Annotated in this window: 50 protein-coding genes, 1 tRNA gene and 2 pseudogenes (2 of these 53 cut by a window edge); 27 read left to right on the forward strand and 26 right to left on the reverse strand. The window is 65.4% G+C overall.

The window, feature by feature from the left end:
• On the reverse strand, positions 1–720 hold the 5' portion of the coding sequence (gene ubiA, locus CLM74_RS20130) for a 4-hydroxybenzoate octaprenyltransferase (RefSeq protein ID WP_025877458.1). 174 nt of this gene lie to the left of the window's left edge; only the first 720 of its 894 coding nucleotides appear in the window; it begins with the start codon at positions 718–720; its stop codon lies beyond the left edge, outside the window.
• A 149-nt stretch (positions 721–869) separates the two neighbouring features.
• On the opposite strand from ubiA, the gene CLM74_RS20135 reads away from it, so the two are divergent.
• A tRNA-Arg gene (locus CLM74_RS20135) sits at positions 870–946 on the forward strand.
• A gap of 148 nt (positions 947–1,094) precedes the next feature.
• The gene (locus CLM74_RS21580) at positions 1,095–1,250 is read left to right on the forward strand and encodes a hypothetical protein (protein ID WP_158684171.1); all 156 of its coding nucleotides are present in this window, start codon (positions 1,095–1,097) and stop codon (positions 1,248–1,250) included.
• A 55-nt stretch (positions 1,251–1,305) separates the two neighbouring features.
• On the opposite strand, the gene CLM74_RS20140 is transcribed toward CLM74_RS21580, so the two are convergent.
• From CLM74_RS20140 to CLM74_RS20200, 14 genes and pseudogenes are all read right to left on the reverse strand, one after another.
• Entirely contained in the window at positions 1,306–1,935 is a 630-nt protein-coding gene (locus CLM74_RS20140) for a hypothetical protein (RefSeq protein WP_234003401.1), read from the reverse strand.
• Between the two features lie 32 nt (positions 1,936–1,967).
• Entirely contained in the window at positions 1,968–2,336 is a 369-nt protein-coding gene (locus CLM74_RS20145) for a hypothetical protein (protein WP_105164818.1), read from the reverse strand.
• A gap of 73 nt (positions 2,337–2,409) precedes the next feature.
• Complete coding sequence (locus CLM74_RS20150; RefSeq protein ID WP_105164819.1) at positions 2,410–3,174, reverse strand: hypothetical protein; 765 nt, start codon at positions 3,172–3,174, stop codon at positions 2,410–2,412.
• A gap of 179 nt (positions 3,175–3,353) precedes the next feature.
• Complete coding sequence (locus CLM74_RS20155) at positions 3,354–3,761, reverse strand: DUF6869 domain-containing protein (RefSeq protein ID WP_158684172.1); 408 nt, start codon at positions 3,759–3,761, stop codon at positions 3,354–3,356.
• Positions 3,762–3,798: 37 nt separating this feature from the next.
• Positions 3,799–3,957 carry a hypothetical protein gene (locus tag CLM74_RS21585; protein WP_158684173.1) on the reverse strand — a complete coding sequence of 53 codons (159 nt, stop codon included), beginning with the start codon at positions 3,955–3,957 and terminating at the stop codon, positions 3,799–3,801.
• Positions 3,958–4,806: 849 nt separating this feature from the next.
• Positions 4,807–5,145 carry a hypothetical protein gene (locus tag CLM74_RS20160; RefSeq protein WP_158684175.1) on the reverse strand — a complete coding sequence of 113 codons (339 nt, stop codon included), beginning with the start codon at positions 5,143–5,145 and terminating at the stop codon, positions 4,807–4,809.
• Positions 5,146–5,618: 473 nt separating this feature from the next.
• A pseudogene (locus tag CLM74_RS20165) lies at positions 5,619–6,702 on the reverse strand (RHS repeat-associated core domain-containing protein); the annotation flags it as partial.
• 91 nt (positions 6,703–6,793) lie between these two features.
• The gene (locus CLM74_RS21595) at positions 6,794–7,048 is read right to left on the reverse strand and encodes a hypothetical protein (RefSeq protein WP_158684176.1); all 255 of its coding nucleotides are present in this window, start codon (positions 7,046–7,048) and stop codon (positions 6,794–6,796) included.
• A 349-nt stretch (positions 7,049–7,397) separates the two neighbouring features.
• Positions 7,398–7,895 (reverse strand): hypothetical protein, encoded by a 498-nt coding sequence (locus CLM74_RS21600; protein WP_158684177.1) that lies wholly within the window; start codon positions 7,893–7,895, stop codon positions 7,398–7,400.
• Positions 7,896–8,340: 445 nt separating this feature from the next.
• Positions 8,341–9,020, reverse strand: a pseudogene (locus tag CLM74_RS20175) (RHS repeat-associated core domain-containing protein); the annotation flags it as partial.
• A gap of 307 nt (positions 9,021–9,327) precedes the next feature.
• Positions 9,328–14,109, reverse strand: a complete 4,782-nt coding sequence (locus tag CLM74_RS20185; protein ID WP_105164822.1) for an RHS repeat-associated core domain-containing protein — start codon at positions 14,107–14,109, stop codon at positions 9,328–9,330.
• Positions 14,110–14,391: 282 nt separating this feature from the next.
• Complete coding sequence (locus CLM74_RS20190; RefSeq protein WP_049465753.1) at positions 14,392–15,747, reverse strand: Gfo/Idh/MocA family oxidoreductase; 1,356 nt, start codon at positions 15,745–15,747, stop codon at positions 14,392–14,394.
• A 64-nt stretch (positions 15,748–15,811) separates the two neighbouring features.
• On the reverse strand, positions 15,812–18,787 hold the full coding sequence (locus CLM74_RS20195) for a TonB-dependent receptor (protein ID WP_032976876.1): 2,976 nt from the start codon (positions 18,785–18,787) through the stop codon (positions 15,812–15,814).
• A 132-nt stretch (positions 18,788–18,919) separates the two neighbouring features.
• Positions 18,920–22,279, reverse strand: coding sequence for a TIM-barrel domain-containing protein (locus tag CLM74_RS20200; protein WP_105164823.1), 3,360 nt, complete (start codon positions 22,277–22,279; stop codon positions 18,920–18,922).
• A 109-nt stretch (positions 22,280–22,388) separates the two neighbouring features.
• Here CLM74_RS20200 and CLM74_RS21605 point away from each other — a divergent pair, with 109 nt between their 5' ends.
• The 7 genes from CLM74_RS21605 to CLM74_RS20230 all read left to right on the forward strand — a co-directional run bounded on the left by CLM74_RS21605 (position 22,389) and on the right by CLM74_RS20230 (position 29,860).
• Positions 22,389–22,550: a hypothetical protein gene (locus CLM74_RS21605; RefSeq protein WP_158684178.1), complete on the forward strand. Its 162-nt coding sequence runs from the start codon at positions 22,389–22,391 to the stop codon at positions 22,548–22,550.
• A 50-nt stretch (positions 22,551–22,600) separates the two neighbouring features.
• The gene (locus CLM74_RS20205) at positions 22,601–23,755 is read left to right on the forward strand and encodes an SIS domain-containing protein (protein WP_105164824.1); all 1,155 of its coding nucleotides are present in this window, start codon (positions 22,601–22,603) and stop codon (positions 23,753–23,755) included.
• Entirely contained in the window at positions 23,748–24,686 is a 939-nt protein-coding gene (locus CLM74_RS20210; RefSeq protein WP_105164825.1) for an ROK family protein, read from the forward strand. Before CLM74_RS20205 ends, CLM74_RS20210 begins: the two co-directional genes overlap by 8 nt.
• A 16-nt stretch (positions 24,687–24,702) precedes the next feature.
• Entirely contained in the window at positions 24,703–26,037 is a 1,335-nt protein-coding gene (locus CLM74_RS20215; protein WP_059065495.1) for a D-tagatose-bisphosphate aldolase, class II, non-catalytic subunit, read from the forward strand.
• A gap of 33 nt (positions 26,038–26,070) precedes the next feature.
• Complete coding sequence (locus tag CLM74_RS20220; RefSeq protein WP_032976943.1) at positions 26,071–26,847, forward strand: DeoR family transcriptional regulator; 777 nt, start codon at positions 26,071–26,073, stop codon at positions 26,845–26,847.
• A complete protein-coding gene (locus CLM74_RS20225) occupies positions 26,844–27,959 on the forward strand; it encodes an amidohydrolase family protein (protein WP_099785773.1) in 1,116 nt (371 codons plus the stop codon). The genes CLM74_RS20220 and CLM74_RS20225 overlap by 4 nt, the downstream gene beginning before the upstream one ends.
• An 89-nt stretch (positions 27,960–28,048) precedes the next feature.
• Complete coding sequence (locus CLM74_RS20230; protein WP_105164826.1) at positions 28,049–29,860, forward strand: MFS transporter; 1,812 nt, start codon at positions 28,049–28,051, stop codon at positions 29,858–29,860.
• A gap of 1 nt (position 29,861) precedes the next feature.
• Here the strand turns inward: CLM74_RS20230 and CLM74_RS20235 are convergent, their stop codons facing one another.
• Genes CLM74_RS20235 through CLM74_RS20245 form a run of 3 tightly spaced genes read right to left on the reverse strand, consistent with a single transcriptional unit; the run spans position 29,862 to position 31,661 of the window.
• On the reverse strand, positions 29,862–30,356 hold the full coding sequence (locus CLM74_RS20235) for a hypothetical protein (protein ID WP_025877482.1): 495 nt from the start codon (positions 30,354–30,356) through the stop codon (positions 29,862–29,864).
• On the reverse strand, positions 30,356–30,907 hold the full coding sequence (locus tag CLM74_RS20240) for an HdeD family acid-resistance protein (protein ID WP_025877483.1): 552 nt from the start codon (positions 30,905–30,907) through the stop codon (positions 30,356–30,358). The genes CLM74_RS20235 and CLM74_RS20240 overlap by 1 nt, the downstream gene beginning before the upstream one ends.
• 58 nt (positions 30,908–30,965) lie before the next feature.
• On the reverse strand, positions 30,966–31,661 hold the full coding sequence (locus CLM74_RS20245; RefSeq protein WP_105164827.1) for a ComF family protein: 696 nt from the start codon (positions 31,659–31,661) through the stop codon (positions 30,966–30,968).
• 234 nt (positions 31,662–31,895) lie between these two features.
• Between CLM74_RS20245 and CLM74_RS20250 the strand changes: the two genes are divergently transcribed.
• Complete coding sequence (locus CLM74_RS20250; RefSeq protein WP_158684179.1) at positions 31,896–32,387, forward strand: GNAT family N-acetyltransferase; 492 nt, start codon at positions 31,896–31,898, stop codon at positions 32,385–32,387.
• Between the two features lie 186 nt (positions 32,388–32,573).
• Here CLM74_RS20250 and CLM74_RS20255 read toward each other — a convergent pair whose 3' ends face one another.
• Together CLM74_RS20255 and CLM74_RS20260 are read right to left on the reverse strand one after the other, a co-directional pair.
• On the reverse strand, positions 32,574–33,221 hold the full coding sequence (locus tag CLM74_RS20255; RefSeq protein ID WP_234003402.1) for a DUF4304 domain-containing protein: 648 nt from the start codon (positions 33,219–33,221) through the stop codon (positions 32,574–32,576).
• Positions 33,222–33,480: 259 nt separating this feature from the next.
• Positions 33,481–34,002 (reverse strand): HAD family hydrolase, encoded by a 522-nt coding sequence (locus CLM74_RS20260; protein ID WP_157804433.1) that lies wholly within the window; start codon positions 34,000–34,002, stop codon positions 33,481–33,483.
• 274 nt (positions 34,003–34,276) lie between these two features.
• Between CLM74_RS20260 and CLM74_RS20265 the strand changes: the two genes are divergently transcribed.
• On the forward strand, positions 34,277–34,699 hold the full coding sequence (locus CLM74_RS20265) for an H-NS histone family protein (RefSeq protein WP_025877491.1): 423 nt from the start codon (positions 34,277–34,279) through the stop codon (positions 34,697–34,699).
• On the opposite strand, the gene CLM74_RS20270 is transcribed toward CLM74_RS20265, so the two are convergent.
• Positions 34,686–35,258, reverse strand: coding sequence for a DUF3658 domain-containing protein (locus tag CLM74_RS20270; RefSeq protein WP_032952018.1), 573 nt, complete (start codon positions 35,256–35,258; stop codon positions 34,686–34,688). The two genes, CLM74_RS20265 and CLM74_RS20270, sit on opposite strands and share 14 nt — an antisense overlap.
• A 157-nt stretch (positions 35,259–35,415) precedes the next feature.
• On the opposite strand from CLM74_RS20270, the gene bioB reads away from it, so the two are divergent.
• The 5 genes from bioB to bioC all read left to right on the forward strand — a co-directional run bounded on the left by bioB (position 35,416) and on the right by bioC (position 40,254).
• Positions 35,416–36,459: a biotin synthase BioB gene (bioB, locus tag CLM74_RS20275; protein WP_105164830.1), complete on the forward strand. Its 1,044-nt coding sequence runs from the start codon at positions 35,416–35,418 to the stop codon at positions 36,457–36,459.
• A gap of 67 nt (positions 36,460–36,526) precedes the next feature.
• Positions 36,527–37,750, forward strand: coding sequence for an 8-amino-7-oxononanoate synthase (bioF, locus tag CLM74_RS20280; RefSeq protein WP_105164831.1), 1,224 nt, complete (start codon positions 36,527–36,529; stop codon positions 37,748–37,750).
• An 18-nt stretch (positions 37,751–37,768) separates the two neighbouring features.
• Positions 37,769–38,548 carry a pimeloyl-ACP methyl ester esterase BioH gene (gene bioH / locus CLM74_RS20285; RefSeq protein WP_059065511.1) on the forward strand — a complete coding sequence of 260 codons (780 nt, stop codon included), beginning with the start codon at positions 37,769–37,771 and terminating at the stop codon, positions 38,546–38,548.
• A 29-nt stretch (positions 38,549–38,577) separates the two neighbouring features.
• Positions 38,578–39,357, forward strand: coding sequence for an SDR family oxidoreductase (locus tag CLM74_RS20290; protein WP_105164832.1), 780 nt, complete (start codon positions 38,578–38,580; stop codon positions 39,355–39,357).
• 12 nt (positions 39,358–39,369) lie between these two features.
• Positions 39,370–40,254, forward strand: coding sequence for a malonyl-ACP O-methyltransferase BioC (bioC, locus tag CLM74_RS20295; protein WP_025877501.1), 885 nt, complete (start codon positions 39,370–39,372; stop codon positions 40,252–40,254).
• A 161-nt stretch (positions 40,255–40,415) separates the two neighbouring features.
• On the opposite strand, the gene CLM74_RS20300 is transcribed toward bioC, so the two are convergent.
• Positions 40,416–41,048 carry a YdcF family protein gene (locus CLM74_RS20300; protein ID WP_025877503.1) on the reverse strand — a complete coding sequence of 211 codons (633 nt, stop codon included), beginning with the start codon at positions 41,046–41,048 and terminating at the stop codon, positions 40,416–40,418.
• Positions 41,045–42,007, reverse strand: a complete 963-nt coding sequence (locus CLM74_RS20305; RefSeq protein WP_105164833.1) for a pyridoxal-phosphate dependent enzyme — start codon at positions 42,005–42,007, stop codon at positions 41,045–41,047. Before CLM74_RS20305 ends, CLM74_RS20300 begins: the two co-directional genes overlap by 4 nt.
• A 159-nt stretch (positions 42,008–42,166) precedes the next feature.
• On the opposite strand from CLM74_RS20305, the gene CLM74_RS20310 reads away from it, so the two are divergent.
• The 10 genes from CLM74_RS20310 to CLM74_RS20360 all read left to right on the forward strand — a co-directional run bounded on the left by CLM74_RS20310 (position 42,167) and on the right by CLM74_RS20360 (position 53,581).
• Complete coding sequence (locus CLM74_RS20310) at positions 42,167–42,634, forward strand: hypothetical protein (protein WP_032952020.1); 468 nt, start codon at positions 42,167–42,169, stop codon at positions 42,632–42,634.
• A gap of 558 nt (positions 42,635–43,192) precedes the next feature.
• Complete coding sequence (mnmG, locus tag CLM74_RS20320) at positions 43,193–45,082, forward strand: tRNA uridine-5-carboxymethylaminomethyl(34) synthesis enzyme MnmG (RefSeq protein ID WP_025877509.1); 1,890 nt, start codon at positions 43,193–43,195, stop codon at positions 45,080–45,082.
• A gap of 103 nt (positions 45,083–45,185) precedes the next feature.
• Positions 45,186–46,004 (forward strand): nucleotidyltransferase domain-containing protein, encoded by an 819-nt coding sequence (locus tag CLM74_RS20325; protein WP_105164834.1) that lies wholly within the window; start codon positions 45,186–45,188, stop codon positions 46,002–46,004.
• A gap of 145 nt (positions 46,005–46,149) precedes the next feature.
• Positions 46,150–46,680: a gamma carbonic anhydrase family protein gene (locus CLM74_RS20330; protein WP_059065523.1), complete on the forward strand. Its 531-nt coding sequence runs from the start codon at positions 46,150–46,152 to the stop codon at positions 46,678–46,680.
• 124 nt (positions 46,681–46,804) lie between these two features.
• Entirely contained in the window at positions 46,805–47,494 is a 690-nt protein-coding gene (locus tag CLM74_RS20335; RefSeq protein WP_032976856.1) for an RDD family protein, read from the forward strand.
• A complete protein-coding gene (locus CLM74_RS20340) occupies positions 47,491–48,483 on the forward strand; it encodes a stage II sporulation protein M (protein WP_032976855.1) in 993 nt (330 codons plus the stop codon). Before CLM74_RS20335 ends, CLM74_RS20340 begins: the two co-directional genes overlap by 4 nt.
• Positions 48,473–50,116, forward strand: coding sequence for a DUF4129 domain-containing protein (locus tag CLM74_RS20345; RefSeq protein ID WP_105165062.1), 1,644 nt, complete (start codon positions 48,473–48,475; stop codon positions 50,114–50,116). Before CLM74_RS20340 ends, CLM74_RS20345 begins: the two co-directional genes overlap by 11 nt.
• The gene (locus CLM74_RS20350) at positions 50,113–51,303 is read left to right on the forward strand and encodes a DUF4350 domain-containing protein (RefSeq protein WP_025877518.1); all 1,191 of its coding nucleotides are present in this window, start codon (positions 50,113–50,115) and stop codon (positions 51,301–51,303) included. Before CLM74_RS20345 ends, CLM74_RS20350 begins: the two co-directional genes overlap by 4 nt.
• The gene (locus tag CLM74_RS20355; RefSeq protein ID WP_025877520.1) at positions 51,300–52,286 is read left to right on the forward strand and encodes a MoxR family ATPase; all 987 of its coding nucleotides are present in this window, start codon (positions 51,300–51,302) and stop codon (positions 52,284–52,286) included. Before CLM74_RS20350 ends, CLM74_RS20355 begins: the two co-directional genes overlap by 4 nt.
• Complete coding sequence (locus tag CLM74_RS20360; protein WP_025877522.1) at positions 52,283–53,581, forward strand: DUF58 domain-containing protein; 1,299 nt, start codon at positions 52,283–52,285, stop codon at positions 53,579–53,581. Before CLM74_RS20355 ends, CLM74_RS20360 begins: the two co-directional genes overlap by 4 nt.
• A gap of 144 nt (positions 53,582–53,725) precedes the next feature.
• Here the strand turns inward: CLM74_RS20360 and CLM74_RS20365 are convergent, their stop codons facing one another.
• Genes CLM74_RS20365 through CLM74_RS20375 form a run of 3 tightly spaced genes read right to left on the reverse strand, consistent with a single transcriptional unit; the run spans position 53,726 to position 56,128 of the window.
• Positions 53,726–54,373 carry a hypothetical protein gene (locus CLM74_RS20365; protein ID WP_105164835.1) on the reverse strand — a complete coding sequence of 216 codons (648 nt, stop codon included), beginning with the start codon at positions 54,371–54,373 and terminating at the stop codon, positions 53,726–53,728.
• Positions 54,373–55,551: a glutathionylspermidine synthase family protein gene (locus CLM74_RS20370; RefSeq protein ID WP_088101840.1), complete on the reverse strand. Its 1,179-nt coding sequence runs from the start codon at positions 55,549–55,551 to the stop codon at positions 54,373–54,375. Before CLM74_RS20370 ends, CLM74_RS20365 begins: the two co-directional genes overlap by 1 nt.
• A gap of 7 nt (positions 55,552–55,558) precedes the next feature.
• The gene (locus CLM74_RS20375) at positions 55,559–56,128 is read right to left on the reverse strand and encodes a DUF1190 domain-containing protein (protein WP_032976852.1); all 570 of its coding nucleotides are present in this window, start codon (positions 56,126–56,128) and stop codon (positions 55,559–55,561) included.
• 503 nt (positions 56,129–56,631) lie between these two features.
• On the opposite strand from CLM74_RS20375, the gene ilvD reads away from it, so the two are divergent.
• Positions 56,632–57,408, forward strand: the beginning of a protein-coding gene (gene ilvD, locus CLM74_RS20385; RefSeq protein ID WP_025877530.1) for a dihydroxy-acid dehydratase. It continues 1,062 nt past the right edge of the window; only the first 777 of its 1,839 coding nucleotides appear in the window; its start codon is at positions 56,632–56,634; its stop codon lies beyond the right edge, outside the window.

Raw genomic sequence — 57,408 nt, forward strand, 5'->3', positions numbered from 1 at the left:
GCCGCGCACGCCCACCAGCGCCATCGTGGCCAGGAACAGCGCGTACAGCACGCCCTGGATGACCAGGTCCAGATCGCCGAACAGGATCGCAGTGGAGTGCGAACCCATCTTCAGGTCGTCTTCGCGGTCGACCATGGCGTACCACGTGTCGTAGGCGGTGGACCACAGGATGTTGCCGGCATACAGCAGCCAGCCCAGCATCGGCACCTCGCCCTGCACGGCGGCGAAGGCCATCGGGATGCCCCAGCCAAAGGACATGCCCAGGTAGACCTGCGGCAGATGGGTGTAGCGCTTCAGGTAGGGATAGCTGGCCGCCAGGAACACGCCGATGAAGCTCAGGGCGATGGTCAGGCCGTTCAGGGTCAGCACCAGGCCGAAGGCCACCAGCATCAGCACCGCGAACAGCACCAGCGCCGCCCGGCCGCTGATTGCGCCGGTCGCCAGCGGTCGCGCCTTGGTGCGCTCTACGTGCGGGTCGAGCCAGCGGTCGGCGTAGTCGTTGATGACGCAACCGGCCGAGCGGGTCAGCCAGACGCCTGCGGTGAACACGAACAGGGTCCACAGCGGCGGCAGGCCGCCAGCGGCCAGCCACAACGCCCACCAGGTGGGCCACAGCAGCAGCAGCGTGCCGATCGGGCGATCGGCGCGCATCAGGGACCAGTAATGCCGCCAACGCGGCGTCGGCGCCGGATGCGGCGCGGAAAGGGGGGTATCAGCCATGACACTAGGATACTCCTGTGCCTTCGGACCGACTTTGCCGGCGGGGGGAGATTTGTGCGGCGAAACTGGATAGAATGCCCATCCCGCACCGCCTCATTGCGTTGCGATGCCCGCCCCGGCCCTGGCCGACGGCGCGGCGGTTCCACCACGCGCTCGTAGCTCAGCCGGATAGAGTAGTGGCTTCCGAAGCCATTGGTCGGGGGTTCGAATCCCTCCGGGCGCGCCATCTTCCCTCAGTCTTCCGTCCCCGCCTGCCACCACGGCATGGCGCGCTGGTCGTGGGTTCATTCGGCTTCCCGATCCCCCGCTGCGGCTCCGTTGCGCTGAGCTGGAAGGGAACCGAGCGATAGGCGCAGCCCTGCGCGTCGCGGACGATGATCGAGAATTCCTCCCCAGCGCTGGTCGCGCCGGGCAGAAACGCGCCGTTGCCGTCGAACAGCACCGTCACCGGTTCGCCGGGCACGATGCACGTCCTGCTTGGTCATGCTGCAGATCCTCCATTGATGTTCCGCGTGCCGATTACTGGATGACCCGGCAGCGGCGGCGAGGCACCTGCACACTGCCGCTGCTCAACTCTTCAGCGCACTACAGCGCCGCCGAGCATCGACCGAACACGTTGGCGGGCTTCTCCCGCAGGCTCACGGCAACCACCCGGTGTTTCTGCTCGCCGCAGCCCCCCATGACCCCATACATGATGAGAAGTCCCTTGTCGTTGACGTAGCCGATGAACCTGCCATTACCTTCATCCGAAGCGGTCCTGACGAGATAGACGCTCTCCCCGGGGGCTGGCTCCAGGCCACTCAACGGCATTGAACCAATCTTCCCTTCAACCTCTGATGCCGATACTGCGACCAGTGAGTTCTTCAACATCCACTCCGCAATGGCAGCTTCACTATCCGGATCAAGCGTGGAAATGCGGTCAAGCGGCAGATTCGTTGAATTGCCAGGCAAGATCGCATCGGATGAAACATCCACCCAGTCCGATCTCCACTCCGCATGTTGAAACTGGTTGATGCTGCAGCCTCCAACCATTGGCAAGAGCAGCAACGTTGCGCGCAATATGCCAGCCATCGGCATTGTGATGCCGTTCCTTGCTGGGGTACCCCGGATCTTCCTGCGCTTGCCGCGCCACAGACCGATCAGATACCCGCTGGTGGGTAGGCCCACCCCATCGGGATTACTGGCTGATGCCCGGGCACCGGATGCCTCACTCATACTGTTCCACTCCCAACCTTCTACATCGGCCGTCACTGCGGATCGACTCGCCAGCCCATGGCAAGGATGTCGAGTGAACTGCCAGTGGTGCAGGTTTCGATACGGAAGCACTGAAGTTCTGGCAGCAACACGCCCGAGGCCGCCCAGCGCCACCTGCAGTCGGCCAGTACCTCGCTTCCATCATCGACATACGCACGCTCGATCGTGTCCTCACCCAGGAATCCAAAGTTGAGTGCCAGTCGTGCCCCGCGGCATTCAACGAAGGTCACCTGCTCGTTACGTCCGTCGAGCCAGCGCACGTGGACCACTACTTCATCGTGGTTGCCCGGATTGCTGCGATCAACGGACACTGCAACCAGGGTGGCGTCCGACCAGGGCAGTGCGTTGAACTCAAGGATCATGCGTGGTGCCTCCATCCAGGCTCTGGCAGTCCGTTGGCATGGATCCATCTCCCGTCCAGAGCCAGCGCTCGCCTCATGCTCGAACGTTTCGACTTGTTTGATGGAGCACCAGTTGCCAATGCTGTGACATGAGGCATGCAATTTCGGCACCGATCGTCGCTTCGATGAGGACAATGCACCCCGTCCCATCGAGTTCATGCGGGTCCGCAGGGTCCACTCCAAGCAGGGCACACGCACGATCAAACTCGAATGATGCTTCGCGCTCAATGAAGACACTCAGGTCGAGAATGATGTTCTGCATCGAGAAGCCATCGATACTGAGGCGGACAATGTCATCGAAGATGACCTCATGCACATATCTTCCGCATTCCGTGGACAGAGAGAGTGCAAGACGGCGGCGATCTTCAATGCGGAGTCCATCAATGTGCAGATCATGCAGACAGCTCATGCTCCGTCCATCTGGATTTTCGATGTTCAACAGACAGACCTCCTCAACTGAAAAGGAAGAACATGCTGTGACGCTGCTTTGAGCGCGCGCGCCAAACACACTGCGGTACCAATAGGCGTCACTGCGCCTGAACCAGGTCGAGAAGGCTTCAGAATCGAAAACATTGAGCTGTTCCATGGCAATACGGTAGCGCTGGAAGAAAGCCAATATGTCACGTAGCACCTCGGCATCCACCCGTCGCTTGTCGATCTGGATGTAGATGATCCGGCCCCGGCCAACCACTTCCATGACGCACTCCATCTGATCCAGCCAGCCGAAGAATTGCGCTTCGTCCCGTGGGGAGTAGAACACCACACTATCGGCCTGCAGTTCCACCTTTTCCATTTTCATTGCGCGACCCTCTCCAATCGAACGACTGCACTTATCATGCCTCTTGTCGGCTCGGCAACATGTGGGTGCCAGCTCGCCGAGGGGCCATACTCATTGCGATGCTTCCAGCACGTGTGCGCTCATCGATGGGTGTCGTCAGCGTCGTCCACACTCGGGAACTTCCCCCGGCGTGCTGGGAATCAGCCTGACCGGGCGGCACGCTGTACTCGCCGCCAGACCTCGTCCGACATGAAGTTCTTCCACGTTCGGCCAAGCAGCTCACGAACAGAAGGGTGCTGCTTTGCCAGGCTCTCCAGCTTCTCGATCTCTGCCTCGCCATGGGCCACCAAGTAGTCCTCCAATGGTCCGGCAGCGAGACTGGATAGCAGAGGTGCATCCACATCCATTTGCCTGACGGCCTCAATGAATTCCCATCCTCCGTCGGCATCCCGCTGAATGATGTCATCGACAACATCCAGCACCTGCATGTGCGATTGCCGCTCACTGGCGCCCATGGGAAGTCGATTGAACTGAACCCATGCTTCGGCGATCGTCTGCGGTCCACCATGCGGCCTTCCGGCTGATTCAATACCTTTATTTCGATGCATCCCAGATTTTCCCGGTTGAGAGGCCAAGCGAACAGCTTCACCCCACTACAGGAGGATAGATTTCAACTGAGACACCAAGGCTCAGTTCAAAAATTCTTTTGAGCAAGCTGTGATCAAGCTCAAAACCTCCCAACGCTTCCGTAAAGAGACTTACATAGAACTCCGCCTTCCCACCGCCACCGACAATCTCATCCAAGAACCGAGCCTTGGCGGACAGCACATCGCACCACTACGCAGCTCCTCGTCCAACTCAACACTCGCCTTGCGCACAAGCTGCATTGAAACGTACGTTTCCTCGCACAGGCCCCCATCCGAAGATGGCGGGCGTGGATCGCCCACTGTCCTTGAGAATCTGGGCGTCAGACCGAACTCCAACGCGATATCAGACGCCCGCATGGAGGGGTTCCAGATCCGCAGCGAAATATTCGTTACCTGAATAGACATGAGAGGCGTGGAAGGGTCGCGCTAAATGCTGAGTACCATCTGCAACCCGTTCTGCAAAACGATCTTTGCGCGATTGAGGTCACATTGATCATCGCCACCGGGTAGCCGCCAGTCAGATTGATGAAACCGTTGTAGACGTAGGTGAGGGGCAGACGCTTAAGATCGGCCACCTTCAGGACCTGATCCTACGCTCAACTGGATAGCGCGAAACAGAGTGTGGAGCACGCTACTTCTTTGAGGCCTCAATCGGCGTGCCCGTCGCACCGTCTTGGGTCTGGGTCAGTCGGCCGAGCGCGTCATAGGCGTACTTGGCTAGCACTTCCGAGCCCGCACCGCTCTTCAATTCGGTGATCGAACCGACGGAATCATGGCCATCCCATCAGAAATGACGAAAATTCTTTTGGATCAATTATTTCTTCCCGACTTTGTTATCCATACCAGGGGCCCGCCCAAAACGTAAAGGACAGCTTTCAGCACCTCGAAGATCTTCTGGCGCCCGCTCAAGGCAACGCTCGCTGAATACTTCTCCCGAATCGCGCGCCTCCTGCGTGCGACGCCAACTTTAGCGTCGCTTCGCGAAGTCGAAATCGTTCGTTTTGATTTACTTACCATCAGCCTCATCCATTCCCCGAGCAACGGCCAAGCTCAGAATTTTTCCGGGAACGATCAGCAGCAGCATATATCCACTCAGAAGGAATGGTATGGATTGCCTCTCAATGCTGCCCTGGAATCCAGCCGCAAGAATAGCCAGTGTTCCAGCCATCCCGACAGCAGACACCCATCTCCTTGATAATGTGACATTTATCTCGTGCTCGCCCCCATTCATCAGTGGAGCCACACTTTTCAAGACTAGGAACACCACAACCAAGTTCAGCATCAGCCCAGCGATAACAAGAATGAACATTTTCCAACCTGTCAATGGTGGAAACAGCAGGCTCATGAAATCAAGCGACGCCAGAACGAAGCATGTCATCAATCTGCTCTTTGTACTTTTCATCATTTGACCTTGCACCAGCACTCCTCAGCCGCTTCGGCGAATTTCATCGCTTCGACGCCCAAGCTTAGCAAGCCCAAATTGCGTCCAATGACTCGAAAAAGCTGATTTTAGGCTCTTGTTAGCTTGGATGCCCGTTCTAATTTGAGATTGTTCTCTACGATTCCTTCCCCATCGATCAAGTTCCTGAAGCCTTGCGTTGGCAGCGGCATCTGCCCTCCGCGTGTGCACCTCAGTCGCCGCTGCAGCCGTGCTCATCACCGCGGAGGCTGAATCCAGAGAATTGGCACCCTCAGTGAACGCTTTGATTATTCCAACTCCGGGCGTCAGATTTAGAGCAGAATCGAGGATTGCCGCCTCCACGCACGCGTCAGAGGCCCGAGGCTCACCCCCGATGTACGCCCCATGGGTCCAACGCTCTGCAAACCCTCTGGATCAGCGTAGCTCACCGGATTGCCATGTACATAGACATAGGTGCTTACGCCCCCTTCCAACCCAATCGGATCACTCTGCGAGTACCGACCCACCGCCGGGTCATACTCCCGTTGGTAGTTGTAGAACAGCTGACTCGCATCGGTCGCCTGCTGACCCGGAAAGCGCAGTGCCAGATCAAACACCGCGCCATCCCCATCGGGGTCATTGGCCGGTGCCTGATCGCCAAACACCTCGCTCTTGTTACTCCACTCCCAGATCGCGACATCGCGTATGGGGTCGATCACCACACGCGGTGTACCCAGGTGATCGGGCTGAATGTACGCCAGCTCCGGCACGCCCGCGGATGGTGTCTGGATCAACGCCACCGGGTAGTTGTCCAGCCAGATCGCCTGCTGCTGTGCTTGCCTGGTCGCCGAGTAGTTGCCGATCCACTGGCCCCCTTCGTCATAGACCGTGATCTGTGCATCGTCACTGGCTGGCGCACGCAACACGCGCTCACCGCGGTGGTTGTAACCGTAACTCTCCACCACAGCATCGCCCTGCTTCACCGCACTCATGCGGTTGGCATCGTTGTAGGCGAACGTCTTGATGCCGATGCTGGTGGTATTGCCTGCAGCATCCTGGTTGCGCGCCTGACCATCCACGGCAATCAGTCGATGGCTGTCAGCCGGATAGGTGTAGCTTGCCGTCCCGGCCGAGGTGGTCAGCGAGGTGCGGTTGCCGGTGGCGTCGTAGCCATAGGTCTCAATCGGCGTGCCCGTCGCACCGTCCTGAGTCTGGGTCAGTCGGCCGAGCGTGTCGTAGGCATACTTGGCCAGCACTTCCGAGCCTGCGCCGCTCTTCAGCTCGGTGATCGAACCAACGGGATCGTAGCCGTAGCCCAGTGACAGACCGCCTGTCGCGGGGTCATGCACCGCCTGCGGTCGGTAGTCCAGATCCAGCGGCCGCTGCAGCTGGCGTCCATTGCCATAGGTCCAGCCGGTCGGCGGCGTAGGTCACGTTGTTGACCCAGACCTCCGGGCCTCTACGCCAGGTCAGGCCGGCCTTGCCCACACAACGCCAACGCAGCGACGAGAATCAGCAAAACGGAAAGACGAGACAGTCCGACTTATTCAAACTCACGTGGATCTTCTCTCGTTTGAACGCTCCACCTCCGCAGTTATTTTCGCAATACACGCGAATAACCATCGCGATCCAATGCCCTAAGCTGCGCCAGTGGAATACGATACCTCCTAAAGACTGCAGCAATTTCCCACACCTCATCCTCCAGAACCTCATTTGGCTCCAGATCAAGATAAATTGTATCCCCTCTACCAACTACATTTTTTATGCAGCCTATTCGACCAATCCACTCAAAGAAAAAACCCTCATCCTGCTGGGAAAATAAATATACCTTCTTGGCTTCAAGTTCCATATGCGCTCATGTCACCTAACCAGTCCACCTGGATACACATTCCTGTATCGCCCTGGATACCGCTTGCTCTGAACATCCCAATGCGGTCCGCCGTGTGGTTTCCCGGCTGAGTCAGTCGTTGGGCCGGTGGGTGGTATTGCCCGCGGCATCCTGGTTGCGCGGCTGACCATCTACGGCAATCAGGCGATGGCTGTCAGCCGGATAGGTGTAGATTGCCGTCCCCTCCGAAGTGGTCAGCGAGGTGTGGTTGCCGGTGGCACAGCCCGCACCGCCCTTCAATCAAGAGGCCGTTGCGGCCGATCCAGCCTATCTCAAGGCCAACTCCGCGCAGTTTGGCCTCAAACTGGCACTACCCATTCCGTACAGGTCGGCAGAGGACAGCCTCTAGCTCCTCATCATTGCGACGATTCCACAGGTATTGCCGCTGACCATCCGACCCCATCATTATTATTTCATGAGAATTTTTACGAACATCCTGCAGAGGAGCTGAAGGGGCATTGCATTTGTAGTAAAGAGCGATGTTGGGCGGCAGATTAGCTGCAAAGCCAAGCGAATCACGAATCAGAGGCGCGAGGCCTTTGCCAATCTTTAACATCCCATTTTCATTGATGTAGCGCATCGAATAGTTTGTATCATATGAAATATAGTAGAGGCCTGCCTCAGCATTCGACCGAATATGAATAGAGGAGGCATCCTCTGGAATAGCTACAACCTTTGCAACAGATAGGTCGCCTTCGTTAACTATTTTTGAGAGCGAATCATAGCTGCGCCCCGCGTCGCTGCAGCCAGAAATAGCGATTGCAAAAATCGATAAAGAAAATAATAACCTCTTTGATTTAGTCTTCACCATCCCACTCCGGAATGTAATTCTTCAGAAAAACACGAGACGACACCGGAACATAGCTGGCACAACGCTCTGCGCAATTTTCACCCAACTTACATGCGGCTCCGTGACGATTTGCGGCCATATCTCCAGAGTTATCTCTTTGCATCTCTGAGTGACTCCTTCTGCGGCCGTCTCCGTCGAGACCGACTCGGCCCGCATAGTAGTCCTTCACTTCTTTCAGTGCCATTAGCTCCAACACCACTCGGGGATTGCTTGTTACTTGAGTTGCTCGACAAGCCGCTAAACAATGATAGAACTGATCTGAACCGGTTATGCTCCTCGACTTCATCTCGGAGTTATAGTTTGAAAGTATCCTGCCCGCGACGAGCGCATCACCGATGTCTGTTGCTGGTAGTGCCTCAGGCTGTTTCATTCGATATTTTCCAAACTGAAACTGCCCAGACTCCAAACCCAACATGTCTAGATTTGAATTTGGATTCGACTCGACATATGAGTATGTCGATATGCCTGCGTCCAATCCAATCGGATCACTCTGCGAGTACCGCCCCACCGCCGGGTCATATTCCCGCTGGTAGTTGTAGAACAACCCACTCGCGTTCGTCGCCTGCTGTCCCGGGAAGCGCAGTGCCAGCTCAAACAGCACGCCATCCCCGTCGGGGTCATTGGCCGGTGCCTGGTCGCCAAACACTTCACTCTTGTTGCTCCATTCCCAGATCACGACATCGCGTATGGGGTCGATCACCACACGCGGCGTACCCAGGTGATCGGGCTGGATGTAGGCCAGCTCCGGCACGCCTGCAGTTGGTGTCTGGATCAACGCCACCGGGTAGTTGTCCAGCCAGATCGCCTGTTGCTGCGCCTGCCCGGTCGCCGAGTAGTTGCCGACCCACTGCCCGGGGCTTCGTCATAGACAGTGACCTACGCATCGCCACTGGCTGGCACACATTGCCTGCGGCATCTTGGTTGCGCGCCTGAACGTGCACGGCATCAGGCGATGGCCGTCAGCCGGATAGGTGTAGCTCGCCGTCCCCGCCGACGTGGCCAGCGAGGTGCGGTCACCGGTGGCGTCGTAGCCATAAGCGTGCCCGTCGCACCGTCCTGGGTTTGGGTCAGTTGGCCGAGCGCGGCGCGCTATGGATACCCCAGCACACCCCGCAATGGAAGCGCTTAGACGCACATCTATTCCGCCTTCGCTCGCCGAAGCCGAAGCAAGCCGACAGACCCAACTTTCCACATAACAAAAGCTATGGCGAGGGAGATCACAACGAATGCCAGACCTGCAAATCCATACCGACCGCCCTGATTCGAAAGGTCAATTACAACAAAAATAAGCATTACTAGATTAGCAGTAGCTATAAGGCAAGCCACCACCCTCATCGCCCAGAAAAACATGGTGTAGTAAGCCTGAAGAAACTTCTTCCATCCAGTCATATCAAGGACACCCGCACCCTTTGCCAGTTGGCGTAGCCATCTGCCCTGAGATCGTATACCCGGATCCAGTCATTGCACCAAATCCAACACCAGGAAGCGGTGGGATGGAGATGGATCCACCACTCATCTTATCTCTTTCCATATCTTCCAACGAGAAGAGGCGACGCAGCCAAGCCCAGTTGTCGCCCTCCTTATTTCCTTCCAACAGGTTGGTGGATCCTTGAACGGAGCCGCCAATGGACGGCCCCCAGCCGCCGGCCACTTCAGAGTATCGATAAACGCCCCAAGATCTGTCTGGCAACGGGCCAGAACTCTCCGAGGCACTTATTGATGTACCTGCACCTAGATACGCCCCCCCGCCAAGCATTCCGCTTATCTGCAATGAACCATAGATTTGGTAGCAGGAAACATTGCCCAAATTTTTTGGAATCGATACCCCGACGTTTATCGATCCAGTCACTGCCACACCTGGGCCAGCCCCCCCCGCCGAACCCCCAACCCCGACTTGCTTATTCAATCCCAAGGGGTCCGTGAATTCGACGGAGTTGCCTGTAGCGTAAATAAAGGTCGACACTCCCCCCTCCAACCCAATCGGATCACTCTGCGAGTACCGCCCCACCGCCGGGTCATATTCCCGCTGGTAGTTGTAGAACAACCCACTCGCATCCGTCGCCTGCTGTCCCGGGAAGCGCAGCGCCAGGTCAAACACCACGCCATCACCATCGGGGTCATTGGCCGGTGCCTGGTCGCCAAACACTTCACTCTTGTTGCTCCATTCCCAGATCACGACATCGCGTATGGGGTCGATCACCACACGCGGCGTACCCAGGTGATCGGGCTGGATGTAGGCCAGCTCCGGCACGCCCGTGCCTGGTGTCTGGATCAACGCCACCGGGTAGTTGTCCAGCCAGATCGCCTGTTGCTGCGCCTGCCCGGTCGCCGAGTAGTTGCCGACCCACTGCCCGGCTTCGTCATAGACAGTGACCTGCGCATCGTCACTGGCTGGCGCACGCAACACGCGCTCACCGCGGTGGTTGTAGCCGTAACTCTCCACGACAGCAGCACCCTGCTTCACCGCACTCATGCGATTGGCATCGTTGTAGGCGAACGTCTTGCTGCCAATGCTGGTGGTGTTGCCTGCGGCATCCTGGTTGCGCGCCTGACCATCCACGGCAATCAGTCGATGGCTGTCAGCCGGATAGGTGTAGCTGGCGGTCCCGGCCGAGGTGGTCAGCGAGGTGCGGTTGCCGGTGGCGTCGTAGCCATAGGTCTCAATCGCCGTGCCCGTCGCACCGTCCTGGGTCTGGGTCAGTCGGCCGAGCGTGTCGTAGGCATACTTGGCCAGCACTTCCGAGCCTGCGCCATTCTTCAGCTCGGTGATCGAGCCGACGGGATCGTAGCCATAGCCCAGTGACAGACCGCCCGCCGCGGGGTCATGCACCGCCTGCGGACGGTAGTCCAGATCAAGCGGGCGCTGCAGCTGGCGGCCGTTGCCGTAGGTCCAGCCGGTCGCCGGCCCGAAGGCTGCATAGGTCACGTTGTTGACCACCGCCTGCCGGGCCTGTCCCGGGCGGGTCAGGCCAATCTGGCTGATCCGCCCCTGGGCGTCGCGCACATAGTCGGCAACGCTGCCGTCCGGGTAGGTCAACGCGGTCAGGCGACCGGACTTGCTGTAGGCGTAGCGCAGCGTGCTGGCTACACCATTGATCGTCTGCACCTTGCGGGTGACCTGGCCGAAGCGGTCATGGCAGTACACGGTGCTGCCATTGGCGTGCAGCACCTGGCCCAGGCGACCCTTGGCGAAGCGCTCGTCGCTGGCACATACCGCGGGTGCGGTGTCGTAGTGATAGCCCACGTCCAGGTTGGGATCCGGATAGGCAATGCCGACCAGTCGATTGAGCGCGTCGTAGCTGTAGGTGGCGGTCACGCCGCGCGCATCAGTGCGGGTCTTGCGGTTGCCGGCGGCGTCAACCGTGAAAGTAGTGTTCCCGCTATCCGGGCTGACCTGTCCGGTCAGATCACCAAAGCCGTTGTAGGCGTAGGTGGTGTGCAGGCCCTTGGGATCGATTACCTGGGTGACCTGATCCAGCGCGTTGTACTGGCTGCGGATTTCCGCAGCAACACCGCCCACGTCCTGCAGGGACTGCGCCAGCCGGTTCAACGGATCGTACTGCTGGTTCGTCACCCGCTGCAGGACATCGGTGACCGACTGCGGATTGCCATTGGCGTCGTAGGCAAAGCCGGTGGCGTTGTTGCCGGCATCCTTCAGCGCGGTCAGCTGCCCGAGGGTGTTGTAGACACGGGCCAGCGTGCGGCGCAGCGCACCCCCTGCATCGACCGTGTTTTCCTGCAGACGGTTGCCGGCGTTGTCCAAGGTGTAGTGAATGGTGTTGCCCGCACTGTCGGCAATGTCGGTGAGCCGCTGGGCGGCGTCGTAGACATAGGTGACGCTGCTGCCGTCGGGCTCGGTGACCTGCTGCACCTGGCCGGTGGGCCAGTAGCTCAGCTGGGTGCTGCGATCTTCGGCAGTGGTGGCGCCACGCACGGTGACCGACGTCGGCCAGCCACGTGGGTGATAGGTGTAGTCGGTCACCACGCCATTGGCATCACGCACCGACAACGGGCGCCCGAAGGCATCGTAAGCGAGGGACTCAACGGTATGGCCCAACGCACTGGTGACGCTGCGCAGATCGCCCTTGCGGAACGCACAGGTGCCGTTGGTCGCACACCCTGCATCGTCGGCGGTGTACCAGGCATAGGTCACGGTATCTGCCACGTCCGTACGCGGACCGTCGATGCTTCGCAGCAGGCCCACCTGCGGGCAGTCCTGACCTTCGGCTTCACAATAGTTCTGCGTGGTCACGCGGGTATGGTTGGTCGCTGCATCGCGCACGGTGACGCTGGTCGGCTGCAGGCGCGCGTTGCGGGCAATGCGGGTTTCCTGGTTGCCGACCGTCTGCTGCACGAGGCGATTACTATCGAGCGCGACACGCGTCTCGCTGATGCGTTGCTCGGGGGTACCCGCCGCTTCCGTCGTCGTTGTCACGGCTACTGCACCGGCGGTCGGGTCGCTGGCCTCGGTGTAGGCGTACTGGGTGACCACGCCGCGTCGGTCGGTCGACGACTGCAGGCGGCGGCGGAAGTCCGTGCCCTCTGGGAGGTAGGTACGACCGGCGGTGCCGCTGCTGTCAGTGATGCCATTGACCTTGCGTGGCAGGCCGCTGGTGCCGCTTGCGGTAAGCGCGTACGTGCTCTGCTTGCCGAGTGCATCGGTGACGATGACCGGGCCGGCGGTCGTGTAATCCAGCCGCACCCCATCAATGCCTACATCCGCCTGTGTGCAGTCGCCCGAATGACGGCTGCAGGTCACACGCCCCTTGGCGTCGTAGGCAAACCAGCTATAGCGCCGGCTATCCTCGGCGGTGACGCCTGTCAGGTATCCAGGGAAGCGGGCATCTTCGTAGTGATAGGTCCTTACTCCGCCGTCGGCATAGGTTGCGGTACTCAGTTCAGCCATGGCTGTATAGCCGTAGGTCACCACATTCCGCCCCGCCACCGACAGCGCCGAGATCAATGAGTCATCACCCGCAACCGCGTACTGCACGTCCAGACGGCGGCCCGTGGAGTGCGTGATGCTGAGCAATCGACCCCGCACGTCGTGCGAGTAGCTGAGCGAAGTACCATCCTCGAAATCGCGTCGCAGCATGCGACCTGACGCATCGAACGTGATCTGCTCCTGAGTGCGCGACAGCAGCCAGTTGCTGCCCCGCTGCACTACGCGGTCCCCGCTGCCATCGTTGGCCTCGTAGTACGCTCCTCTCTTGGGGAACGCCGTCTGCGCACCGTCTTCGCCGAGCAGTCCTACATTTACTTCCGTGCTGGGTGGGAAAACAGTGTTATCCACACCCAGCGTCAGTCGAAGGTTGTGCGAATGCGTCCAACCCGTGCCCAGCGCGCTGCCGGGCGTGCTGGTCAGGGAGTGATAGTGACGACGGAAGCTTATCCAGCCCAGATCGAAGTCCGGCTCGGGCTGGGATTTGTCACCGGTTGTAGGGTCACAAGGATTCCCGGTTGCATCGCACTGTTTCGCGATGGGAGTGCTGCTATACATCCGGACAGCGGACGTTGTGCCAGTATCCAGAGACGGTGGCATGCCACACATCTGAAGATCTTCACGCCACTTCATGACCGTAGTGCTGATGTTCGGGCACTTCACCTCACGCTTTCGCTGAAGATAGGTCCGGCCTTCCATCAGCGAGCATGCAGACGTCGCCTCGCTGAAAGTGTAATGGGCAACAGTGGCCTCTCCGTCCTCGCCGACATTGCTGCCGTCTGCGCCGGCGCCCTCTCCACCGCCGGGAATGCCCTTCCATGGCGTTGTCATTGATACCTGGGTGCGGGGACAGGACGGATGCTGAGGCCTGGCATCCTTCATCGCTTGAAAGAGACTTTCCTCCGAGTCATACGTTTTGCCACCGTGGTCGTACTTCCAATCGGTCTTGATCAGCTTCGCGGGCTTGATCGCGTAGTCATAGACAACCTTGTTGGGCAGGACCGTCGCTCTCCGGACTTCCCAACTGAATGCCCCATACTGCTGATGCGCCGCGTAGCGGGTTTCGATGTCTTTCTGCACGAGCTTTTCGGTTGCCCGCTTCTGATAGCCACTGGCAAACGCCGTCCACTCCTTCTGCACCTCCTGCGCCTGCACCGCAGTGGTACCCACGCACCCCAGCGCGGCCATCGCCAGCACTGCGCACGACAGATCCTTCAATCGCTTCAACATCCCTGTTCTCCTTCCTGGGCGGTTACCGCACCGGGAGGAACGAAGGCGCTCGGGCAGCCATTGCCCTTTCCCGCCCTGCTTCGGATCGTCCCTGTTCCGGATTGCGGCGTGGCCGCATGGGGACGTTATCTCCGATGTGGGTTACGCATTCAAGTCAGAAAGTGTGGAGCGGGTCGAATTTCAGAGTTTTCTGATAACCGCCAACCATCGATAGTGGCCCGAAGATACAAAAACGCCGGGCAATACCCGGCGTCTCCGTCACAGCGTGGAAGGGTGTAGACCTCAGTACTTTCCGTCAAACGCAAAAATCGGCTTGCGCTTCTGCCACAGGCCCGCGGTGAAATCCGGGAACTCCAGCGTCTGGAAACTGTTGGCGATCGACTGCTCGCTCAACGGGGTAATCGCGCTCCACGTCACTGCGTCGTAGATGTCGATCGGCATCGGCGCCTTGGCCTTCAGCGCTTCCACGAACGCATGGATCACGAACCAGTCCATGCCGCCATGGCCGGCGCTGGCAGCGGTGTCGGCATTCTGCTTCCACAGCGGATGTTCGTACTGGTCCTGGTACTTCTTGAACTCTTCCCACTGGTGCGGCGGGCTGCGGCCTTCGATGTGGATCGAATGGTTCACGTCCATCCACAGGCCCTTGGTGCCCTGCACGCGGAAGCCCATCGAATACGGTCGCGGCAGCGAGGTGTCGTGCTGCAGCAGGATGGTCTCGCCGTTCTCGCAGGCCAGCGTGGTGGTGACGATGTCGCCGAGCTTGAACTTCACCTTGGTGCTCGGATGGGTGGTACCACCACTCTTGGCTACGGTGTATTCGTGCAGGCCACGCGCCTTGGTGGCGAATGCGTTGATGTGGGTGAAACGGTTGCCGCGGTTGATGCCGGTATACATCGCGCACGGGCCGATGCCGTGACTGGGGTAGAGCTCACCATTGCGCTCCACCGAATGTTCGGTGCGCCAGCGTGCTTCGCTCCAGCCCTTGGGGCCGAATTCCACGCCGCTGTCGTAGGGCTGGTTCGGGTCGCCGGAGTTGAACTTCACCCCGCGCAGGTCGTGCTGGTAACCGGCCTGCAGGTGCACCAGTTCGCCGAACAGACCCTGCCGCACCATCTGCAGGGCCGCCATCACGTCACGGCGGTAACAGACGTTTTCCAGCAGCATGTACGGGGTGCCGGTGCTCAGCTGGGTCTTCAGCACGTCCCAGTGATCCTGCAGGGTGATGCCGGCCACCACTTCGCAGCCCACGGCCACGCCGGCCTGCATCGCGGCAATCGCCATCGGTGCGTGGTACTCCCACGGCGTGGCGATGATCACGCCATCGATGCCCTTCTGCTCCAGCAGGCGCTTCCACGCGTTGATGTCGCGGTCCTGGCCGTAGGTCTTCGGCGCGGGCTTGCCCGCCTTGCTGACCATCTCCACGGCGCGGCCGAGCATGATCGGCTCGATATCACACAGGGCAACGACCTCCACGTCGTCGCGGCGCACCAGTTCCTTCAGCAGCACCAGGCCACGCATGCCGGTACCGATCACGGCCAGGCGTACCTTGCGGCCACGTGCCCATGCCGGGGTCTGCGGCAGCAGGCTGCTGGCGGCGACAGCGGCGCTGGCCGCGATGAATTCCCTACGCTTCATGGCAAACACTCTCCTCTTGAAGGCGCGCCAGCCTGGGCCGGCGCGCCTGGTCACGCAAACGGAATTACTTGAACCGGTAGCCGATGGTCACACTGTAACCACGACCGAAGATGGTGGCGTAGTCACTGGAGTCACCCAGGAAGCTGTTGGGATCGTAGAACGGCAGGCGGTTGAACAGGTTCTTGACGGTGAAGCTCAGGTTCCACGCGTCATCCGGGCGCCAGGTGACGCTCATGTTGGCGGTCCACCACGACGGTGCACCATCGCACTTGCTCTTTTCCAGGGCCAGGTAACCGCCGGTGCAGGTTTCCTTGTTGTTGCTTTCTTCGTCGATCTGGTCGGTGGCCCACTTGGTGCCGCCCACGTAGTTGACGAACATGCTGGTGGTGACCTGCTTGTAGGTCCAGTCGGCATTGAGCGTCGCACGCAGGCGCGGGTTGTTGTAGTAGCCCACCACGTCGCCGTAGTACCAGCCGTTCTGTTCATCCATGTAGAAGCGGTTGCGGTTGGCGATGGTGGCGGCCAGGCCGATGTTCAGCCCGCCCCACTCACCCAGCGAGAAACGGCTGCGCGCATCGATGTCGAAGCCATCGATCAGGGTCTTGCCGCGGTTCTTGTACTGGCCCACCACGCTGGCCACGTTGCCGGCCGAGTAGCCCGGCAGCGTTCCCGGGCAGCTCACACCGCTTGCCGGGTCGGCGCACATCGCCGCCAGCTGTGCCAGATTGGCGCGGTCGCTGTCGGTGATCGGCGAGCGCGACGAGGAGATGATGTCTTCAGCGCGGCGGTAGTCCGGGGCAACGATTTCGTTGTCGCGGTAGATGAACCAGTAATCGGCCGACACCGACAGCCAGCTGGCCGGCTCGTAGACGAAGCCCAGCGTGGCGATCTTCGCCTTCTCCGGCTTCAGGTTCTGGTTCGGCTGGGTCATGCGAGCCACGGTACGGCTGCAGTCCACGTTGAGCAGGCTCTTGCCCAGGTCGACATCGCCGCCGCGCTGCGATTTCAGCAGCAGGTTGGCGATGGCGTTGGTCTCGGCGCAGCGCAGTTCATCACGGTAGCCGCCCAGCTGCGCGTACACGCCGCCGTTGCCGGACTCAGCCAGGCTGGGGGCGCGGAAGCCGGTGGAATAGGTACCGCGCAGCATCAGCTGGTCGAACGCCTGGTACTTGAAGCCGATCTTCGGCGCGACGTTGGCGCTGAAGTTCGGGTACTTGTCCACGCGCACGGCCGCGTCCAGCTCCAGCTTCTCGGTAATCGGCGCCACCGTTTCAGCAAACAGCGCATAGGTGTTGCGCGCGCCGTCGAACCACGAGCCACCCTGCTGGGTGATCAGGCCGGCGGCCGCGTCGGCGTTGCCGGGGGTGTAGAAGGTCTCGCGGCTGGCGTTGAAACCGAACGCAGCGCGCATGTCACCGGCCGGCAGCTGGAACAGCGGGCCTTCGATCTTGCCGTCCAGGGTATGCAGGCGCGTCCACGACTGGATGTCGAAGGTCGGGAAGGCGCCGCGGATCAGTGCGGCGTTGGCCTCGCTGATCTCGCCGAACTTGTACGCCGGATGATCGGAGATGATCACACGACCCGTGCCCGGGTCGATGCTGTAAGGACCGAAGGCCTTCTCGAAGCCCTTCACGTTGACGTTGATCGTCTGGTAAGTGGTCGAGTGCGTGCCGGCGGTGGCGAACGCGGTTTCCCAGTTCCAGTCACCGACGTTGCCACGCGCGCCGGTCAGCACGCGGTAGCTCTTGTCGGTGTTGCGCTGGCCGAAGTAGTTGGCGCCGGCATCCTGCAGCAGGTACTGCAGGCCGACCACGCCACCCATCATGGCCTTCAGCTCGGGGCTGGCGTGGTTGTACTCGTTGTTCGGGCCCAGGAACGGATACAGGAACTGGTTGACGTTGTTTCCGGTATCGCGCGAGAACCAGCTGGTCGGGTTGCCGGTGGTGGTGCCGTAGCTGCGCGGGGTACCGCCATTGGCACGCAGGTCGATATCGGTATAGGTGGCCTCGGCGAAGATCTCGGTGCTGTCGCCCACCAGGAAGGTGCCGTTGAGGTAGGCGGTGTTGCGCTCGGATTTGGCGCCCGCGTCGATCTCGTTGTTCATCCAGGTTTCCCAGACGCAACGCGGGCCGGCCGCTTCACTGGTCAGCACGTTCTTGCAGCCCGGCGCGGCTTCCTGCACGCGGCGGCCGGTCACCGGATCGAACGCGAAATAGCTGCCCGGGTTGAACTCGCCCGGCTTGCTGCCCACGCCCAGGCGCAGGTTGTTCAGGTAGTTGGGGTTGTTGACGTAGTACTGGTCCGGGCGCTTGTCATAGAAGTCGGCCAGCGGAATCGCGTCGCGGCGGTACATGTTCACCGCGCCGTAGATGTTGAAGCGGTTCTCGGTGAGGTCACCGAAGCCGGCGGTGATGCTGGCCTGGCGCTCGCCGTAGGAATCGATGCGCGAGGAGGTGTCGTTGGTGAAGCTGATCTCCGCGCCCTGGAAGTTGCGCTTGGTGATCACGTTGATCACGCCGGCCACCGCGTCGGTGCCGTACACGGCCGAGGCGCCGTCGGTCAGCACTTCCATGCGTTCGATGGCGGCGGCGGGAATCGCATCGATGTTGACGAACTGGGTCTGGAAACCCGCCGGCGCGCCGTAGTACGACAGGCGACGGCCATTCAGCAGCACCAGCGTGCCCTGTGCGCCGAGGCCGCGCAGGTTGGCCTGCGAAGCGCCGTCGGAGCCGGTGAACAGCGAGCGCGAATCCTGCTGCGCTGGCCGGGCGGCCGGCAGGTTGTCGAGCACCTGCAGCAGCGTGCGCGCACCCATGTTCTGGATGTCCTGCTTGCTGATCACCTGCACCGGCGAGGCGGTTTCAACGTCGGTGCGGCGGATGTTGGAACCGGTGACCTCGATGCGGGCCAGGTCGGTGGCCTTGTCCTTGCTCTCCTGGGCGAAGGCAGGAACGGCGACCGACAACAGCACGCCGGCGATGGCCAGCGACAACGGTGCGATCGAACGACAGGGGGGGCGGTGGTGGCGGGCGGGCAACATCGGGGTTCTCTCCTGGCAGGGGTGCGGCGCGAATGGTGGATCGGCGGGCAAAACGCTCCCGGGCCACGGCTCCCACCGTCGTGGTGAAGCCGTAGTCGGAATGGGCGGGGGAGGAGCGGTGTTACGTGGCGGTCATGGGGCGACGATGCTGGCGGAGTCGCCCTCCTGGCCGATCAGCACGGCGTTGGCCCAGTTGGCACAGACCTGGGCGGGTTGGCTGCCCTGCGCACCCAGCGTGCGCAGGCTCAGGGTGGAAAGGCCACGGATGTCCAGCTCCGGCTTGACCACGCCGGGCGCCTTCACCAGGCCGCTGTCATACAGCAGGCGGTTGTCGCCCCAGACCTGGAACTGCAGGCCACCGGCCGTGCGGCAGGCGTCGTCAATGCCGAGGTCGGCACGCAGCAGGCGCCATCCCCCCTGCAGGCGCAGGTCGATGCGGCTGTTCGCGGACACGCCCAGGCCGCGGCGGAACTGCAGGCCGTTCATGCGCATGCCGGCGTCGCCGGTGAACGCCTTGTCGGCGCGCACCTGGCTGGCCAGCGCGGCCGGCACCGGCAGCTCGGAGAGATAGCGCTGCCGGGCCGGTCGCTCCGGTTCCTGGTGTTCGAGGATGTGGAAGGTGGACAGCGCAATCGGGCCGACGTCGCGCGGTTGCAGCGCGTCGAAGGCACGCGCACTGCCCTGTGCGGCTGTCACCATCGGATCGGTGCTGGAGGCACCGTCACCTTCGGGGTTCTGCACGCTCAACACGCGGAAGCGCAGCAGGCGGCCGGCGTGAGCCGGGAAGTCGATGCGCTGCGTGCCTTCCTTCAGCTGCAGGTGGCCGCGGGCAACCGGTTCACCCCACTCGCCGTTGCTGTCGCCCAGGTACACCTCGTAGCCGCGCACCTGGCCGTGCTTCCAGTTCTTGTCGTTGCGCGGCGCGATGTCGATGCCATCGATCATCTTCCGTTCGCCGAAACCAATCACCCACTCATGGGCACCCGTGCGCACGGCCTGGTTGCGCACGCTGCGGAACCAGGTGGCCGGATCATCATCGAAGGCATTTTCCAGCGCATGGCCGGGTTCTTCGGCCGGGCGGTTGACCACCAGCAGGCTGTCGGCCGGCAGTTCGCGGCCCAGCACCGGTGCAGCCGGATAGGCATCGTCGGCGGCCGCTGCGGCGACGGCGAAGTCCAGCTGCAGCTGCAGCGGCTGGCGGATGTCCTGCGCCGCGGTGCGTACATGCAGGGTGCCGCGACGCTCCTTGGCATCGAAGTACCAACCCTCGCTGGCGCTGTTGAATGCGGTCGCGTCGGCCAGCGCCGGCAGCGCGCGGCCAGCGGCCTGCACCGCACGCGGCGCCTGCCGGCTGAGCACGCGCAGGCCATAGCGGCGCTGTGCCAGCTGGCCGTTGTACTGGCCCTGTACCGCATCGATCTGCACCTGCACCGGGCCACTGCCCTGTGCCGGCGCCTGCACACTGATCCGCTGCGTGCTCGATTCGCCCTGCTGGTAGCGGCGGGTGTTGCCGTCATCTTCGTACAGCGTGTACTGCGAATCACCCTGCGGGTACAGGTCGAAGGTCACTTCATCGAGCGGTTTCTCGCCGTCGAACAGCATCGACGGGTACATGGGCAGGATCGCACCGGCACGCACGAACACCGGCAGGGTGGCCAGGTCCACCTGGCGGTCCAGCTGGCGGCCATCGGCGGCGGCCTGCACGCGGCGGCCATCCCAGTAGTCGATCCAGCCGCCGGCGGGCAGGTGGATGTCGCGGCGCCAACCACGGCTGGCAGCCTGGCTGCGGTACACCGGTGCAACCAGCAGGTCGCGGCCGAGCAGGAACTGGTACTTGTAGGTTTCATCCTGCGCGTGCGGATCGCGCGGGTTGTCCCACATCAGGCCACGCACCGGCGGTGCACCGGTCTGCGCGGCCTCATGCACCAGCCCATACATGTACGGGGTCAGGCGCATCTTCAACTTCAGGTAATCGCGGTTGATGCTGCGGTAGGGCTCGTCGTACCACCACGGGTGCTTGCGCGCATTCGACGACCAGCCGCTCATGCCCATCAGCACCGGGGTGAACGCCTTCCACTGCAGGTCGCGGGTGAAGGTCTCGGCGCTGCCGCCGAAGATCGCGTCCACATCGCCGCTGGCGTAGGCCATGCCGGACAGGCCCGAACCCACCAGGGTCGGCACATGCCAGCGGATGTAGTCCCAGCTGCTGCTCTGGTCGCCGGTCCACGCCACGGCATAGCGCTGGATGCCGGCCCAGCCCATTACCGTCCACAGGAACGGGCGCGAATCGGAATTGTCGAGGATGCCGTTGAATGCCTGGCGGTTGGCATCCATCGCGAACTGGTAGCCCTTGCCGGTCCAGGCCACGTCCAGTTTCTGCACGCGGCTGCCGGCCTTGCCCACTTCCCAGGCGATCTTGTCGACGCCGTTCTCGGTCCACAGGCCGGTGCGGAAGCCGTACCCGGCCAAGCCCTTCACCGTCTCCGGCAACTGCTTGTAGCCGCAGCCATAGCCATCGTTGGGCAGGATCCAGCCGCCGGGCATGTCATTGGCGCGGTACTGCTTGGCTACGCTGTTGATCACATCCGGCGTGGTGCCGGTCGGGCCGTCGCTCCAGCCCTCGGGCACGGTGCCGGGCTTCTTGCTGTTGTCGCCGTCGTTGTAGCAATCGGCATCGCCGTAGGACAGCGCCCAGCGCGCGACCATGTTCGGGCGGCCGGTCAGCTGGGTGTAGCGCTCGATCAGCTTCGGCAGGTCGGCGCCAACGAAGTAGTACGCATCGAAGCGGTCTTCGCGATGCAGCAGGGTGGCCTGGTCGCTCTGCCGCAGGTCGTAGCTGCCATCGCTCCACGTATTGCGCAGCATGCCCCAGCCACGGCTGCTCAGCAGCATCGGTGCCGGGCTCGGGCGATCCCCCTCTTCCCAGCCACCGGAGTACGAGACGTCCAGTTCGCGGCCCTTGAACTGGTAGCGGCCGTTCTGCTGGCCACCGCCGTAATAGCCTTCATCGGCCTGCGAGGACAGCACCTGCACGCTCTGCGCGGCATCCAGGTCCAGCGGCTGCAGTTCCTGCCACAGCGCGGTGGGCTGGCCGTTGTCCAGGCGCTCCAGGCGCAGGCGCAATGGCTGCCGCTGCACATGCAGCACGAGTGCAGCGGTACGCACGCGGATCTCCTGCGCGTCTTCTTCCAGCTGTGCCTGCACGTTGGCCTTGGGCTGCGGCAGCACGATCGGCGCGGCCTTGTCACCGGCACCGGTCAGCTTGCCGTTGCGGCCGGCCTGTACGCGGATGATGTCGGTGGCCGGCAGTTCAATGCGGATGCGCGTGCCGTTGTCGGTCTGCAGGTCCCAGCCATTTACACCGTCGGTGCTGGCACTGGCGCTGACCGAGCGCAGGTTGCCGACCGGTGCGGCCTGGGCCGACAGGGACGCCGACAGCAGTGCCGGCAACAGGGCCAGCAGCAGTGGCGAACGACGAACGCAGATTTCCACACGGACTCCCAACCCGTTCACCGGGCGTTTCGAAAGCGGTTGGGCCGACTCTAGGGCAGCGATTCGAAAGATGTCAACAAATTGAAAGGAAAAAGGAAGATATATTTACATGAAACGAAAGTTGTTGCGGCGCAATACTTTGTGTAACCGCTTGCAGGCGCCTGTTAAGCATTGTGCGATACGGCATCCGGCGGTTTCTTTCGTTTCCAGAGTGATGCCGCGCGAGGAAAGCCATCACCGCGATATCTTTCTTTTTACTTTCGGTATTTGACATTTCGAAAGAAAACGCAGATGGTGCGCTGGCCCAACTGGAACCTCCGAATGGACGTCACCCTGCTTTCCGATGTGTCCGCCTGGCAGCGCCGCGGCGGAGCCGATACCGCTACCGAAATCGCCCAGCAGCCGGCGCTGTGGGAAGCCCTTGCACAGGATCTATCGCGTGCCCGCGACCGCCTGCAGGCCTTCCTCGGCGACAGCCTCAACGACCCGAACCAGCGCGTGCTGTTCACCGGCGCCGGCAGTTCCGGCTTCATCGCTGAAATGGTGGCCGATGCCATCAACGCGCAGTGGCCGGCCGAGGTGCGCGTGGTGCATACCACCAGCCTGCTCACCCATCCTGCGCTGTACCTGCAGCGCGATCGCCCGACCCTGCTGGTGTCGTTCGGCCGCAGCGGCTCCAGCCCCGAAAGCGTTGCCGCCGTCGACCGCGTGCGCAGTGACGTGGACGATGCGCGCTTCCTGGACATCACCTGCAATGCCGAGGGCGAGCTGGCCCGCCGTGGCGCCGGCCGTGCCGACACCTGCACCCTGCTGATGCCGTCGGCCAGCTGCGACCGCGCCTTCGCCATGACCAGCAGCCTGACCTGCATGCTGCTGGCGGCATTGACCGTGTTCGACCGTTCGCCGTGGGATGCGCGCATCGCACGCCTGCAGCAGATTGCCGGTCTGGCCCGCGAAGGCCTGGCGCAGTGGGATGCAGCTGTGGCCGCGCTGGCGCAGCGCCCGTTCAACCGGGTCATCTACCTTGGCAGCGGCCCGCTGGAAGCACTGGCGCGCGAGGCTGCGCTGAAGGTGCTGGAGCTCACCGCCGGCCGCGTGCTGGCGCTGGCCAACACCCCGCTCGGCTTCCGCCATGGACCGAAGTCCACGCTGGACGGCAGCACCCTGGTGGTCGTGCTGCGCAGCGTGCAGCCGCTGGCGCGCCGTTATGAGCAGGACCTGCTGGAAGAACTGCGCCGCGACGGCGTCGCCGGCCAGGTGCTGTCGATCGGCCCGCATTCGGATATCGGCGCCGACGATGACTACACCCTCACCGTGCCTGCCCTGGATGACCCGTGGCTGGCGCCGGTGTGGCTGGGCTTTGCGCAGCTGTACGCGCTGCAGCGTTCGGCCGCACTCGGCCTGACCCCCGACAATCCGTTCCCGGACGGCACCGTCAACCGCGTGGTCAAGGGTGTCACCATCCACCATGGCTGAGCTGATCGCCAACGCCTGCTACGGCATCGACATCGGCGGCACCAAGATCGAGCTGGTGGTGTGCGATGCGGCGATGCAGGTCACCTGGCGCCGCCGCGTGGCTACCCCGCAGGGCGACTACGACGGCTTCCTGCAGGCGGTGGTGACATTGGTTGCTGAAGCCGATGCTGCGCTGGGTCGCAGCGATGCAGCCATCGGCATCGCCCTGCCCGGCGTGCGTGATCGTCGCAACGGCCGCCAGCTCAGCGCCAATGTGCCTGCGCTGACCGGTCAATGCGTGGCGACTGATCTGCAGGCACGCCTGCAGCGCCCGCTGCATTTCGGCAACGACCTGCAGTGTTTTGCGCTCTCTGAAGCGCACGGTGGCGCCGCCGATGGCTACCCCAGCATGTTCGGCGCCATCCTCGGCACCGGTGCCGGTGGCGGCTTCTGCCTGCAGGGGCGCCTGCTGTCCGGCTTCAACGGCCTGGCCGGCGAATGGGGCCACTGGAGCGTGCCGGGTCACCTGCTGCAGCGTCATGGCCTGCCGCTCATCGATTGCGCCTGTGGCCTGCAAGGCTGCGTGGAGCGCTACGTGTCCGGGAGTGGCCTGGCGATGATCGAGCGTCACCTCGGTGGCAGCGCTGCCGATGCCAGCGTGGTGGTCACCTTGGCCGAGGCCGGCGATGCGCGGGCACGGCAGGCGCTGGACATCCATCGCGACCTGCTCGGCCACAGCCTGGCCGCCCTGGTGCTGGCGCTGGACCCGCACGTGATCGTGCTCGGTGGCGGCCTGTCCCAGTACGCACCGCTGTACCAGCTGTTGCCTGCGGCCATCGCCGCGCATCTGTTCAACGGCGTGCAGGTGCCGCCCATCGTGCCGCCGCGCTTCGGCGATGCCGGTGGTGCACGCGGTGCCGCCCTGCTGGCCTGCCAACCCTCGTTTTCCTGATGTCCGGAGCTTGACCATGTCCCCGTTGCAGACCCTGCTTGCCTCCCACCGCGCCGGCCACAACGTCGGCCTGTACAGCGTCTGCTGCAGCAACGAACAGGTGCTGCGCGCGGCCATGCACGTGGCGTTGGCGCACGATACCGTGCTGCTGATCGAAGCCACCTCCAACCAGGTCGATCAGTTCGGCGGCTACACCGGCATGACCCCGCCGCAGTACCGCGACTACGTCGGCACCCTGGCCGATGAGGAAGGCTTCCCGCGCGAGCGCTTGATCCTCGGCGGTGACCACCTTGGCCCGAACGCGTGGCAGAAGCGCCCGGCCGCCGAAGCGATGACCCATGCGCGCGTGCTGATCGAGGCCTACGTCGCCGCTGGTTTCCACAAGATCCACCTGGACTGCAGCATGTCCTGCGCCGATGACCCGGTGCCGCTGCCCGATGCCATCGTTGCTGCACGTTCGGCCGAGCTGGCCGAGATCGCCGAGCGCACCGCCGCCGAGCACGGCCTGCCGCCGCCGGTCTATGTCATCGGTACCGAAGTGCCGATTCCCGGTGGCGAAGCCTCGCTGGCCGGTGGCCTGCAGGTGACCACCCCGGCCGCCGCTGCGCAGACCCTGGCCATCCACCGGCAGGCCTTCGACACCCCGCTGCTGCGCGATGCATGGCAGCGTGTGCTGGCCATGGTGGTGCAGCCGGGCGTGGACTTCGACCACAGCAGCGTGCACGAGTACGACGCGGCCGCCGCCAGCGAGCTGGCCGACTTCCTCGAACAGCAGCCGCGCATCGTGTTCGAAGCGCATTCGACCGACTACCAGCGCGAAAGCGGCCTGCATGCCCTGGTGCGCGACCACTTCGCGATCCTCAAGGTCGGCCCCGCGGCCACCTTCGCCTACCGCGAAGCGCTGTTCGCACTCGCTGCCATCGAAGCCGAGCTGCTGCCGGCCGCGCAGTGCTCGCGCCTGCCGCAGGTGCTGGACGAGGTGATGGTGGCGCAGCCGAAGTCCTGGCAGTCCTATTACCAGGGCGACGAAGCGACCCTGCGCCTGCTGCGCAGCTATTCCTTCAGTGACCGCTGCCGCTACTACTGGGGCGAGCCGGCGCTGGTGCAGGCCGTGCACACCCTGTTCGCCAACCTGGAACAGCACGCGCCGCCGCTGGTGCTGCTCAGCCAGTACCTGCCGGAGCAGTACCGCGCCGTGCGCGAGGGCACCCTGGCCAATACGCCTACCGCCCTGGTGCAGCATCGCATCGGCCTGTGCCTGGGCGAATACGCCCGCGCCTGCAGCGCCAACCAGGCTGGAACCCGCAAGCACAACGCAAGTCCGGCTGCCGCCGATCTTGCGAACGGCTAATCTCTACCTTTCCCTGCGAAACCGAGAATGGCCATGCGCAACACCCGCTCCCGCCGGCAACAGATCCTGCAGCTGCTGATCGAGCACGGCTCGGTGCAGGTGGCCGATCTGGTCGAGCGCTTCGGCGTGTCGGCGGTGACCATCCGTGCCGACCTGACCCACTTCGAATCGCAGGGGCTGGCCACGCGAACCCACGGTGGCGCCACCCTGGTGCGAACGCCGCCGCAGGAGCAGGACATCCATGAAAAGGATGCGCTGAACCTGCCGCTGAAGGACTCCATCGGCACGGCGGCCGCGCGCCTGGTGCAGGCCGGTGACAACATCATCATCGACTCCGGCTCCACCACGATGACCCTGGCCCGCCACCTGCGCGAACACCGCGATGTGACGGTGATGACCAACGGCCTGAACATCGCCTGGGAACTGGCCAACGCCGCCGGCATCACCGTGCTGCTGACCGGCGGACTGCTGCGCCAGCAATCGCTGTCGCTGCAGGGCAGCCAGGCCGAAGCCAGCCTCAACTCCTACAGTTTCGACACGCTGTTCCTGGGCGTGGATGGCCTGGACCTGCAGTTCGGCCTGACCACCCACGACGAAGCCGAAGCCCGCCTCAACCACCGCATGGTCGAACGCGCGCGGCGCATCGTGGTGCTCACCGACGCCTCCAAATTCGGACGCGTCAGCCTGCACCGCATCGCCCGCCTCGATCAGATCCACGCCATCATCACCGACGCCGGCATCGACGACGCGACCCGCGAGGGGCTGCAGCGGCTGGGCATCGAAGTGATCATCGCCGAGCCCCCCGCATGACCGACACCCGCTCCCTGCACGGCCGCATCCTCACCCCGTTGGGCTGGCGTCGCGGCCAGGTCCAGTTCGATTCGCACGTACGCCAGCTGCAGGTAGACGACCACAGCGGCGGCGATGACCCGCAGCTGCCGGTGATCCTGCCCGGCTTCATCGACCTGCACGTGCATGGCGCAGCCGGCGTCGACCTGATGCAGGGCGGCGATGTGGCCCGCACCATCGCCCGCACCCATGCGCGCTTTGGTACCACCACGCTGCTGGCGACCACCATGACCGCCGGCCTGGACGAGATCGAATACGCGCTGCAGGGCGTTGCGGCAACGATGGCGGCGCCCGACGCCGACGCTGCCTGCATCGCCGGTGTGCACCTGGAAGGCCCCTTCATCAGCCCGCAGCGGCTGGGCGCACAACCCAACCGTACGATCGAGGCGACGATGGCGCTGGTGCGGCAGCTGCACGCGCTGGCACCGATCCGGGTTATGACGCTGGCGCCGGAGATCGGCGAGCACACCGCGCTGATCCCCGCGCTGTCCGCACTCGGCATCCGCGTGCAGCTCGGCCACAGTGCCGGCACCTACGAGGAAGGCGTGGCCGCATTGCAGGCCGGCGCTTCCGGTTTCACCCATCTGTTCAATGGCATGACCGGCGTCGACCACTACCGGCCGGGCATCGCCGCCGCTGCCCTGGCGCATGCGCAGTACGCCGAGATCATTCCCGACCTGCAGCACATCCATCCCGGCGTGATCCGTCTGGCCGCACGCGCTATTCCGCGCCTGTATGCGGTAACCGACGCGACGGCCGCCACCGGCATGCCCGATGGCGAGTACGCACTGGGCGAGCAGCGCGTACACAAGTGCGGCGGCTGCGTGCGCTTGGCCACCGGCTCGCTGGCCGGCAGCGCGCTGACCATGGACCAGGCGCTGCGCAACCTGGTGCAGGTGGGTCTGGATCTGGCTGACGCATCGCAGCGCGTGTCCACCTTCCCGGCCGATTACCTGGGCTTGAGCGATCGCGGCCGCATTGCGCCCGACGCCCGCGCCGACCTGGTGGTGCTGGATGCGGAACTGCGCCTGCAGAAAGTGGTGGTAGGCGGTCGATTGATCGATCTGGACTGACACACGCCATGCGGCCCGGATGCCGCACACAAGGCGCGCAAGCGCATTGCATCAGCCACGCACCATCCCGTTAGTCCAGGAACGAGCCGATGACCGCAGCCACTGCACCTGCCGTACCCGCTTCCACCGCCCCGCGCTGGCCCGTACGTTACCTGCTCTTCATCGGCGGCCTCGGTGGCCTGCTGTACGGCATCGACATCGGCATCATCGCTGGCGCCCTGCCCTATCTTGAAGCCACCGCCAGCCACGCCTGGCAGCTCAGCAGCCAGCAGCTCGGTTTTGTCGTCGCTGCGGTGCTGCTGGGCAGCGTGCTGTCCTCGCTGTTCGCCGGCATGATCGCCGACCTCATCGGCCGCCGTGGCGCGATGCTGCTGGCCGGCGTGCTGTTCACCGCCAGCATCCCGATCATGGCGCTGGCGTCGGGTTACACCCCGCTGCTGCTGGGGCGCCTGCTGCAGGGTGTCAGCGGCGGCCTGATCGGCGTGGTCATTCCCCTGTACCTGGCCGAAGTGCTCAGCCCGGAACGACGCGGCCGCGGCGCGGCGATGTTCCAGCTGCTGCTGACCGTCGGCCTGGTGCTGGCCGCGTTGATCGGCCTGTACCACGCCCATGCCGTGGACGCTGCCGCAGAGTCGGTGCGCTCGCTGCCGGTCGCGCAGCAGGCGCAGGAGCTGTTCACGGTGAAGGACCACGCCTGGCGCACCATCTTCTGGACTTGCCTGGCACCGGGCCTGCTGTTCTGCGCCGGCATCTTCTGGCTGTCCGAATCACCGCGCTGGCTGGTGCGTCGTGGCCGCATCGATGATGCGCGCCGCAGCCTGCAGCGCGTGCTGCCCGCTGCCGACGTCGAGCCCACCCTGGCGCAGATCCAGGCTCCGGAATCGAGCAGCAGCAGCGGCAAGCGTGACCCGCTGCTCAGCCGCCGCTACGTGGTGCCGTTCGTGTTGGCCTGCGTGGTGCTGGCCTGCACCCAGGCCACCGGCATCAACTCGGTGCTGGCCTATGCGGTCAACATCCTCAACCAGGCAGGCCTGTCCGGCTCGGTGGCCAACGGCGCCGACGTGGCGATCAAACTGCTCAACGCGGTGATGACCGTCGCCGCGCTGCTGCTGGTCGACCGCAAGGGTCGCAAGTTCCTGCTGATGCTGGGCAGCGGTGGCATCTGCGTGGCCCTGCTGGGCGCAGCAACGCTGTTCTTCCAGGCCGAACGGGGCCGCGCCGACGTGCAGCCGCACCTGCAGGCCGCAGTGAGTGGCGATGGCCTGCAACTGGTACTGGATGACGCGCAGTGGCAGCGGCTTGCCGGTGGCATCGACCGCGAAGGCCGGCCACTGCAGCTGACCGTGTCCTACGCCTATGGCGACTTCACCAACGTGCGCGCGCTGCGCAGCGACAACCTGACCGACCGCGAGCTGCGCATCGAGCGCGCCGGCACCGTGCAGCCGGACAGCGTCATCGGCGCGTTCTTCCGCACGTTGCACCTCAATCCGTTCGCCGACCCGGCCAGTGCCGCGCAGGCACCGCTGCGCATCGAGCAAGCCCGTATCGGCCCGATTCCGCCGCCCGCGCATGGCTGGGCCGTCGCTGCCTGCATCCTGGTATTCGTGGCGTTCTTCGCAGTTGGCCCAGGCGTGTGCGTGTGGCTGGCGCTGTCCGAGTTGATGCCCAACCGCATCCGCTCCAACGGCATGAGCATCGCGCTGCTGATCAACCAGTTCGTGTCCACCACCATTGCCGCCATCTTCCTGCCGACGGTGGGGCACTACGGCTACGCCAGCATGTTCCTGTTCTGGGCGGGCTGCACGTTCGTGTTCTTCCTGGTGGCCGCATTCTGGCTGCCGGAAACCAAGGGGCGCTCGCTGGAAGAGATCGAAGCCGGGTTTGCAGGAAAGCAGCGCTGATTCAGCGCTGCTGTGGCGGCGCAGGGCCGCCGTGCACGATGTAGCGCGCCATGTCGTGCACTTCGGCCACGCTCATGTTGGTACCGGCCACCTGCATGGACTCGCCAAAAGGGCCCGCTATGGTGGCCACGGACAGCACGTGGTCATCGACGGTAAGCGCCACCTGCTTGCCCACCAGGGCCTCGGTCGCGTGCAGCAACCGGCCGGCGGACTCCTTGCGGAACGTCAGTTCCAGTACGGGCTGGTGCGCGGCGTCCAACGCCGCTCGCACGTCGACGATATCGGCACTGGTGAGCATCGGCGGCGCTTTCACGGCGATGCTGCGCCCTTGCCACTGCAGGGTAGCGCGACCATCGGGATCGACCTCACGCATCTGCACCTGCACCCCCTCCCGCGGCGGATGCCGGGTCTCCGCCGGAAGCACCCGGTTGCAGCCCGCCAGCAGCAACACCGCGAGGCCGCCGCCGAGCAGCGCCCATCTGTTCCAGGCCCGCATCAGCGCAGCTTCCTCAGCTTGAACGCCACCAGCACCTGCAGCACGCCGTACAGCAGGCTGCCGATGCCGATCCACAACGTGGTTACCGCTACGCCGGCATACGGATTGGCCGCGAACAGCAGGCCCAGCACGATGGCCAGCACACCGCTGAGAATCAGCAACCACTCACCCTGGATCTGCCTGCGCACGCGGATGGCGAAGACGATGCGATAGATGCCTGCCACCAGCAGCCATGCCGCCAGGAACAGCACCAGCACGCTGGCGGTGGCCAGCGGATTGATCACCGCCAGGATACCGAAGCCCAGCGAGGCGACCACATACAGCAGCAGCCAGCCACGCGAGGCGCCACTACCACCGGTAATCAGCGCCAGCAGGCTGATGACGCCTTCCACGATCGCCATCACGCCCAGCGTCCACGCCAGCGCGATAGCCGCTGACATCGGCCAGCCGATCGCGATGATGCCGAAGCCCAGCGCGACCAGACCGTACAGCAGCAGGATCCACCAGCTGCGTCCAACGGCCGACAACAAGGGAGACAGAGGGGAATTCATGACCACTCCTTCGATCCGGGTTCGTGGACATCCTAGACCTACGGAATGAAAGGTGCGATCACGGCACCCGCGCACAGACCCATGCCCGCACATCTTCAGCCCCCACCAGCCGCAGCGTCTCGGCGACTTCCAGCACGGTGCTGCCGGTGGTCATCACGTCGTCGACGATGGTCAGCCGCGCAGGGACGGCACCGCGCACATCAAAGGCGTCGAACAGGTTGTCGCGGCGCTGCTCGGCGCTGCGTTCGGACTGCGGCGCGGTATGGCGGCGACGGTACAGCCCGCGCCACCTCGGCGTCCGCAGCAGCCGGCACAGCTCGGCTGCCTGATCATAGCCGCGCTGGCGCAGGCGTTTGGGATGCAGCGGCACTGGTACCAGGGGTGGGCACGACCATGGCGGCGGGTTGCGCAGCATCAACTGCGCAAGCAGGCGTCCGGCAGCCAGGTCCTGGTGGAATTTGTAGCGGACCAGCAGTTGATCGATCGGCGGCAGGTACAGCAGGCTGGCGTGGGTGGCGGTCTGCGGCGGAGGCTCGTCACGGCAGGTGCCGCAGATGGGCAGGGCTTCGTCCGGTAGCGGCAGCGCGCAGCGAAGGCAGGCGCGACCCGCCCACGGTAGATCGGCGAGACAGGCGACGCAGAGGTCGAGGGTGTCGTGGCCGGGCTCGCTGCAGACCAGGCAGCGCAGGGGCAGCAACAGGCGAAAGGCCGCCTGTAATGGTTCACCAAGGGCAGAAGGCAGTGGGAGGCGCATGCCGCAGCATCGCCCTGCAAGCGCAGGCTGCCCATCGGTGAAGGGGCTGCCTGCATGTCAGTACAGGGAGCGTTGGCCGATGGGGGCTGCACCTTGCCAGGCCGTAGACCTGCATCGCACCTGCTACCGCGCGCTTCCATCCACATACGGCCGGAACTGCAGAACCACTACTGGCCGATCCTGCGCCAGCTATCATCAGGATGGGCGCGGTTGCCCTGGATGGACCTCTACTGCATGGACGGACTGACGCTGGTCAAGGCAACTGCGCAGGACGCAGATGTGGTCTTCAGATTGATGCAGCTGTACTACTTCGAAGCCTCTGCCTGGAGTGGTGAGGAGATCCTTGCCGATGGTCTCTACGACTGCGCACTTGCCGATGTCCGGGCCCGCCTGCAGGAAGAGCCGGAGTGGACCCGTCTGCTCTGGCTCGATGGCCAGCTGTGTGGATTCGTCCAGGTGGATGAAGTCGACTTCCAGGGGCGGCGCCTGCCAGAGTTGGCCGATCTGTTCATCCTTCCAAGGCATCGGGGCAAAGGCATCGCGTCCGCAGTGGTCGCAGAGCTTGTGCGGCCAACGGCGGGAGAATGGCTGCTGGCCACCTTCCGCAAGGATCATGTGGCGCACGCATTCTGGGAACGGAATCTTGCGAGGATGGGCATGGCGTGCAGCATCCCAGCCGGGTCAGAAGGAACAGACTTCCGCTTGTTCCTGATCAGGGCGATATGACGATGGGGAGCCCCCCAGCTCCCCGGTCAGCACTCGCCCACGCCAGGATGGCCAATACCTTCAGGACGGTGCAACCACCCATGGGCTCGCCCTGCTCCTGGCGGCGGCGGCCCAAGGCTGGACGTGGCTGGCTTGGGCTCACCGGGGGTCAGCCGCACGCCGCGGATCGACCACCGTGAATTCCCCTCAAAACTCGATCCCGTTGGCTGCACGCTGGCAGGCAGGCAGTCCCAGCGCGATACGCGTTCGCCCGACCGTGGCCGCGATCTCCTGTTCAAAGCCAGCCCCTGACTCCAGGCAATGCAGCAGCCCGACAACCCTCTGCTTCAGCTCAACGGCCCATGGCACGTCATTTGGATCGGCGATCACTTCTGTAAACAGCAACCCACTGCGTTCGACCTCACCCGCCAACCCCGCCAACCCCGCCGAGTGGTACGTGTTCCATAGCGTGGGCGATGCATTGGCAGTAGTCCACGCCAGCGCGTGGGCGATCGAGGGGAAGCGATCGCGCAGCGCAAGGACTTCCTGCGCTGCACGCCTGGCCAGCAGCGTGGCCTCCGCCGAGAACTGCTCCTCGTCGATGAATTCGTGGAAGGTTCCCACTCTGTGCCCGGCGTCGAATGAAAGGAAGTCCTTCTCATGCCAGAGCCAGCACGCTCCAACATTCAGATAGCTTCCCTTCCGTCCCGAAGAGGGCTGGAATTCAACCACGCCGATCCACCATACCTGGTCGTCAATCCAGATTCTGGAGCGTCCCTTCTGCACGCAGCCCAGAGGGCGCAGCACCGTTCTGGCTGCAGCATTGATCATTCGAGAGTGCTGAGCGGTCGACATCGAAGGCATCCTTGCGCTTGCGAACGTTCGCGGAATCGTACTGGAAGGAACGTCGGCCAGCACCATTGAATCGGCGAAGAACCCGCCCACTCGTCCCTTCAACATTGCTGGTCGTCCGCTTCATACGAAAGCGCAGAGACGTTGGTGAAACCAGAAAGGGGGCCGGCTGCGGGCACCGCGCACAGGAGTGCGGTGGTGTGCGCAGCGTGACACTTCCGCAAACGACACTGGAAGCGGGTGAATCAATGATCCTGCCGATTCACTCCATCATGCGCTCTCGCCAACGGCGCTTCTCCACGGTCCGGATGTTGGGCTGCGCGCGCAGTACATCCAGATATCGAGAAAGATGAAGCAATTCATCGTCGCAACCATCACCAGTGAACTCCCGCACCTGTATCAGATTTCCGTAGTTCTTGGCGTACTTGCTGGGAGTGTCGTCAATGCCGATCATCTGCTCCAGCGCAAAGCCTAGACGTTTCAGTTTGGCCAGGCGCTTCTGGCTGGTGTAGCCACCGGTCTCCCAATCACGCGCAGTACTGCAACGCTGGGACGACCACAGGAACTCCAGCGTGCGCCCTGGCATCAACCATGCCACCAGTGGCTCGGCATACAGACTGCCGGAAGATGTCCACACCCCTACGTTGAAGTGCGCGAATGCGAAATCCAGGAAGTCGTCAACGTAGGGACGCTTGTAGACGTGATAGCCCACCACTTGAGTGTCAGCAGGACGGTGCAACTGACGCGCACTGGCATGAACCAGCGTTTCATCGAGATCGAGCACCAGGAGCTTTCGGTCAGTTGTGGGCATGTTTACGGTCTGGTCTCGTTCCACGCTCAGCGGCATCGATAAAGTAAAAGTACTCGACAAGGTAGCGGCTGGGTCCGCCGCCTTTCAACAACATACCCCACAGCGTCAGCAGCATGCTGGACGCCCTGGGCCTACCCACACTGGTGGCGAGATGCCTGGTGGCAGCCCGGCTGGGGGACTGGTTGCCTAGGCTGAGATACCCGTCCGCTGCTTGACAGGCTGCCGGGATGTCCGGACCCTTCGCGGCATGACAATCGACGTCGAACACCTGAGCCTGCGCGAACTGAACGCCCTTGTGACTGCTGCCGAGCAGCGGAGGGCGCTGGTTGCCAGCCGCCGCCCCGTGGCCGTTGTCCGTCGCAAGCTGATCGCCTTCGCCGCGCAGTGCGGCTACACGATTGAAGAGCTGCTCGGGGCTGCGCCCGCCGAGGCCGCTGCACCGGTCCGCAAACCTGCCACACGGCGCAAGGCAGGCAAGGTGGCGGCCAAGTACCGCGACCCGGACAACAAGCGCAATACGTGGTCGGGCCGCGGCCGGATGCCGCGCTGGCTTGCCGAGAAGACCAAGCATGGCCGCAGCCCTGCCGATTTCCTGATTCCCGGGCTGGGCCGGTCCGACGTTCGAAAGTCCAGCGCGATCGGGCAGAGAACCGTCTTCAAGCAGAGCTGAGCCGGCGCACTTCGCTGTAGCGCATGCGCGACAGGTCGCCGGCAGCCTGCAGCGCGCCACGCTCGACCAGCTTGCGCACACGCCCTGCGTAGAACACATCTGGAATTCCCGGCGGACGTTCGGGATCCAACGACATCGCCGTGCCCACGATATAGGCGACTTTGCGGAACTGACCGTCACAGTGGGAAAGCAGCTGCTGATCGATCCGCGCGACGTCCTCCTCGGTCAGCGCTGCGATGCGGTGCCGCTGTTCGTTGGTGAGGTGCGCATCGCAGTCCGGCGCGTCGTCAGTGTCAGCCAGCCGGCCATTTACAGCCAGCAGGCGGACCAGCACGAAGAAGCCAAAGTCTGCCAACTCCGCTTCGGACAGGCCTACCGGGTCGGCAAGCATGCCTGGTGGATAGTCCTTGAACGTAACGAACGTGCGGTGCTGCCACATACCGGCGGTGTCCGATTTCCGCAGGTCATCCATTACCACGCGCAAGCCTCCATCGGGCAGATCAGCCAGGCTGCACAGCACAGCGTTGCGAAGGGTTGCGGCGTTCTTGTGCGTGTCCATGCCGATTCTCACGTTCCATGCGTAGCGGCGAACTTAGCACCGCTGCAACTGACCCGGGCGACGACTTCCTGTAAACCACTATTTTATATTCATAGTTGACAGCGTTCCCAACCCCACCCAGACTGCGCCCTCGCTCCAGCCCTTCCAAGGTCCCGCCATGGCAACCGCCTTCCGCCACGACTGGCACCACGACGAACTGCAGGCGCTGTTCGACCTGCCCTTCCCGGAACTGCTGTTCCGCGCCGCCGCCGTCCACCGCGAGCACTTCGATCCGGCCCAGGTGCAGGTTTCCACGCTGTTGTCGGTGAAGACCGGTGGCTGCCCGGAAGACTGCGCGTACTGCCCGCAGGCGCAGCGCTACAGCACCGGGGTCAACGCACAGAAACTGATGGACACCGATGCGGTGCTGGCCAAGGCCCGCCAAGCCAAAGCGGCCGGTGCCTCACGCTTCTGCATGGGTGCAGCGTGGCGTTCGCCGAAGGACCGCGACATCCCCAAGGTGGCGGCAATGATCGCCGGGGTGAAAGCGCTGGGCCTGGAAACCTGCGCCACGCTGGGCATGCTCAGTGGCGAGCAGGCGCGCGCGTTGAAGGACGCCGGCCTGGACTACTACAACCACAACCTCGATACCGCGCCGGACTACTACGAGTCGATCATCCACACCCGGCAGTACCAGGATCGCCTGGATACGCTGGGCCATGTGCGCGATGCGGGGTTGAAGACCTGCTGCGGCGGCATCGTTGGCATGGGTGAAACACGCGCGCAGCGGGTCGGCCTGCTGCTGGCGCTGGCCACCTTGCCGGCGCATCCCGATTCGGTGCCGATCAACAAGCTGGTGCAGGTGGCCGGCACGCCGCTGCATGGCAGTGCCGAGCTGGACCCGTTCGAGTTCGTGCGCATGATCGCCGTGGCCCGCATCGCCATGCCGCGTTCGATGGTGCGGCTGTCGGCCGGCCGCGAGGCGATGAGTGATGAGCTGCAGGCGCTGTGCTTCCTGGCCGGCGCCAACTCCATCTTCTATGGCGACAAGCTGCTGACCACCGGCAACCCGGAGAGCGAGCGCGACATGGCCCTGTTCGCACGCCTGGGCCTGCAGCCGATGGCGGTGCAGGTGGACGCCGACGGTCATGACCATGGCGGCACCGTGCATGCCGATATCAGCGCCGATGGCCCCGGCTGCGGCTGCGCCCACGCGGCCTGAGGGCCGGGCCAAGCAGGCGTCGCGGCAACGCGCTACCCTAGCCGCCCCGTCGCCGCATCCAGCCGCCATGGCACGCCCCGACCTGACCGCCCGCCTCCAAGCCCAGCGCGCGTTGCGCGATGCACAAGGCCGTCGCCGCCCGCGGCGCACGGTCACCCGTCGCGATGGTGTGCGCCTGGAAGTCGATGGGCGCTGGCTGACCGGCTTCTGCAGCAACGATTACCTGGGCCTGGCCCAGCAGTTCAGCGTGGTCAACGCACTGCAGGATGCCGCTGCGCGCGAAGGTGCCGGTGCCGGTGCCTCGCATCTGGTCTGCGGCCACCACGCGCTGCACGACGCATTGGAACGCGAAGTGGCCGAGTGGCTCGGTTACCCGCGTGCCTTGCTGTTCGGCAGTGGCTTCACCGCCAACCTGGCCGTGCAGCAGGCGCTGCTGGGCGAAGAGAACGATGTCTGCGTGCAGGACAAGCTCAACCACGCCAGTCTGCTCGATGCCACCCGGCTGGCCGGCGCGCGCCTGCGCCGCTACCCGCACCTGGACGCGGAAGGTGCGATGCGCCAACTCAAGCATGCGCCCGATGGCGCGGCGATGCTGGCTACCGACGGTGTCTTCAGCATGGATGGCGATGTCGCGCCGCTGCGTGCGCTGTCGCTGGTCGCGCGCCTGCAGCAGGCGCTGTTCTACGTGGACGACGCGCATGGCGTGGGCGTGCTCGGCGATGGTCGTGGCGCGGTCGCCACCGCCGGCCTGGGCGTGGACGATGTGCCGCTGCAGCTGGTCACCCTGGGCAAGGCGCTCGGCGGTTCCGGTGCGCTGGTGCTCGGCCGCGAAGACCTGATCGAGCACCTGGCCGAAACCGCACGCCCCTACATCTACACCACCGCCATGGCGCCGGCGCTGGCGGCATCCGCACTGGAAGCGGTGCGCCTGGCCCGCCGCGATCATTGGCGGCGGGCGAAGCTGGCCGATCTGATTGCCCTGTTCCGCAGCGAAGCGCGACGTCATGGGCTGGATCTGATGGCATCGGAAACGCCGATCCAGCCGCTGTTGTGTGGCGACGACCACACTGCCATGGCGATGTCGCAGGCGCTGGAGCAGGCCGGCTGGCTGGTCGGCGCGATCCGCCCACCGACCGTGCCGGAAGGCAAGGCGCGCCTGCGCGTCACCTTGTCCGCGCTGCACACCACCGAGCAGGTACGCGGCCTGGTCGAAGCCGTCGCCGTTGCACGCGACCGCGTGGCCTTTGCCGCGCGCGAAGTGCTGCCGCCGTCGTTGCCGGCGCTGGCCTGAGTGATCGTGTAGTTCCCCATGCATATTGAAGTGACCGGCCATGGGCCGGACCTGGTACTGATCCACGGCTGGGCCCTGCAGGGCGGCGTGTTTGCGCCGCTGGTGCAGCGCCTGGCCGATCGATTCACGCTGCATCTGGTCGACCTGCCCGGCCATGGCCACAGCCGCGATGACAGCACCCCGCTGCGCCTGCCGTTCGTGGTCAACGCCATTGCCGCGGCCACGCCGCCGGCGGTGTGGTGCGGCTGGTCACTGGGTGGCCTGTTCGCGCTGCACGCGGCGGCCACGCTGCCGAAGGTGCGCGGTCTGGCGATGATCGCCGCCACGCCGCGCTTCGTGCGCGGTGATGACTGGCCGCATGCGGTGGAGCCATCGGTATTCGAGCAGTTCGGTCGTGACCTCGCGCAGGACTTCAGTGGCACCCTGGAACGTTTCCTGGCACTGGACGTGATGGGTTCGGCGCATGCCCGCGAGGAACTGCGCACCCTGCGGCAGCGCCTGGTCGAACGCGGAGCGCCCACCGAACGCGCACTGCACGAGGGCCTGCAGCTGCTGGAGAACACCGACCTGCGCGGTGCCCTGCCCGCACTGGGCAAGCCCAGCCTGTGGATTGCCGGCCAGCGTGACCGTCTGGTCTCGCCGGCGGCGATGCAGGCCGCTGCCGCGCTGGCGCCCGGGGGGCAGTCGTTGACCGTGGGTCATGGCGGCCACGCCCCCTTCCTCGGCCACGCCGATGACGTTGCAGCCGCCCTGCAACACTTCGTTGCCGGCCTGTCACCGGCCGATGGCGGACAATGAGCCTTCCTAAGCTTGTGCAGGACTGACGCATGGATCTGGGTATTTCCGGCCGCTGGGCACTGGTCTGCGGCGCCAGCAAGGGGCTTGGCCTTGGCTGCGCGCGCGCATTGGTGCGCGAAGGCGTGAACGTGGTCATCGTCGCCCGCGGTGACGCTGCGCTGCAGGCCACGGCTGAAGAACTGCGTACGCTGCCCGGTGCCGCTGAAGTGCATGCGATCGCCGCCGACGTCACCACCGAGGCGGGCCGCGCCCAGGCGCTGGCCGCCTGCCCGCAGGTCGACATCCTGGTGACCAACGCCGGCGGTCCGCCGCCGGGCGACTTCCGCACGTTCGAGCGCGACGACTGGATCGCCGCGCTGGACGCCAACATGCTGGCGCCGATCGCGCTGATCCGCGCCACCGTGGACGCGATGATCGAGCGCGGCTTCGGCCGCATCGTCAACATCACCTCGTCATCGGTGAAGGCACCCATCGACGCGCTGGCGCTGTCCAACGGCGCGCGCAGCGGCCTGACCGGCTTCGTCGCCGGGCTGGCGCGGCGCACCGTCGTCCACAACGTCACGATCAACAATCTGCTGCCCGGCCAGTTCGATACCGACCGCCTGCGCGCCAACTTCGCCCACGCCGCCGGCCAGGACGGGGACGTGCAGGCGGTGGCCGAACGCCGCCGCCAGCAGATCCCCGCCGGCCGCTTCGGCACGCCGGACGAATTCGGCGCCGCCTGCGCCTTCCTGTGCAGTGCACAGGCCGGTTACCTCACCGGGCAGAACCTGCTGATCGACGGCGGCGCCTACCCCGGTACGTTCTAAGAGACTTCTGCAATGCCGTCCCACTTCGATGCCCGCCATGTCCGCCGCGCCTTCGCCCGCGCCGCCACCAGCTACGACGCTGCCGCCGCCCTGCAGCGCGAGGTGCAGTCGCGGCTGCTGGAATCGCTGGACTACCTGGAGGCACGCAAGCCGGAGGTGGTGCTGGATATCGGTGCCGGCACCGGCCATGCCAGTGCGCTGATGAAGAAGCGCTGGCCGAAGGCGCAGGTGATCGCGCTGGACGTGGCACTGCCGATGCTCGACCAAGCCAAGCGCCAGGCCGGCTGGTGGAAGCCGTTCCAGCGCCTGGCCGCCGATGCCACGGCGCTGCCGTTGGCCGACAACAGCGTCGATGTGATCTTCAGCAACCTGTGCCTGCAGTGGGTGGACGACCTGCCGGCGGTGTTCGCCGGTTTCCGCCGCGTGCTCAAGCCCGGTGGGTTGCTGGTGTGTTCGACGTTCGGGCCGGAAACGCTGGTCGAGCTCAACGAGGCCTTCGCCGCCGCCGACGACCGCCCGCACGTGAGCCGCTTCGCGCAGATCGCCCAGTTCGGCGATGCGCTGATGATGGCCGGCTTCCGTGATCCGGTTCTGGACCGCGACCTGTTCACCCTGACCTACGACGACCTGCCCTCGTTGATGCGCGAGCTGCGCGCGATGGGCGCGACCAACGCACGGGTCGATCGCCGCCATACGTTGACCGGCCGGGGGCGGTTCGCGGCGGCAGCGGCGGCGTACGAACCGATGCGCCGTGCCGATGGCAAGCTGCCCAGCAGCTGGGAAGTGATCTACGCCCATGCCTGGGCGCCGGATCCGGGCGCGCCGATCCGCGAAGGTGGGCATGACATTGCTTCCGTGCCGGTGTCGGCGATCCCGATCCGGCGCAAGCAGACCTGATTCGAAGGCGCCGCCGGGCATGGCCCGGCGCTACCAGCCGACCTTGGTCGGCGCTGTGCTTCCCGTGCCGACCAAGGTCGGCAACTACCAAAAGCAGGTCCCGGCCAGGCGCACGTTATGGGTATCGCCGGGCCATGCCCGGCGAGCGCAGCGGCAGCCGCTCAGGTATTGGCCGGTGAACTCAACGGCGGCCGTACCAGGTCACGGTGGAAGAAGTAGATCTCCTGCACCAGGAAGCGCCAGCTGGTATGGAAGCTGCGGAAGCGCGTGCTGGGCGTGGACGAGGCCAACGCCTGGATGCCCAGCGCCTTGCTCAGGCGCAGCGCGCGCGCCATGTGCAGCGGGTCGCTGACGATGATCACCGAATGCAGCTTGCGCTGGTCCATCAGCCGCTTGGCCTCGACCAGGTTCTGCACGGTATTGCGCGAGGCGGTCTCGATGAGGATCGCCTCATCGGGAATGCCGTGCTTGAGCGCATAGCGCCGGGCCACCTGCGATTCCGAGAAGCGCGCACCGGTGCCGCCGTAGCCTCCGGTAAAGATCAGCAGTGGCGCGTAGCCGGCGTCGTACAGATCCAGGCCGTGGCGGATGCGCTCTTCAAACACCGGCGAGGGCTTGGCATCGTAGGCCGCCGCACCCAGCACGATGATCGCGTCCGCCTTGGCCGCCTGGTCGCGTTCGCCGACCCAGACGATCCAGGCGGTCACGCCCAGCAGCCAGATCACCAGCAGTACGAACAACCGCCACACCCAACCGAGCAGGCCGGTACGTTCGCGATGGCGGCCGCGGCTCATGGCGCTTCCCAACGCAGGGCAGGCAGATCGACATTGCCGCCGGACAGCACCAGTCCAACGCGCAGGCCGGCGAAGCGCGCAGGCTGCGCAAGCACCGCCGCCAGCACGATCGCCGAGGACGGCTCGACCACCTGCTTGAGCACGTCCCACAGCAGGCGCATCGCCGCCACGGTGGCGGCATCGTCAACCACGATGACCTCGGCGCCCGCGGCCTGCAGCAGCGCGAAGTTGGGTGCGCCGATCAGCGTGCGCAGTCCGTCGCAGATCGTGTCCGGGGTAAATGCCTCCTGGCGCTTGCCGGTCGCCAGCGAACGGGCGGTGTCATCGGCACCGGCCGGCTCGGCCAGCACCAGCCGCGTGCCCGGGCTGGCGTGCTGCAGGGCCAACGCGGTGCCACTGGCCAGGCCCCCACCGCCCACCGGCACCACCAGCACGTCGAACGGCCCCTCGCTGTGCAGCAGCTCCAGCGCGGCCGTGCCCTGCCCGGCGATCACCGCGGGGTTGGTGTACGGATGGACCAGAGTGGCGCCGGTATCGGCCTGCACCTTGGCGCAGGTGGCCTCGCGGTCGGCAATGGTGGCCGGGCAGCGCCAGAGGGTGGCGCCATGCCGGGCGATATTGGCCAGCTTGGCGGCCACGGCCCCTTCCGGCACCACCACATGGCAGGGAATGCCCCGTGTGCGGGCAGCCAGCGCCAAAGCGGCACCGTGATTGCCGGAGGAATGGGTCACCACACCGGCACCGGCGTGATCGGCATCCAGCGACCACACCGCATTGCACGCACCGCGGAACTTGAACGCGCCGCCGCGCTGCAGGTGCTCGGCCTTGAACGCCAGTTGCGCACCGGCCAACGCATCCAGCGTGCGCGAGCGCAGCACCGGGGTCACGCTGGCATGGGGCGCGATCCGCGCGGCGGCGGCGAGGACGTCATCAGCGCGGGGCAACAGTGAATCGCTCATGACGCAAGATTAACGTATGGCCCCGCGCTGGCGAGGGCGCCATCGGTCATGCCAGCATGCATGCCTACACCGCCATTCATCCTGGCCGGCGGAATTAAGGGCTGATTCAACGCCGGCGGCTGAAGCTGCCTGCATACCCGTCCTCTGGGGGGACCCATCATGAAAACGCGCCTGATGCTTGCCGGTGGCCTGCTGCTGGCCCTGACCGGTTGCACCACCTATGACTATGTCGGTGGCCGCGGCGGTGGCTACTACCACGGTGCGCCGTCGGTGGAGTACCGCTACCCCTATGGCTACCCGGCCGACTACGGCTATCCGTATTACGGCGGCGGTGGCTATTACGGCTATGGTGGCCCGTACTACCAGCGGCCGATCTACCGCCCGCCGCACCACAACCACCGCCCGCCACCGCGTCCCGGCAACGGCGGCGAAAACCGCCCGCCACCGCCGCCGCGCCAGAACAATGGCGGCTCGCCCTGGCGCAACATGGATTCGATGCGTCGACCGCCGCAGCCTGCACAGCGGGTCGAGCGCCCCTCGCCGCCGCCGCAGGCGCGTCCGGCTCCGGCTCCGCGTGCGCCGAGGATGAACAGTTCCCCCTGGCGTGCCATGGATCGTGAGAGATAGCGCACAGTTGACGCTTGTTCCATCTTGCATTTCACACGGTCCAAGCCTCAATCTACGCAGGTGGTGACGGCCAGCGTCACAAAGTGACAAAAGCGTTAAGGGCCCGTCCCAAACAGCTCTACGTCGATATCCGACAGGAACATCTGGATCCCCCCTGTTCCGGCCCTGTCGGATGTCGGCACCTTTAAAGACGAACGGCCCCGCACTGCGGGGCCGTTTGTTGTTTGGGACACCGGGGCGCGCGGGCAGTAGATCCACGCCATGCGTGGATGCCGCGTTCCCAGCCGCCCCAAAAAACAGGGCCGGACAGTCCCCCGACTGCCGGCCCCTCTGCTTCCCCACCGTGCGCCTGTACCGGCCCCTGTTCCAATTCCGGTCACCAGCGCCTGCGGCGCCAGCCACGGTGGGTGCTATTGGGTTATCTGCAAAAATCCTGCCAACTTTAGGGTTGATTTCGACGCCGGCCGGCCGGCGCCAACGTCCCTGCCCCGATTGGCGCTAAAATCGCCACCCCCGGCGCCGTCTCCGGCTGCGCCTGCCCCTTGCTGAACAGCCCCCATGATCGATTCCTTCCATCGTTACGACGTCATCGTCATCGGCGGTGGCCACGCCGGCACCGAGGCCGCGCTGGCTGCGGCCCGTACCGGCGTGCGCACCCTGTTGCTGACCCACAACATCGAAACGGTGGGAGCGATGAGCTGCAACCCGGCCATCGGTGGTATCGGCAAGGGCCATCTGGTCAAGGAAATCGACGCCCTCGGCGGTGCGATGGCGCATGCCGCCGACCGCGCCGGCATCCAGTGGCGCACCCTCAACGCCTCCAAGGGCCCGGCCGTGCGCGCCACCCGCTGCCAGGCCGACCGCAACCTGTACCGCATGGCGATCCGCGCCATCGTCGAGGGACAGGCCAACCTGACCGTGTTCCAGGCGGCGGTGGATGACCTGGTCATCGAGGGCGACCACGTGCGCGGGGTCATCACCCAGACCGGCCTGCGTTTCGATGCCGAGGCCGTGGTGCTGACCGCCGGCACCTTCCTGGCCGGCAAGATCCACGTCGGCCCGACCCAGTACGCAGCCGGTCGAATGGGCGATCCGCCCGCCACCACGCTGGCTGCACGCCTGCGCGAGCGGCCGTTCCAGGTGGACCGCCTGAAGACCGGCACGCCACCGCGCATCGACGGCCGTTCGCTGGACTACAGCGTGATGGACGAGCAGCCCGGCGACACGCCGCGCCCGGTGATGTCCTTCCTCGGCTCGGTGGATGAGCATCCGCAGCAGGTCAGCTGCTGGATCACCCACACCAGCGAGCAGACCCACCAGATCATCCGCGACGCCCTGCACCGCTCGCCGCTGTACAGCGGCCAGATCGAAGGCATCGGCCCGCGCTACTGCCCCTCCATCGAGGACAAGGTGGTGCGCTTCGCCGAGAAGGCCAGCCACCAGATCTTCGTCGAGCCCGAAGGCCTGGGCATCGTCGAGATCTATCCCAACGGCATTTCCACCTCGCTGCCGTTCGACGTGCAGCTGGAGATGGTGCGCAGCATCCGTGGTTTCCAGAACGCGCACATCACCCGCCCCGGCTATGCCATCGAGTACGACTTCTTCGATCCACGCGGGCTGAAGGCCTCGCTGGAAACCAAGCTGGTCAACGGCCTGTTCTTCGCCGGCCAGATCAACGGCACCACCGGTTATGAGGAGGCTGCCGCACAGGGCCTGCTGGCCGGCCTCAACGCCGCTCGCCAGGTGCGTGGCCTCGAGGGCTGGTGCCCGCGTCGCGACGAAGCCTACCTCGGCGTGCTGGTGGATGACCTGATCACCCACGGCACCAACGAGCCGTACCGCATGTTCACCAGCCGCGCCGAGTACCGCCTGCAGCTGCGCGAAGACAACGCCGATCAGCGCCTGACCCCGACCGGCCGCGACATGGGCCTGGTCGATGATCGTCGCTGGCGGGCCTTCGAAACCAAGCAGGCTGCCGTAGCCGCCGAGCGCACGCGCCTGGGCGCGCTGTGGGCCACGCCGGCCAATGCGCTGGGCCGCGAAGTGCAGGAAACGCTGGGCGTGGCGGTCAGCCGCGAAACCAACGTGCTGGACCTGATCAAGCGCCCGGAACTGGATTACGCGCAACTGATGCGGGTGCCCTCGCTCGGCCCGGCCGTGGCCGATGGCAAGGTGGCCGAACAGGTGGAGATCGGGGTGAAGTACGCCGGTTACCTGGATCGCCAGCGCGAGGAGATCGAGCGCCAGCAGCGCCATGAAGCAACGCCGATTGCCGGCGATTTCGACTACGCCATCGTGCGCGGGCTGTCGGCCGAAGCGCTGCAGAAGCTCGAGCGCGTGCGTCCGCAGACCATCGGCCAGGCCCAGCGCATTCCGGGCATGACCCCGGCGGCGATCTCGCTGCTGCTGGTGCACCTGGAGCGCGCACGGCGCGGACGCGTGGCATAGCCCCGATGATCGCGTGCGCCGGGCATGGCCTGGCGCTACACGTATCCGCCTGCTGCCTGTAGAGTCGATCGGCTCGACGCAACAACAGCAGGAGCTTCCTTGCATGGACGGCATCCATCCGATCGCGGCGGACAAGCGCGCCGCCATCCTGGCCACCCTGGCCGACATCGAACGCACGCACGACGTGCGCGTGCTGCTGGCCTGCGAATCGGGCAGCCGCGGCTGGGGTTTCTCGTCGCCGGACAGCGACTACGATGCACGCTTCATCTATGTGCACCGCCAGCCCTGGTACCTGAGTGTCAACGAGAGCACCGGCCCGGGCGAGGCGCAGCGCGATGTGATCGAACTGCCGATCGACGACGAGCTGGACGTCAGCGGCTGGGATTTGCGCAAGGCACTGCGGCTGGTATCCAAGTCGAACCCGACGCTGATCGAATGGCTGCGTTCGCCGATCATCTACCAGCAGAACGATGCTGCCGTGGCGCAGCTCTGGGAGGCTGCCCAGCGCTTCTACTCGCCGCTGGGCAGCTGGTGGCACTACATGAGCATGGCGCGCACCACGTACAGCCGACATCTCGGCGGCGGGGCCATCAGCACCAAGAAGTATCTGTACGTGCTGCGCGCGCTGCTGGCCTGCCAGTGGATCGAAAGCGAGTCCAGCCCACCGCCCATGGCATTCGAGCATCTGCTGGAGCGTTTGCTGCCGGATGGCCCGGTACGCGGGGCGATCGAAGCGCTGCTGGTGGTTAAGCGTGCCAGCGCCGAAGTGACAGCCGGTCCCCGCATCATCGCCATCAGCGACTACATCGACCAGGAAATGGCCACGCGCGCCGAGGGTCCGCAGTTGCCCGCCGGGCATGGCGATGGTCCATGGCTGGATGCCCTGTTCCGGCAGATGCTGGCCGAACACGCGCAGCACTAAGGGGTAGTGCCGGCCGCTGGCCGGCAACCCGATGCACCTTCGGCAGAACCTCTGCAGTTGCCGGCCAGCGGCCGGCACTACCGGCAGGGCTGAGTGCTGCACGCGGTATCATCATCGCGATTGCCCTGCTCTTCCGGAGATGCCGATGACCCCGCTGCGCCCCTTCCGCGACAAGATGCCGGTGCTCGGCCAGCGCGTGTATGTCGATCCGGCCTGCACGATCATCGGTGATGTCGAACTGGCCGATGACGTATCGATCTGGCCGGGCACGGTCATCCGTGGCGACGTCAATTTCGTGCGCATCGGTGCACGCACCAATGTGCAGGACGGCACCATCATCCACGTCAGCCACCACAGCCCGTACAACAAGGCCGGCTACCCGACCCTGATCGGCGAAGGCGTCACCGTCGGCCATGGCTGCATCATCCACGCCTGCAGCATCGGCGATTACAGCCTGATCGGCATGGGCGCGTGCATCCTCGACGGTGCCCGGGTCGAGCGCCATGGCTTCGTCGGTGCCGGTGCGGTGGTCGGCCCCGGCAAGGTGGTGGGCGAGGGCGAGCTGTGGGTGGGCAACCCTGCCCGTCCGGCGCGCACGCTCAGCGACAAGGAGATCGAGTCGCTGCACTATTCGGCCGACCACTACGTGCGGCTGAAGGACGAATACCTGGGCTGAGGCCGCCTCGCCGATGGCCGGGCTCTGCTAAAGTCTGGGCCCGACCAGGAACCGTCGAGACCCCCATGCCCGTGGCTGCACGCCGGAGAGGACTCCAGCGCCCACTTCGGCGGCCATCGTGCTGATGGCCGCGCCGATGCTCGATACCTACCGCGAGGTGGTAACGCCGGAAGGCGTGCCGCTGCAGTTGCCTGCGGCGGGCCCGATGCCGCGTGCGCTGGCCTGGCTGATCGACCTGGCCGTCCGCTTCGGCGCGCTCACCGCGCTGTCCATTCCGCTGGCCCTGCTCGATGAGTTCGGCCGCGGCCTGTACATGGCGCTGATGTTCCTGCTGATGTGGGCCTACCCCATCGTCTGCGAAGCGCTGTGGGGCCGTACCCTCGGCAAGCGCGTGCTGGGCCTGCGGGTGCTCGCGCAGGATGGCGCGCCGGTGGGCTGGATGGCCTCGATCACCCGCAACCTGCTGCGCACCGTGGACATGCTGCCTTTCGGCTACGCACTGGGCCTGATCAGCAGCCTGTTCGATCCGCATGGCCGCCGCCTGGGCGATCTGGTTGCCGGCACGATGGTGGTACATGCACCGCCGCATTACCTGCCGCCGCCGGCCACCATCGACAGCGCGCTGGCGCCGCCGCAACCGCTGCGGCCGGAGGAGCAGGCGGCGGTGATGGCCTTCGCCGAGCGGGCGCCACGCCTGTCACCCGCACGCCAGCAGGAACTGGCCGGCATCGCCGAGCCGTTGACCAGCGCGTCCGGCCAGGTCGGCGTGCTGCGCCTGTATGCAATGGCCAACTGGTTGCTGGGACGACGATGAAGCAGGAGCAGTTCGTCGCCCGCCATCAACAGGAATGGCATGACCTGGAGCAGTGGCTGCAGCATCGCGCCGGTGCCTCGCGTCGGCGCCGGCGCAGGCCGGGCGCGGAAGAAGCCGGCGATGTCAGCTTCCCGCAGCGTTACCGACGGCTGTGCCAGCAGCTGGCGCTGGCCCGCGAACGCGGCTACAGCCCGCAGCTGGTGCAACGCCTGCAGCAGTTGATGCAGCACGGCCATGGCGTGCTGTACCGCACGCCGCCGACCCGCTGGCGGCGCGCGCTGGAATTCCTGGTTGCTGATTTTCCGCTGCTGGTGCGCAGCCAGGCGCGCAGCATGTGGGCAGCGCTGGCGATGTTCGCAGTGCCGGCGCTGGCCTGCTTCGTGCTGGTGCAGGTGTACCCGGACAGCATCCACCTGCTGATGGACAACGGCCAGATCGCCGAGATGGAGCGCATGTACGATCCATCCGCCGAGCGCCTGGGCCGCGACAGCGGCACCGACTGGATGATGTTCGGCTACTACATCATGAACAACATCAGCATCGCCCTGCGCACCTTCGCCAGCGGCCTGCTGGCGGGGTTGGGCACGCTGCTGGTGCTGCTCTTCAATGGCATCACCATCGGCGCGGTCGCCGGCCACCTGCAGCACATCGGCCATGGCGGCCCGTTCTGGCGCTTTGTGGCCGGCCACGGTGCATTCGAGCTGACCGCGATCGTGATTGCCGGCGGCGCCGGCCTGCAGCTGGGCATGAAACTGCTGGCTCCCGGGCGGCGGCGCCGCCTGGATGCGCTGGTCGAAGGCGGGCGCATCGGCGCGCGGCTGTGCCTGGGCGTGGCCTTCATGCTGCTGCTGGCCGCGTTCGTGGAAGCGTTCTGGTCCTCCATCGCCGACATTCCGGCTGCAGTGAAGTTCAGCGTGGCCGGGGTGCTGTGGGCCGGCGTGCTGCTGTGGCTGTGGCGCGGTGGACGCGGAGGTGGCCATGCGGATTGACCACCTGGACGTGGTGCTGCGCGCGCGCAGCAGCTGGGAAGCGATGGAGCTGGGCAGCGCGCTGGCCCGCCGCCACGCACGCGGTGTGTGGGGCAGCTGGCTGCTGGCCAGTGCACCGTTGTTCGTGCTGTTCAATGCACTGGCCTGGTGGCTGGATGCCTTCGGCTGGGCGTGGCTGGCGATGTGGTGGTGCAAACCGTTGTTCGAACGCGCCCCGCTGTACGTGCTCTCGCGCGGCATCTTCGGCGAACGGGTCGGCCCGCGCGATGCGCTGCGCGCACAGCGGCAGTGGGGCGGCAGCGGCTTCTGGGGCTATCTGGGCTGGCGCCGGTTCAGCGGCCTGCGCAGCCTGTGCCTACCGGTCAATCTGCTGGAGGGCAATGCGCCCGCCCAGCGTGGCCCGCGCCGGCGTGCAGTCGCCGCCGGCGCTGCGGGCCCTGCGCTGGTGCTGGCGGTGATCTGCCTGGCATTCGAACTGGTGCTGGTGGTGGGCGCGATCGCCACTATCTTCATCTTCATCCCGCTGGAACTGCTGCCCGAATCCTGGCGCGCAGCGTGGGCGATGGTCAGCGTGGAGGCGCCTGCGTGGGCCAAGCTTGGCCTCAACCTGTTGTGCTGGCTGGCGGCGGCGCTGATCGGGCCGTTCTACGTGGGCGCCGGCTTCGGCCTGTACTTGAACCGACGCACGCAGATGGAAGCCTGGGACGTGGAAATCGCCCTGCGCCGCCTGCGCGAACGCCTGCTGCCGGTCGCCTCTTCGTTGGTGCTGCTGTTGTGCCTGGCGCTGCCGTTGGCGCCCGTGCACGCACAGGACGCCGACACGCCGGACGCCGCGCAGACCACCACGGCCAACGCCGATGAAGACGCAGAAGCGGAAGACGCTGAAGAAGCCGAGGAAGCCGAAGAAGCGGCCACTGCGGAAAACGATCCGCCCAATACACCGGCGGTGATCTTCGGCGACACGCCGGTGGATACCGCTGGCTTCCGCCAGGCCGTGAACCGCGCCTACGAAGATCCGTTGCAGCGGCCGACGCGGCAGGTCAGCCGATGGAAGCCGATCGAAGACGCCGCCGAGAAGCAGAAAGACAAGAAAGAGCTGCAGAAGGACAGCAGCAGCAACGCGGACCGTACGTCGCGCAAGAGCGGCCAGTTGTGGCTGGCCCGGCTCGCCGAATGGGGCCTGTGGGGGCTGCTGGGGGTCCTGCTGCTGGTGCTGCTGTTGACCGCGCGGCTGTGGCTGCCGTGGTTGCGCGGTTCCGGCCGCCGCAAGGAAAAGCAGGCACCGCAGATCACCGAAGAGCAGGTGGAAATGCCGGTGGTGCTGCCGCCGGATGTGGCGACCCAGGCCGGGTTGCTGTGGGACCAGGGACGGCCACGGCAGGCGCTGGCGCTGCTCTATCGCGCCAGCGTGCGCACGCTGGTGGAGCGCACCGGCATCGCGTTGCCGCCCGGTGCCACCGAAGCACAGTGCCTGCGTGCCTCGCGGCGCATGTCCGACAGCACCGACCGTGAACTGTTCGCGCGCATCGTGCGCATGTGGCAGTACGCCGCCTACGGCGGGCGCCTGCCTACCCGCAGCGATTTCGACGCGTTGGCCAGCACGCTGCGCCAGCAGTACGGGTGGCAGGCATGAGCCCGCGCCTGTTCTGGTCGTTGCTGCTCGGCGCGCTGGTCCTGCTCGGGGTGCCGCTGACCATCCTGTTCCTGCGCACGCATGAAAAGGTGACCGAGACCGTCGTGCTGCCGCCACAGGGCGAAGCCAGCTACAACCCGCTGTATGTGCTGGGCCAGGCGCTGCGCGCCGACGGCATCGAGGTGCAGTCCCGGCAGCGACTGGACCTGGCACAGATGCCACTGGCCGCCACCGATACGGTGGTGCTGCTGCAGGATACCGCCGACATGCCGCCGCGCACTGCGCAGGCCCTGCTGGACTGGGTCGGCACGGGTGGCCATCTGCTGCTGCGCACGCAGCCACCGGCCGAGGACGATGCCAGCAGCACGCAGGGCCCCCTGCTGGACAGGATCGGCGTGGACAGCCTGTTCCATGGCAGCGACTGCCAACCCTTCCACGTGGTGGATGATCCCAGCCACGTCGAGTTCTGCGGCGGCCGGCGTTTCAGCCTGGGCTTCCAGGCCAACGCCACGGCCGAGCGCCGCTGGGGTGGCCAGGAAGGACTGGTGTTCGCGCGCCTGCCGCACGGCAAGGGCCGCATCGACGTGCTGGCGGACATGGACGTCATGCGCGGTGAAGGCCCGTCCGCATCAACACGCCGCCGCACGGTCGACGCCGATGCCGTTGCCCGCGATGGCCTGCATGACCTCTCGCACCGCGACCTGACGCGCTACCTGCTCGATCCCAACTATGGGCGCGGCACGATGTGGCTGGTGTACGGCAGCCGCCCGCCATCGCTGGGCGCGCGCATCTTCTACCAGGGCTGGCCGCTGTGGGTGCCGCTGCTGCTGGCGATCCTCGGCTGGCTGTGGTCACGCGCGCAACGCTTCGGCAGTGCCCTGCCCGCGCCGGTGGTCGAACGCCGTTCGTTGCTGGAACACGTCCGCGCCAGTGGCGAACTGCTGCTGCGCTTCGGCCATGGCACGCGCCTGTACCTGGCCGTGCAGGCGCTGTTCCTGCACCGCTTGCGCCTGCGCGCGCCCGTCGCTGCGGCACTCGACGGTGCTGCGCGCGACCAGGCCATCGCCGCAGTGTTGCAATGGCCCGTCAGTCGAGTCGCCAGTGCCCTCACTCCGCCTTCGCCGCATGATTCCTCCGCCCTGCGCGAGCGCATCCGCTTGCTGCTCCAGATGAGATCCCTGCTATGACCGATGCCCCTGAACTTCCGGCGGCCGCCACCGCCCGCCTGATCGAACGCGTCGACGCCATCCGCCAGGCCGTCGGCCACGCCTTCATCGGCCAGGCCGATGTGCTCGACCAGATCCTGGTCGCCCTGCTGGCCGGTGGCCACGTGCTGATCGAAGGCGTGCCCGGCCTCGGCAAGACCCTGCTGGTGCGCGCGCTGGCGCAGGCACTGGAACTGGACTATGGCCGCGTGCAGTTCACCCCCGACCTGATGCCCAGCGACGTCAGCGGCCATGCGGTGTACGACCCGAAGAGCGAGAGCTTCAAGATCCGTCGCGGCCCGGTATTCACCAACCTGCTGCTGGCCGACGAGATCAACCGGGCCCCGGCCAAGACCCAGTCCGCGCTGCTGGAAGTCATGCAGGAAGGCCAGGTCACCATCGAAGGCAAGGCCTTCACCCTGGCACCGCCGTTCATGGCGCTGGCCACGCAGAACCCGCTGGAACAGGAAGGCACCTATCCGCTGCCGGAAGCGCAGCTGGACCGTTTCCTGCTGAAGGTGCTGATCGACTATCCGCAGCTGGAGGACGAGAAGCGCATGGTCGCGGCGATCACCAGCGGCCGTGCCGCCAGTGATTTCGACCTGAGCCAGGTGCCGCGCGTGCTCGGTGCCGGCGAACTGTTGGCGTTGCAGCAGGCCACCGCGGCAATCACCGTGGATGACGAAGTGATCGACTACGCGGTGCGCATCGTCGCCGCCACCCGGCAGTGGCCGGGCATCGCCGTCGGCGCCGGCCCGCGCGGCAGCATCGCCCTGGTGCGTGCCTCGCGCGCGCAGGCGGTGCTGGCCGGTCGTGACTTCGTCACCCCCGATGATGTGCGCGACATCGCCCGCCCTGCCCTGCGCCACCGCATTGCATTGGCACCGGAGCTGCAGATCGAAGGCCAGGGTGCCGACGACGTGCTGGGTGCGCTGCTGGCCAAGGTGGAAGCGCCGCGCCGATGAGGCCTGCGCCGCTGCTGCTGGCGTTGTTGTTGGCCTGGGCTGCGCTGGGCGGCGTGGTGCTGGCCGGGCTGCTGCCACGCTGGAGCTGGGCGCTGGCCGGCGCACTGGTTGCGGTGGTGGCACTGGTTGATCTGTGGCGGCAGCGGCGACGACCATCGCCCAGCGTCGAGCGCGACGTGCCCGAGGCCCTGGCACTGGGCGTGCGCCGCGAGATCGGCCTGCGCCTGCAGTCCGGGCAGGCCATGCAGGTACAGGTATTCGATCTGGTGCCAGGCGGTTGGCCACTGGAATCACTGCCGCAACGCGTGCAGTTGCGGGCGGGCCATGCCAGTTCGCTGCATTACCACGTGCAGCCGCAGCAGCGCGGTCGCTTTGCCTTCGAAGGCGTGCAGCTGCGCATCCGCTCGCCATGGCGGTTGTGGTGGCAGCAACGCACGCTGCCACCGGCGCTGGAGGTGCGGGTCTATCCCAACTTCGTGCCACTCACCCGATTTGCGCTGTTCAGTGCCGACCAGGCCTCGCGACTGGTCGGTGCACATGTGAAGCGCCGCCGTGGCGAAGGCACCGACTTCCACCAGATGCGCGAGTACCGCATCGGCGACAGCCTGCGCCAGCTCGACTGGAAGGCCACCGCCCGCGCCCGCAAGCTGATCTCGCGCGAGTACCAGGACGAGAAGAACCAGCAGCTGCTGCTGATGCTCGACAGCGGCCGGCGCATGCTGGCAAGCGAAGGCGGGCTCTCGCATTTCGACCATGCCTTGAACGCCTCGCTGGTGGTGGCCTACCTGGCATTGCGCCAGGGCGATGCTGCCGGCCTGTTCGCGGTAGGCGGCGAGCGTCGCTGGGTGGCGCCGCAGCGCGGCATGGACACGGTGCAGCACCTACTGCGCGCCAGCTACGACCTGCAGCCGCAGGCCGTGGCCACCGATTACCTGGCTGCCGCCACCGAAGTCTCACTGCGCCAGCCCCGGCGCGCGCTGGTGATGCTGGTCAGCAACGTGCGCGACGAGGACATCGAAGACCTGCTTGCGGCGGTGCGCCTGCTGCAGCGCCGTCATCTGGTGTGCGTAGCCAGCCTGCGCGAGCGCGAGCTGGATGCTGCGCTGGAAGGTGAGGTGCACACGGTGGAAGATGCCGCGCAGGCCGGTGCCGCCGCGCTGTACCTGCAACAGCGCGCGCAGGCGCATGACGCGCTGCGTGCCGAACGGGTGATGGTGCTGGACGTCACGGCCGATGCCCTGCCCGCCGCGCTGGTGGAGCGCTATCTGGCGGTGAAGCGCGAAGGGCTGCTCTGACCTGTCGGACCGCTGCGCTCGCCGGGCGTGGCCCGGCGCTACCGACGCTCCGCCTTGGTAGATGCCAACCTTGGTTGGCACACCATCAACGGCGCCGACCAAGGTCGGCCTCTACCCACAACGGTTGCCGGCCAGCGGCCGGCACTACCCCTGCAGCAAGCGCTTCTGCAACCGCTCCACCGCGCGCTGCAGCAGCACGCGATGCCGCGCCAATTTCATCCACTGCGGCAGCCGCGAGATCATCGAGCGATGATGCCCTTTGGTTTCACGCAGTGTCGCGACGGCGTACTCATGAAGCGCCTGCAGATGCTCCGCGTTGTAGGCCCACAGCAAGCCCGCACGGGTGGGTTCAACAAGATGCAGCGGCAGGCCGAAGTGCGGATCAGCCGGCTCGGCATCGCGCAGCGGGGTGGCCGACACGTCGACATCGCTGCTGCGCCCACATTGCCCACATCGTGCGGGAAAGGTGGCCGGCGAACGAACGCCCGACGCGATCCGGCGATGCACGTACAGCCATTGGTGCCCGCAGTACCCGCACGGCCGACGCCCCTGCATGCACACCGCGCCCACCCAGTCGCCACTGTCCAGCGCAACGCTGCAGCCGGTGCAGCGGAAACGCACCGTCCAACGGTAGGGCTGCCAGCTCGCCAGCACCCAGCCCGGCGTATCGCAGCGGTGGCAGCGCACCGCGATGCGATCGGCGAACGCATTCAGGCCGCGACCATCGTCGAAATGACGGCCCGGCACGGGAGCAGGACGCCCGCGCCGACCGGGCGGGCGTTGCACCGCCATCAGACGTAGATCCGCGTCGGCGCTTCGTCGATGATCGCGTGCGGCACGAAGCGCGCACTGTCGCGGGTGATCGCGCTGTCGTCCTCGCGGATGCCGATGCCGCAGGCGTGGTCGCCGATCACCCAGCTGCCGATCAGCGGGTAACCGCCTTCGAAGCGGGTGAGCGGATGCGCACGCTGGAGGATCGCCGGACCGTCGTACGGACCGTCGCTGCGCTGCGTGCTGCCGTCGGCCAGGTGCATCTCGATGTTGGCACCTTCGCGCGAGAACAGCGGCTTGCGCACCCAGCCCGAGGCCAGCGCGCTGCCGTCATCGAAGTGTGCTTCCAGCAGGTTCGGATGGCCGACATTGCGCTGCCACAGCAGCGGCAGGATGCCCTTGTTGCTCAGCACCGCCTTCCATGCCGGTTCCAGCAGCTGCACGCCCGAGCCCGGCAGCGCGCGACCGAATTCCTCGGCCATCAGGTCTTCCAGCGGGTACAGCTTGAACAGCGTGCCGATGACCGTATCGTCCAGCGCGGTGAAGCGCCCGTCTTCGGACAGGCCGATGTCCTCGATGGCGATCGCCTGCCCGTGCAGGCCCGTCTGCGAAGCGCAGTCGCGCAGATACTCGACCGTACCGCGGTCTTCGTCCGAGCCGCCCACCGCACTGAAATACAGCGGCGGCGGCAGCTGCGTGGCCAGTTCGCCGAAGCGTTCGACCAGGGCTTCATGGATCGCGTTGAACTGGTCGGCGTGCTGCGGCAGGCGGCCGGCGTTGCGCTGGTCCTCCAGCCACTGCCACTGGAAGAAGCTGGCTTCGAACAGCGAGGTCGGCGTGTCGTAGTTCAGTTCGTACAGCTTGGCCGGGCCGGTGCCGTCGTAGGCCAGGTCCAGGCGCCCGTACAGGTGCGGCTGGCGCTGGCGCCAGCTGTCGGCGATCCAGTCGCGGTAATGCGCGGGGATCGCCAGCTGGTCCATCAGGCGCTCGCTGGCGATGACATCGCCGACCAGGTCCATCGCCATCTGGTGCAGTTCGGCGCTGGGGTCTTCGATGTCCTGCTCGATCTGGCGCAGGGTGAACGCGTAATACGCGCTTTCATCCCAGTACGGCTGGCCGTCGATGGTGTGGAAGCGGAAACCGGCTTCCTCCGCGCGCGCCCGCCACTGGGCGCGCTCGGCAATACGGATACGTTGCATGGGTCGATCAGCCGCCGACGCTGCTGCCGCTGCGGCGCGCACTGGTGCTGCCGAAGCCGCTGCGGCTGGCGGTCACCGCACGGTTCGGTTCGCTGCTGACCGGGGCCAGCCCGGCCTTGCCCGCGCCGATGCCGCTGGCGGTGTTCAGGCCGCCGCTGCCGCCCGGGGCAGGACGCGCCCAACCGGCGCTCTTGTCCTGGTAGGCCGGTGCCGAAGCCGGCGCCTGCGGGGCCAGGCCACCGCGGTTGCTCAGCATCTGCGACATGAAGAAGCCCATCATCATCGGACCGATGAACGAGGTGCCGGCCGAGGTGTGCTGCTGCACGCACTGCTCAGGCTTGTAATCCTGTTCGCAGGCTTCCTTGGTCGCGTACTTCGGCGCTGCGTCGGCAGACTTCTTCTGCGCCTCGGCAAACGCATTGCGGCACGCCGAAGGATCAGCGGTAGCCGTGGTGCAGGCCTCCACCGAGGTATACAGGCCTTCCTGCACCTGCACCTGCTCTTCCTTCTGGCAGGCAGTGAACAGCAGCGGCGCAGCGCTCATCAGCAGCAGCGCGGTGGTGCGGGAACGTTTCATGGCCTCATGCCTTCAAGTCGGAACAATGCCCCATCATGCCAAATCCGGGCCAACAACCGGAATCGGCAAAGTGGGAAAGATGAACGGAATTTCATTTTCGTTGTCATCCCGAGCTTGATCCACGCATGGCGTGGATCTACTGGCCCACGGCCACCTGTCGGAGGCGGGGTGGGTCCGGTGGCGGGGGCGTGAGCGCCATGGGCCCGAGGCATGCCTCGGGCGGGTTGGGCAGGACGCCCAACCCCGGTCTTGCCGTGTGCGCAGGACAGCGCACACGAGCAAGGCGCGACCGAGCCTACATGGACGTATTTACGGCGTCCCCCGCCACCGGACCCACCCCGCCATCCCGCGGATAGCCCGCTTTTGATTTTGACGTTGACGTTGATTCGGCAGGTGCAGGGCGCAGCCCGGCCGGACCGCCTCCGGTGGTTGCAGCAGCAACCGAAAAAATTGGCCATGATCAACCGACCCCCACGTCGTACGGCCCGCCCGTTCCGCCAGCCATGCCCGAATACCGCTCCCGCACCTCCACCGCCGGCCGCAACATGGCCGGTGCCCGCGCCCTGTGGCGTGCCACCGGCATGAAGGATGGCGACTTCCACAAGCCGATCATCGCCATCGCCAACTCCTTCACCCAGTTCGTGCCCGGCCACGTGCACCTGAAGGACCTCGGCCAGCTGGTCGCGCGCGAGATCGAACAGGTCGGCGGCGTCGCCAAGGAATTCAACACCATCGCCGTGGACGACGGCATCGCCATGGGCCACGACGGCATGCTGTACTCGCTGCCCAGCCGCGAGATCATCGCCGACGCCGTCGAATACATGGTCAACGCCCACTGCGCCGATGCGCTGGTGTGCATCAGCAACTGCGACAAGATCACCCCCGGCATGCTGATGGCGGCGCTGCGCCTGGACATCCCGGTGGTGTTCGTCTCCGGCGGACCGATGGAAGCCGGCAAGACCAAGCTGTCCGAGCACAAGCTGGACCTGGTCGACGCGATGGTCGTCGCTGCCGATGACAGCGCTTCGGACGAGAAGGTCGCCGACTACGAGCGCAGCGCCTGCCCGACGTGTGGCTCGTGCTCGGGCATGTTCACCGCCAACTCGATGAACTGCCTGACCGAAGCACTGGGCCTGTCGCTGCCGGGCAACGGCACCACCCTGGCCACGCATGCCGACCGCGAAGCGTTGTTCCGTCGCGCCGGCCGCCTGATCGTCGAACTCTGCCACCGCTGGTATGGCGGCGAAGACCCGCGTGCGCTGCCGCGCGGCATCGCCACC

It is taken from the genome of Stenotrophomonas sp. MYb57 (assembly GCF_002966815.1).
GTDB lineage: Bacteria > Pseudomonadota > Gammaproteobacteria > Xanthomonadales > Xanthomonadaceae > Stenotrophomonas > Stenotrophomonas indicatrix.

Bases quoted from the DNA above. Each gene is read 5' to 3' on its own strand.
- CLM74_RS20360 (WP_025877522.1), top strand. From the start codon at position 52,283: ATGAGGCCTGCGCCGCTGCTGCTGGCGTTGTTGTTGGCCTGGGCTGCG.
- CLM74_RS20270 (WP_032952018.1), bottom strand. From the start codon at position 35,258: ATGGACACGCACAAGAACGCCGCAACCCTTCGCAACGCTGTGCTGTGC.
- CLM74_RS20190 (WP_049465753.1), bottom strand. From the start codon at position 15,747: ATGAAGCGTAGGGAATTCATCGCGGCCAGCGCCGCTGTCGCCGCCAGC.
- bioF (WP_105164831.1), top strand. From the start codon at position 36,527: ATGGCACGCCCCGACCTGACCGCCCGCCTCCAAGCCCAGCGCGCGTTG.
- mnmG (WP_025877509.1), top strand. From the start codon at position 43,193: ATGATCGATTCCTTCCATCGTTACGACGTCATCGTCATCGGCGGTGGC.
- CLM74_RS20340 (WP_032976855.1), top strand. From the start codon at position 47,491: ATGAAGCAGGAGCAGTTCGTCGCCCGCCATCAACAGGAATGGCATGAC.
- CLM74_RS20370 (WP_088101840.1), bottom strand. From the start codon at position 55,551: ATGCAACGTATCCGTATTGCCGAGCGCGCCCAGTGGCGGGCGCGCGCG.
- CLM74_RS20225 (WP_099785773.1), top strand. From the start codon at position 26,844: ATGACCGACACCCGCTCCCTGCACGGCCGCATCCTCACCCCGTTGGGC.
- CLM74_RS20355 (WP_025877520.1), top strand. From the start codon at position 51,300: ATGACCGATGCCCCTGAACTTCCGGCGGCCGCCACCGCCCGCCTGATC.
- CLM74_RS20250 (WP_158684179.1), top strand. From the start codon at position 31,896: ATGGACGGACTGACGCTGGTCAAGGCAACTGCGCAGGACGCAGATGTG.
- CLM74_RS20185 (WP_105164822.1), bottom strand. From the start codon at position 14,109: ATGTTGAAGCGATTGAAGGATCTGTCGTGCGCAGTGCTGGCGATGGCC.
- CLM74_RS20205 (WP_105164824.1), top strand. From the start codon at position 22,601: ATGGACGTCACCCTGCTTTCCGATGTGTCCGCCTGGCAGCGCCGCGGC.
- CLM74_RS20195 (WP_032976876.1), bottom strand. From the start codon at position 18,787: ATGTTGCCCGCCCGCCACCACCGCCCCCCCTGTCGTTCGATCGCACCG.
- CLM74_RS20230 (WP_105164826.1), top strand. From the start codon at position 28,049: ATGACCGCAGCCACTGCACCTGCCGTACCCGCTTCCACCGCCCCGCGC.
- CLM74_RS20210 (WP_105164825.1), top strand. From the start codon at position 23,748: ATGGCTGAGCTGATCGCCAACGCCTGCTACGGCATCGACATCGGCGGC.
- CLM74_RS20140 (WP_234003401.1), bottom strand. From the start codon at position 1,935: ATGAGTGAGGCATCCGGTGCCCGGGCATCAGCCAGTAATCCCGATGGG.
- CLM74_RS20365 (WP_105164835.1), bottom strand. From the start codon at position 54,373: ATGGCGGTGCAACGCCCGCCCGGTCGGCGCGGGCGTCCTGCTCCCGTG.
- CLM74_RS20245 (WP_105164827.1), bottom strand. From the start codon at position 31,661: ATGCGCCTCCCACTGCCTTCTGCCCTTGGTGAACCATTACAGGCGGCC.
- CLM74_RS20220 (WP_032976943.1), top strand. From the start codon at position 26,071: ATGCGCAACACCCGCTCCCGCCGGCAACAGATCCTGCAGCTGCTGATC.
- CLM74_RS21580 (WP_158684171.1), top strand. From the start codon at position 1,095: ATGATCGAGAATTCCTCCCCAGCGCTGGTCGCGCCGGGCAGAAACGCG.
- CLM74_RS20305 (WP_105164833.1), bottom strand. From the start codon at position 42,007: ATGAGCGATTCACTGTTGCCCCGCGCTGATGACGTCCTCGCCGCCGCC.
- CLM74_RS20255 (WP_234003402.1), bottom strand. From the start codon at position 33,221: ATGTCGACCGCTCAGCACTCTCGAATGATCAATGCTGCAGCCAGAACG.
- CLM74_RS20350 (WP_025877518.1), top strand. From the start codon at position 50,113: ATGAGCCCGCGCCTGTTCTGGTCGTTGCTGCTCGGCGCGCTGGTCCTG.
- CLM74_RS20300 (WP_025877503.1), bottom strand. From the start codon at position 41,048: ATGAGCCGCGGCCGCCATCGCGAACGTACCGGCCTGCTCGGTTGGGTG.
- CLM74_RS20335 (WP_032976856.1), top strand. From the start codon at position 46,805: ATGGCCGCGCCGATGCTCGATACCTACCGCGAGGTGGTAACGCCGGAA.
- CLM74_RS20375 (WP_032976852.1), bottom strand. From the start codon at position 56,128: ATGAAACGTTCCCGCACCACCGCGCTGCTGCTGATGAGCGCTGCGCCG.
- CLM74_RS20290 (WP_105164832.1), top strand. From the start codon at position 38,578: ATGGATCTGGGTATTTCCGGCCGCTGGGCACTGGTCTGCGGCGCCAGC.
- CLM74_RS20265 (WP_025877491.1), top strand. From the start codon at position 34,277: ATGACAATCGACGTCGAACACCTGAGCCTGCGCGAACTGAACGCCCTT.
- bioB (WP_105164830.1), top strand. From the start codon at position 35,416: ATGGCAACCGCCTTCCGCCACGACTGGCACCACGACGAACTGCAGGCG.
- CLM74_RS20325 (WP_105164834.1), top strand. From the start codon at position 45,186: ATGGACGGCATCCATCCGATCGCGGCGGACAAGCGCGCCGCCATCCTG.
- CLM74_RS20150 (WP_105164819.1), bottom strand. From the start codon at position 3,174: ATGAAAATGGAAAAGGTGGAACTGCAGGCCGATAGTGTGGTGTTCTAC.
- CLM74_RS20345 (WP_105165062.1), top strand. From the start codon at position 48,473: ATGCGGATTGACCACCTGGACGTGGTGCTGCGCGCGCGCAGCAGCTGG.
- CLM74_RS20310 (WP_032952020.1), top strand. From the start codon at position 42,167: ATGAAAACGCGCCTGATGCTTGCCGGTGGCCTGCTGCTGGCCCTGACC.
- bioC (WP_025877501.1), top strand. From the start codon at position 39,370: ATGCCGTCCCACTTCGATGCCCGCCATGTCCGCCGCGCCTTCGCCCGC.
- CLM74_RS20145 (WP_105164818.1), bottom strand. From the start codon at position 2,336: ATGATCCTTGAGTTCAACGCACTGCCCTGGTCGGACGCCACCCTGGTT.
- CLM74_RS21605 (WP_158684178.1), top strand. From the start codon at position 22,389: ATGAAACGAAAGTTGTTGCGGCGCAATACTTTGTGTAACCGCTTGCAG.
- CLM74_RS21595 (WP_158684176.1), bottom strand. From the start codon at position 7,048: ATGGAACTTGAAGCCAAGAAGGTATATTTATTTTCCCAGCAGGATGAG.
- CLM74_RS20155 (WP_158684172.1), bottom strand. From the start codon at position 3,761: ATGCATCGAAATAAAGGTATTGAATCAGCCGGAAGGCCGCATGGTGGA.
- CLM74_RS20330 (WP_059065523.1), top strand. From the start codon at position 46,150: ATGACCCCGCTGCGCCCCTTCCGCGACAAGATGCCGGTGCTCGGCCAG.
- CLM74_RS20215 (WP_059065495.1), top strand. From the start codon at position 24,703: ATGTCCCCGTTGCAGACCCTGCTTGCCTCCCACCGCGCCGGCCACAAC.
- CLM74_RS20240 (WP_025877483.1), bottom strand. From the start codon at position 30,907: ATGAATTCCCCTCTGTCTCCCTTGTTGTCGGCCGTTGGACGCAGCTGG.
- CLM74_RS20235 (WP_025877482.1), bottom strand. From the start codon at position 30,356: ATGCGGGCCTGGAACAGATGGGCGCTGCTCGGCGGCGGCCTCGCGGTG.
- bioH (WP_059065511.1), top strand. From the start codon at position 37,769: ATGCATATTGAAGTGACCGGCCATGGGCCGGACCTGGTACTGATCCAC.
- CLM74_RS20160 (WP_158684175.1), bottom strand. From the start codon at position 5,145: ATGAGCCTGCTGTTTCCACCATTGACAGGTTGGAAAATGTTCATTCTT.